Here is a 53165-nt window from a genome sequence, read left to right on the forward strand (position 1 = left end):
GAACAGGACCAACGGTGGCCAGGCAGCCCGACCCGGTCCACCATCGCGCAGCGGGTTGAGTAGCTTCTCGAAGCGGTACCACTTCACCAGACCTGACAATCGATCGAGTGGCGAAGAACCGCCTGCCAACTTGCCGCCCAGAAAGGCTTCCGCCAAGCTCAACTGACCCGTCTGCTTCACTGCCATCGTGATTCCCTCCGAGCGTCAATCTCAGAGAATCACAACCAGCGAATTACGCAACAGTCCCACAAGGGGAGAAGGGAAGTACCCGTCTGCACCACCGTTGCGAACTTTCGACGTCAGCCACTAGAATGCGCGATGATCCTCACTCGCAGACTTCAGGAAGACGAGTTCAAGGCTTGCTTCGCCGAGCCTATGACGAGCGTCACCGCCACGGCAGAGGCTGCCGTGGACATATGGCCGTATGTCGAAGCGCTGAATCTCGATGAGATCGGCCTGCCCTATTTGAACGACGTCCACTATGTCTACAGGGATGCTCAAAACCGGTTCGATCAAGTTTTGATTGGCACCGGCAAGTTTAACGCCCTTCTCGTGATCGTTGTCGATCTTTGCAAAAACACAGTGTTCGGGCACTTCCTGCTGGATCTGAACAAGGAGTAAGCTGAGGCCACTTGAGGCCCGTGTGACAGTCGACGGCCCTTGCCATAGCCTCCACAGTGGCGCTCCGCGAGCCCCGCATGTATCTTCTCACCATCGCATGTGTCTTCGAACCATCGCATGGTGGCTACAGATGATGACCCGCCGTTTCTTTGGAGTTCTCGCCGCGGTCGCCGCGGCCTTACTGCCGTCCCGCGCGACATCCCAGACAACGAGCACGCCGCGGCGCTTGCAGGACGACATTCCGATCGCCGCGCAGTGGATAGCCAACGCATTGCAGAGTTCCGGCTATGGCGCGGACTTCGCCTCCAAAAGCATAGCGGAGGTAGAACGGTTCTTTCGCGAGCAGATCAAGGATGGAGTGCCCGTCTCCGGCGGTTTGCTGGCACAAGATATCGGGCCACGCCTGTTTGCGTTGGGATGCTATTGCGGCGAGGTGCTCCGCAAGGAACTTGGTGGGCATTGGCAGACGGATGACAACGATCCCGAAGGGGAAATCAATGCAGCCCTCGAAGTTGCAAGCGGCATGATCTGCTGGCCTATACAACGGGTGATGAAACGGCTGCGCAGCAGCGAGGACGACCTGGTGGCTTGGGCCGAAGGCATCAGGCGAGGCTAAGGCACGGATTCAGCCGCCTACTTGCCACCAACCCCGCCTTTGGTGTAATCGCTCCCCAACACTCGAACGTCTTGAAAGGAGGGCTCACGTGTTCACGTTTCATCGTCACCATCGTCAGCGTGGCCCGATTTCTGCCCTGCGAGCCAGCTTGCAGGGCTGACCAGGGACGGTCCGGGTTTTTCCCGCTTCGATTTTTTGGTCTGCCCTTCGTGGTGCCGCGACGCCTGTTCTGATGGCCAGCACGCGCACCGTCAAAGTGCATCCGGAGTTGCTTCCGGCAAGACCAGAGAAATCCAAATGGCCCTGATCAGCCTCAAAAACCTCGGCGTCACCATGAGTGCGCCGCTCTTCGCCAATCTCGACCTCACCATCGGCAGCGGCGACCGGCTCGGCATCGTTGCAGCCAATGGCCGTGGCAAGTCGACCTTGCTCAAATGCCTGACCGGCGAGATGGAGCCGACCTCCGGCGACATCACCCGCACGCGCGGCCTGCGCGTTGGCCATGTCGAACAGTCCATTGCACCTGCCCTGCTCGGCCGCAGCTTTTATCAGGTCGTGGCCGACGCCTTGCCGGCCGAGCAGGCCGACAGCGAGACGTGGCGCGTCGACGTGGTGCTGGATTCGCTCGACGTGCCCGAGGCGATGCGCGAACGAGAAATGCGGGCGCTGAGTGGCGGTTGGCAAAGGCTGGCGCTGATCGCCCGCGTCTGGGTCACTGATCCCGACGTGCTGCTGCTCGACGAACCGACCAACCATCTCGACCTTGCCCGCATCAGCCAACTGGAAAGCTGGCTGAACGCGCTGCCGCGCGAGGTGCCTGTCGTCATCGCCAGCCACGACCGTGCCTTCCTCGACGCCGCCACCAACCGCACGCTGTTCCTGCGCCCGGAACAGTCGCCGGTGTTTGCGCTGCCCTACTCCCGCGCCAGGCAGGCGCTCGACGACGTCGACGCCTCGACGGCGCGCAAGTTCGAGCGCGACATGAAGGTCGCCCAGCAGCTGCGAAAGCAAGCCGCCAAGCTCAACAACATCGGCATCAACTCCGGCAGCGACCTGCTCACCGTCAAGACCAAGCAGCTCAGGGAACGCGCGGAGAAACTGGAAGACGCGGCGAACCCGGCGCATCGCGAGAAGTCGGCCGGCGCGATCAAGCTCGCCAACCGCGGCACCCACGCCAAGGTGCTGATCACGCTCGACGACGCGGCGGTCGAAACGCCCGACGGCACGCTTTTGTTCAGGACCGGCAAGCGCCACATCTGCCAGGGCGACCGCATCGTGCTGCTCGGCCGCAACGGCGTCGGCAAGTCGCGCTTCGTCACCCTGATCCGCAACGCTATCGCCGAACCCGACACGGTACCGAATGTGAAGGTGACGCCGTCGACGGTGCTCGGCTACAGCGACCAGGCGCTGTCGGGCATCAGCGGCGACGACACGCCGCTGGCGATGGTGTCGCGCCGCTACGATGTCGGCGAGCAGCGCGCCCGCTCGCTGCTTGCCGGCGCCGGCGTGGTCATCGAGATGCAGGAGAAAAAGATCGGCGTGCTGTCCGGCGGCCAGAAGGCGCGGCTGATGATGCTGGCGCTGAGGCTCGCCAATCCCAACTTCTACCTGCTCGACGAGCCGACCAACCATCTCGACATCGACGGCCAGGAGGCGCTGGAGGAGGAATTGCTGAAGCACCAGGCAAGCTGCGTGCTCGCCTCGCACGACCGCTCCTTCATCCGCGCCATCGGCAACCGCTTCTGGCTGATCGACAAGCGGAAACTGACCGAGGTCGAAGATCCGGAGGGCTTTTTCCGCGAGGTGGCTGAGGCGGGTGGCTGAGCGGCGACGGGTTGCTGAGACCCGGTTTCCTTGTCTGTAAATTATTTGCTTACATCCCTTGATTTATGTAAGCAATCTGTTTACATGTATCCATGATCAAGTCCTTCAAGAACAAGGCGCTGTCGGACCTCTTTCAAACCGGAAAAACCGGCAAGATCGACGCCAAGATGCACAAGCGCATTCTTGTCCGGCTTGACCGACTGGAAGCTTCAGAGAAGCCGGAGGAGATGAACCTTCCCGGCTTCGACTTCCACCCGCTGAAAGGTTTCGATCCCATCCGCTACACGGTCCATGTCAATGGTCCGTGGTGCATCACATTTGAATTCGACGGTACGGACGCCGCCCGTGTCGATTTCGAGCAATATCACTGAGGCGGCCAGATTGGAGAAGTTCGACTTATGAATGTGCACGAGCCGACGCGTCCGATCGAGCGTTGTCCCTCCCACCCGGGAGCGCTGCTTGAGGACATCATCCCGGCAACTGGAAAGACCAAGGTGGAAATTGCAAATCTGCTCGGAATCTCCCGGCAGCAGCTCTATGACATCATCCGCGAAAAGAAGCCGGTTTCGCCGGCAGTCGCCGCCCGCCTTGGGAAGCTGTTCGGCGACGGCGCTGCGATCTGGCTTCGGATGCAGGCGGCTTTCGACGCCTGGCACGCCGAGCGTGAAGTTGATGTTTCAGCTATTCCGACGCTCAAGGTTGCCTAGGCCCGTTCTGGAATGAATCCGGTGTCGTAACAAAAATTCCAACGACCTGTCGGATCGCCTGGACCTGCCTCGTCCTTGGGATGCCGACACGATGATGCCGGCTTCATCTGAGGAGAAAGCATCATGTCCATTCTGTCATCCCTGGGTCGCGTTGCCAGCCGTTACGCACAGAACCGCGCCCGCCACCGCAGCGAACGCGAGCTGCTGTCCCTGCCGATCGAACTGCGCAAGGATATCGGCTGGCCGGAAATCGTCATCGACGCGCAAAACGATCCGCGGATCCGCAGGGCGCCCTGACCATGCGGTCGGAAAATATCGATGCAGGCCGCCACGGGGCGACCATTTCTCAATCGTGCGTGTCGCCGGAAAGCGGTGTCGCCTGCATCGACGCGCGCTTTTCGAAAGCCTCGAACCAGTGCGTCAGCCGCGCCCGCGACCGAAAAGGCGGAAGGTTGCGGAACGCCATCCAGGACAGCGTGGTGGCGAGCGCTATATGGCCGACATGGACCGGCGCATCGTCGTCCAGGGTGCTTTCAATCCAGTCGTAGCTCGCTTCGATCTTGTCGCGGTAACGGTCGGCAAGAGCGTCATAGCGCAGCGGCTCGGGCCGCCTTTCCGTCTCCCAGCGCATAGCGATGCCCGTCTGCGCCAACCCTTGTGCGACCGACTGCAGCCGCAATGCCTGCCAGCGCGCCTCGCCGTCTTGCGGCAAGAGCTTGCGGCCGTCATGCAGCGTGTCGAGATAGGCGCAGATGACATCGGAATCGAAGATCGCCGATGCGCCGGGCCGTAGCAGCACCGGCACTTTGCCGAGCGGGTTTTCGGCGTAGACACGAGCGTTACGCAAGGTCGGACTGGTCTCGTGATGAATGACCTCGAGCCGATCGGCAATGCCGACCTCATGCGCGAAGGCGAGCGCCTTGCGCGCGAAGGGTGAGTGGGTCTGATAATAGAGGATCATTATCGTCCCAGGGGTTGAGGAAGCCGCGCGATCCGCCCGTTCTAGCCTGCGCGCTGCGAGAATTGCGCTCTGATTGGGGGCCGCCGGCGCAAGTTCGTTTCACGCCTTGCGTTCAAACCGCCACTCGCACGGCCTGTCCGAGGCCGGCCAGCAAAAAATTTCGCGACCCATGTAGGATTGCCGGTACCTCGTTCGTCCTGTGGTTCGCAAGGCCAAGCAAACGCAAAGAGGAGCAAGACATGACTGACCAGACACCCGTTCAGCCCAGGGCAGAAGTGCTCGGTGGATTGACCCCTTATCTGCAGGTGGACGGCGCCTTCAAGGCTGCCGAATTCTACAAGAAGGCCTTCGGCGCGGAGCAGGTCTTTGCCTATCCGGCGGATGAAAAAGGCCGCACCATGCATGTCCATCTCCACATCAACGGCTCGACGCTGATGCTGGGCGATGCCTTTCCCGAACACGGTCACCCGCACAAGGATGCGCAGGGCTATACGCTGCAGCTGCATCTCCAGGACGACACGATCGAAACCTGGTGGAAGCGCGCCATCGAAGCTGGCTGCGAGGAAGTGGTGCCGTTGCAGGTGATGTTCTGGGGCGACCGCTGGGGCCAGCTGCGTGATCCCTTCGGCATCGCCTGGGCGATGAACGCGCCGGTGAAATGAGTTTCCTAGTGGGCAGCGTCGCCTGCAGGCTGGCGCGCTCACCGCGCCGGGTCGTATCCCCGCCGACCCGGCGCTCGTTTCAGCAAAGGAGTTCCAGCATGTCCTATGTCGATGGTTTCGTGCTTGCCGTGCCAAAGGCCAAACTCGATGACTACAAGAAGCTGGCCAACCTCGCAGGCCCAATATGGATGGAACACGGCGCGCTCGCCTATGTCGAATGTATCGGCGACGACGTGCCCTATGGCGAGTTGACCTCGTTTCCGCGGGCCGTTCAGGCAAAAGACGACGAGATCGTCGTCTTCGCCTGGGCGGTCTATGAATCCAGGCAAAGCCGCGACACGGTGATGGCCAAGGTGATGGCCGACCCGCGTTTGACACCCGACTTGGGCCCCATGCCCTTCGATATGAAGCGCATGATCTTCGGCGGCTTCCAGCCCTTCATAGAGCTTTAGTCGCCGGCTGCCGCGTACCAGCGCCAATGGCGAGACCAGAAACTCTTCTTCATTTCTCAAGGCAGGACCGACTTATGCGCAAGCTGATCGTATTCAACAGCATATCGCTCGACGGCTACTTTACCGACGGGCACGGCGCCATGGACTGGGCGCACAGCCAGGATCCGGAATGGAACGCCTTCGTCGCCGACAATGCCAAGGGCGGCGGCATGCTGGTGCTGGGCCGCGTTACCTACGACCTGATGATCCAGTTCTGGCCGACGCCGATGGCGGCCCAGATCGCACCGGTGGTGGCCGAACGCATGAACGCCATGCCGAAGGTGGTGTTCTCCCGCACGCTCGACACGGCGAGTTGGAACAACACCGAGTTGGTCAAAAGCGGACCGGCCGCGAAGCTTCGGGAATTGAAGCAGCAGCCAGGCAATCACATGACCATCCTGGGAAGCGGCAACCTCGTCGCTCAATTGGCCGAGGAGAATTTGATCGACGAATACCAGTTCGTCATCGTCCCGATCATGCTTGGCGCCGGCAGGACGATGTTCGAAGGCATCGGCAACCGGCTTAGCGTCAAGCTGGCCCGGTCGCAGGCCTTCGGCAACGGCAACGTTTTCCTGCGCTACGAGCCGTAGGCCGGCTACAGCAATTCCAGGAAAAGTGTTTGCGGTTTTCCGTCCGGAATTGCGTCAAAACAAAGAGTTAGAGCAGTTCGCCGTTTCCGTGAAACGGTGAAATGATCTAATGCATTTCACCCAAAAAGATCAAGACGGCGGTTCAACCAACGTCATCCTGATCCAGCGCAGGGCATCGGCCTGACAGTTCAGCCTAGCTTGTCGAGCAGCGGCTTCAGCCGGTCTCCATAGCGTTTCCACAAATCGACCGAGCCTTGATACATCGGCTGGCGCACCTGCGCGGCGGACGCCGTGCGCACCGGCCGGTCGGTCTCGTGGAAGGACAGCACGGCATCGTCCCATGGCAGGCCGAGATAGTCGATGAGCGCCCGGCTCTGCCCTTCCTGATCGGCGACGAAATCCTCGTAGCGAACATCGTGAACGACGCCGGGCAGCACGCTGTGCCAATGCGCCATGATGTCGGTGTAGAGATTGTGGAAGTCGGCGAGTTCGTCGAGGTCATAGCCGTAGCGGTGGCTGTCGCCGCGGAAATGCACCTTGTAGATCGACAGGCAGGTTGCCGCCGCATCGCGGGCGACGTGGATAATCCTGGCCTTCGGCATCATCATGTGGATGAAGCCGACAAGCATGAAGTTGCCCGGCATCTTGTCGGTCACGTGGCCGATATGCGGATAGCGGGCATGCAGCATGTCGAGATAGGCCTGGCCTGCCTCGGCAAAATCCGCATCGTCCGTATCCGACACGCCCCAGGGAAAGCCCCCCGGCATGGTCGCCGGGAATTGCTTGCCGACCGCTTTCTTCAGGATGCTGAGCTCGCCCGCGCCATAGACTTTGGGATGGCTGGCGATGATCTGCTCGACCAGCGTCGTGCCCGAACGCGGCATGCCGACGACGAAGATCGGCGCGTCATCGGTGATCGAGCTCGGCCTGTGCCTTTCGAAGAAGCTGGTATCGAAAACCGTCTTCATCGCCTCAAATTCCGCGCGCGTCTTGACAGGATCATAGTTGATCCCCTTGCGGCGAATGGCATTGCCTTCGGTGAAATAGTCGAAGGCCCTGTTATAGTCTTTCAAATCATCATTGGCCTTGCCGAGGCCGAAGGACAGCTGCATGCGTGCCAGGCTGCCCTGCGGCGCCTTGGCATGCTGGGCTTCCATACCGGCCAATTCGGCATCGCGCTCCTTTTGGCGCTTGACCTGCGTCAGCATCAGCCAGGCCGTGGCCATGCCGGGGTTCACCGCCAGCGCCTGCCGGAAAAGATCGGCCGCATCGTCGAGCTTCCCTTTTTCCATCAGCCCGACGCCGAGCCCGTGCAGCAGATCGGCATCCTTGGGGCGGATGGCCAGCGACTCGTGAAAAACCGCCAGCGCCTCATCCAGCCGTCCGGCTTCCTGCAGGGTTTCGGCAAGTCCGATGCGGGCGCGCACATGAAATGGATTGCGTGCGACCGTGCCGCGATAGATCTCTTCGGCCTCCTCGAACCGGCCGAGCTGCTTCAGCGACGAGCCAAGATTGTCGCGCGCGGCGAGTTGCTCCGGCCGCAAATCCACCGCGCCACGGAAGAAGTCGATTGCCGCAGCGACGCGGCCGAGGTCGCGCATCACCGTGCCGAAATTGTTGAGGAAATCGGGATTCGTCGGCTGCAGGCTCACCGACTGTTCGATGAGATCCAGCCCTTCTTCGCTACGCCCGGTCTGGTGCAGCAGCAGCCCCAGGAAATGCGCCGCGGCCGCGTGTTTGGGCTGGCGCGTCAGCACCTGCCGGTAGATTGCCTCAGCCTCTTGCCGGCGCCCGGCCTGGTGCAATTGCAGGGCCTGCTGCACATACTGGTCGAGGCCCAGCGGCGGCTGTCCGCCTGCGCCAGACCTGGCTCCCGCACCCGCCGCTCGTCTCTGATCTCTGTTAATGGGAAACCTGCCGTGTTTGTCCGCCTGCCGCGATCTAGGCCATTGGCGCGTCAGGTTCAAGTCTCGGCGTGGTTCTGCGGCTTTTCCGTCGCCGCGAAAGCGATCAGATCAGACGGTTGGTCTCGGCAACCTGCCTGGCCCGCCTCACCGTGCCATCGGTATCGGAGATCGTTCGCCTTGCCGCCTCATCGCTTCTAATGGTCAGCCGTGCCGACTTGACGATCATCGGCTGGCCGTTGGGGCCAACGGCAATGGCATGGATGGCGATTGGCTTGATGACCGGATTGACCGCGACGGTCTTCGCCCTTGAGCTTCTTGTGGAAACCATGGTTGTGTCCTTATTCCGGAGTAAATAAAAATATGAGCACTGGGAAAATACCCCAGCGCGCTCTTCAAGAATTTTTAGAAATATGCCGGACCATAGCAGAATTATTTGAACATCCACAGCGATCTATTTTCCAGCCGCGGTAGGTTTATTTTCTGAATCATCTTGAACAGGCGGCCTGATCGATCTACATAAGGAAGATCGTTTTGGCCAGAATTGGCATCTCGCGGCGTCAGAGGTTCTCGACCCGCCAATCTCATTCCAAAATCGTCGATACCGGACGCACGGCACATTCGCCTTGCGACGAGTTCTCGATCCGCGAAAGACACCTATGACCACCGGAACCGTGAAGCTCTACAATGGCCAGAAGGGTTTTGGCTTCATTCAGCCAGCCGATGGCGGCAAGGACGTTTTCGTCCATGTCAGCGCCTTGGAGCGCGCCGGATTTCCCGGCCTCGCCGAAGGCCAGAAACTGCAATTCGAGTTGGAGCGTGACGGCAAGGGCCGCGAGTCGGCCGCCAATCTGCAACTGATCTGATCCGGCCGAATTCGATGAACGCTGACCACGGATGTACTGGCAGCTCTCGAAAGCGGCTTATTTCCAGCGATTGCCGGAAATAGGAAAGCGGGGCTCGTCCCCGCTTTTTTGCTTTCAGGCCGCTGTTTTACATGACGCCCAAGGCGTGAACCAAGCAAGGCCAGGACGATGCCGGACCGCACCACCCATTCCATCGCCCGCTTCACCGCAGCTTTCGCGCTCGGTGGACTGGAGGGACCGTTGCCGGCCGGCGACTACGACATCGATCATGACGAAGAGCTGATCGAGGGCATGTCGCGTGTCGCCTGGCGCCGCGTCGCCACCTTCATTCACCTGCCGGCAAGGGCGGTGAAGAACCCGACCACCAGCCAGCTTGTCGCCATCGACCACCTCGAACTCGAAACCGCGCTGAAGCGCGACCGGGAGAATGCAGCATGATCCGTTTCCAGCAGAATGCGCGTCCGCGCACAGACACGCCCTCGCACCTTTTCGCCATTGGCCAGACGGTGCGCATGAAGAGCCGCACCGGCCTCGTCCAGAAAACGGCGGAACTGTTCGAGATCAAGAGCAGGCTGCCGGTCAAGGACGGTTCGCCGCAATACCGTATCCGCAGCGAGCAGGAGACCTACGAGCGGGTCACCACGGAAGACAATCTCGAACCGGTCGACAATCCGATTGTTGCCAACAATCCGATTGTTCCCAACAATCCGGTCGTCTGAGACCAGGCCACAACGCCAAACCAGCACACGCACACGAGGAGCAGTCCATGTCCAAGGGTCAACAGCGAAGCAATCGCGAAACACGCAAGCCGAAGAAGGACAAGGTCGTGGCCAAGGCCGCCGCTCCGTTCGGCTCTTCGGTCAAGCAGGCGGAGAGCAGCCTGAAGCCAAAGTCCAAGGGCTGACGCCTTGGGGGCGCTTCGCATGCGCCCCTCGCCCCGCAGTAAGCAGGCGTTGAACTGACGCAACAGGTCCACGCAATGCTCTGCCACGGAGGCTTGCTTGAATTTCGTCATCGAGTTCTATCGGTCGCGCGACGCCGAGGAAGCAACACTCGACAAGGTGTCGCTGGAGGCGCCGACCCTGCGCGCCGCCCTGCAGGGCGCCACCGCCCTGTTCCACAGCCTGGCCATGCCGCAAATTCCCGACCGCCTGCGCATCTGCGACGAGGACGGCAGCGAGCTTTATGCCGGGCCTGCCGATGGGGCCTATCCGGCCTAGGCACCACCCGCGCAACTGCCAACCGCAAAGCCATTGCAGCAGCCCGAAATGTCCCTCACCGTCTTGAAGGCGAAGCCCTACGTCGACGTGGGAAAGTAGACGGGGGCTTTCCTTCTCCCACGCGGGAGAAGGAAAAAACTCAGCACGGCCCATCGCCGACGATGCGATAGTCCGCGGCGCGGGCTTCGCAGGCGTTGGGGAAGCTGCGCATCTCACCGTGGCGGCGGGCGCAGACGGGCGCGTATTCGCGGGTGCAGAACGTCTGCTCTTCACCGCCACCGCCACCGCCACCGCCACCATCGCCGTCACCGCGGCAGGGGCCGTCGCGCACGATGCGGTAGCCGGCACGGTCGGCAAGGCAGCCATTGGCGAAGGTCTGGCGGTCGCCGCCGCGGCGGGCACAGACCGGCTCGTATTGCCTGGTGCAGAATTCCGGTTCGGGACGCGGCGGACGCGGGCGTGGTCCCGGGCCGTCATCGACGACGACGGTGCAGGCGGCCAGAAGCGCCGACAGGCACAGCACGGCAAATGCTTGCCGCGAAAAGCCAGGACCTTGCCACGAAAAAATTGACGCCAGGAATTTCATGCTGATCTCTCCCTCGATCCCGTCTCTGATCGCGATCCTCGCCATTCCCCTGTCAAATGCAACCACGTTCGCGGCTCTTCGCGCGGGAAATCTCGGTTGCAACCGTGGCGGGCGCCCGCTCACGCCACCGGCAATCCTGGCCCATGCGTGACCCCGTCTGTGGGCCGATGACCCGATCCACAACCGAGCCTATTTGCGGCCGGTCGACGTTCAGATCGGTCGATTCTTGCGTCGGGATGTGCCCAGTGTGGCGACCCGCGGCGCTATCTTGCAACCTTCACGTTTCCGTGCGATAAATTCCGTGTTCGGGCATTTGCGACCCGGAGAGCGGAACGTTTTGGACGACCTTTCCCCGATACTGTGAATCTCTGACGGCCCCGTTTTCGGCGGGGGGTTTGACCATGCGCCAATGCATGACTGCCGAAGCAACCACCGGGAACTGCCCTCGACGCCAGGTGGCGGGCAGGACCATCAAAGACTGAACGGGTGAAGGAGTTTCCCCAATGGCCCAGACCGGCACCGTTAAATTCTTCAACGCGACCAAAGGCTTCGGTTTCATCACGCCCGACGGCGGCGCCAAGGACGTGTTCGTCCACATTTCCGCGATCGAGGCATCGGGCCTGCGCACGCTCGTCGACGGCCAGAAGGTCACCTTCGACGTCGAGCCGGACCGCATGGGCAAGGGCCCGAAGGCGGTCAACCTCCGCGCTGCCTGAGCCATCGTCGCACCGCGGTCCTTGACGGCGGACGAACGAAGTTCGGAGCTTGCCCAGCCTCTGGGCACGCAGACAGATTTTTGAAAAGGCGCGGCAGTTTTCGTCGCGCCTTTTTCATGTCCGCGGCGCAGCATAAGTACATGTCATCCACAAGCGGATCCGGTTCGGGTCAACGACATGCATCATAACAAGGGCTTAAAGCGTGACGGGCTTTAAGTGCCCGCAAAACTTTCTCTTGCCGATGACGCTAAAATAAAGGACAAATTTCCTCTCGGGCATTTGCCGGCCCGAGACTGGAGTTTATGGGATCAAAGGGAGCTTCCCATGCCGCAGACCGGCACCGTCAAATTCTTCAACCATGCCAAAGGCTTCGGCTTCATCACGCCGGACGATGGCGCGAAGGATGTCTTCGTCCATATTTCGGCCGTGCAGGCGTCGGGTCTTCCCGGTCTCGAAGATGGGCAGAAAGTGACATTCGACACCGAGCCGGACAAGCGTGGCAAGGGACCCAAGGCCGTCAACCTGTCGGTCGGCTGAGCCGGCTTCAGACTGTCGGCTCCAGCAGGCAGCCCAGCTCATCTCGAGCGTGGTTTTTGACGTTCCTCTTGAACACGCCATTTTGAACAGGCAGGTCGAAATCCGTTCAGCCTCCGTTCAGCCACGGTCGCATATTAGTCTTGGGTAAAGCCGGACCGCATCCCCTGCAAAACTGCACGGCCCGGTACGAAGGAGACCAAGATGAACAGAATTTTCAAGACTGCCGTGCTGTCCGCCGCCGTGGCCGGCACCATGCTTGCGGCCTTGCCCGCGGCCAACGCCGATGACTGGGGTCATCACCGCCGCCACCACCACAACGGCGACGCCATTGCCGCCGGCGTGCTTGGCCTCGCCGCCGGCGCGCTGATCGGTGGTGCGTTGGCCAATGACCAGCCCCCGCCCTACGCTGACCGCTATTACGATGACGGTTACTACGATCGTGACGTACGGGTCCGCCCGGCCCCGGTCCGCCGCTACTATGCGGAGCCGCAGGTGGTGTACGCCGATCGCTACGCCGAACCGTGGACGCGCGGCTGGTACGAGTATTGTTCGGACCGCTATCGCACCTTCAACTCCCGCACCGGCACGTTCACCGGCAATGACGGCGAACAGCATTTCTGCTCGGCCAACTGAGTGCATGTCGCCCAAAGTGCGTAGCGGTTTTGGGATAACGACTTGCACAAAACAAAGATCTAAAGCGCGAAAGCGCTTAGGGCTTCCCTGCCCCAAACAAAAAGCGCTGACCGCAAGGCCAGCGCTTTTTGTTTGGGCGTCCGGGTGTGTTGAGATTCAGGTCAGGCCGAGTCGAAAATGGTGGCTTCCGAGAACCGGAGCGGAGCGTACTTTTGGGTACGTGAGCTCAGTTCTACTGCCAGGGCAGTAGAACGGGGAAGCGCAGGAAGCCGCCATTTGCAGACCGGCCTCACCTGAATATCAGCGCACCCTAAGTCAGGAATGGATTGGTCCTACGCTCCTCGCCAAAACGGCCGCCAGGGCCGTGGCCGCAGATGAAACCGATGTCGTCGCCGAGCGGCAACAGCTTGTCCTTGATCGAAGCGATCAGCGTTGCATGATCGCCACCCGGCAGGTCGGTGCGGCCAACCGAGCCACGGAACAGCACGTCGCCGACATGGGCGAACTTGGCGGCACGGTTGTAGTAGACGACGTGGCCCGGCGCATGGCCGGGGCAATGCAGCACCTCGAACAAATGGCCGCCGAACGACACGGTCTCGCCTTCGGTGAGGAAGCGGTCGGGCACGCATTTGCGCGAGCCGGCAATGCCGTAGCGCCTGCCCTGGTTCTCCAGATTGTCGAGCAGGGACTTGTCGGCCGCATGCGGGCCGATGATGTCGATGCCCAGTGCCTCCTTCAACTCCATGGCGCCGCCGGCATGGTCGATGTGGCCATGCGTGATCCAGATCGCTTCGGCCGTGATCGCATTGTCCTTCAGCACCGCCAACACCTTGTCGATGTCGCCGCCCGGATCGACGACGACGCCGTGCTTGTCGTCCATGTCGAACAGGAGGGTGCAATTCTGCTGGAACGGTGTGACCGGCACGATGCCGGCATTGAGCTGACCCATGATCGTCCTTTCGATGTTCACGCGGTGATGTAGAGGCGCGAACGAAGGGCGTCCACCCCTCGAAAGACGAACAGTCAGTCATCCCAGAAACGGAAATGGCCAGAAACGGAAATGGGCGGCCGAAGCCGCCCATTTGAACAAACCTGAGACCGTCAGGCCTACTTCTTCATGGCGCCCAGGACCGCGCCGATGATGCCGGTCAGGATCGCGCCGCCGCCGGCGCCGCCGACGATGTTGTTGAGGTTGAGTGCACTGCCGAGACCACTCGTCGCCGCCGCTGCCGCTGCCGGATCGACTGCGCCGCCACCGAGCAGGCTGCCCAGGATCGCCGCGCCGCCGACGCCGCCAATGGCGCCACCCAGGATTTTGGGCAGCTGTCCCATAGCCGCATTCTTAAGCGCTACACCGATCGCCTGGCCACCGATGACACCCGTAATCACCTGTATGATGATCGGAAGAAGCGTGTTCATGTCCATATGATTAGTCCCTCCATAGCTGCCAGCCTCCCGGGCCGACAACCATCATGAGACGCCGAATTGGATGAAAGTCAAATGCAGAAACGCTGAAATAAAAGGGGCGGCTCGAAAACCGCCCCTGCTTGCGCGAAAAGCTGTGACTATCGTTATTCTGCGGCGATCGCGTGCTTCGGCTGCACCGCAGCAGAATAGTCATTCATAAGGTTCTTGGCGATTTCACCGACCTCGAATCGGTAAGGGCCAATCTCCGAAACCGGCGTTACTTCCGCTGCCGTTCCAGTCAGGAAGCATTGCTCAAAGCCTTCGAGTTCTTCCGGCAGGATGGCGCGTTCGATCACCTCCAGGCCACGATCCTTGGCCAGCCCAATGACCGTGCGGCGGGTGATGCCGTCGAGGAAACAGTCGGGCTTGGGCGTATGGATCTTGCCGTCCTTGACGAAGAAGATGTTGGCGCCCGTTGCTTCCGCCACCTGTCCGCGCCAGTCGAGCATCATGGCGTCGGCATAGCCTTTGGCTTCGGCGGCATGCTTGGACATGGTGCAGATCATGTAGAGGCCGGCGGCCTTCGACTTCGACGGCGCCGTGCGCGGGTCGGGCCGGCGCCATTCCGCCATGTCGAGGCGGATACCCTTCAGCTTCTGCGCCGGATCGAAATAGCTCGGCCACTGCCAGATGGCGATGGCGCAGTTGATACGGTTGTTCTGCGCCGAAACGCCCATCTGCTCGCTGCCGCGCCAGGCGATCGGCCTGACATACGCATCCTGGAAACCCTGCTTCTTCAACAGCGTGGTCGAGGCGTCGTTGAGCTCGGCGACCGAATAGGGAATCTTGAAGCCGAGCAGGAGCGCCGATTCATGCAAGCGCTCGGTGTGCTCGTTGAGCTTGAAGATCTCGCCGCCATAGGCGCGCTCGCCCTCGAAGACCGCGCTGGCGTAGTGCAGACCGTGCGTCAGCACATGGACCTTGGCGTCGCCCCACGGAACGAACTCGCCATTCATCCAGATGAAGCCGTCCAGTTGATCGAAGGGAACGGATGCCATGGTAACCTCCCGCGGGCAGCGCCCGCCTATCCTTAGTGTCGTTGCGTGTTCTTTTTGGCCGCGCCACGCGATTGGAGACGCCGGCCGGTGTCTCGAAGCGTAGGCGGATAATCGCGCTCTGGCAAACTCAGGAAGTTCCGGAAAAACCGGCCTGCCTTGCCTTTTCGTTCGCAATCCGCCCAAAAGCTTGTCAAAAATTACCATTGCAGGGAAATTACGTCAATAGTACTGACATAATCTCCCGTTCCCATGGAGAAATGATGACGGATCGAAGCCCAGCTGCCGGAAAACCGATCAGGACCGCGATGTCAGTCGAGGACGGCATCGACTTCGCCATCATCGAACTGTTCTTCTTCGCCTATCGCGACTTCACCTCCGATCCGGACCAGATCCTGGCCGACTATGGCTTCGGCCGCGCCCACCACCGGGTGCTGCATTTCGTCAACCGCCGGCCGGGCCTGACGGTTGCCGAACTGCTCGACGTGTTGAAGATCACCAAGCAGAGCCTGGCGCGCGTGCTCAAGCAACTGATCGACACCGACCATGTCGTCCAGTTGCAAGGCCCGCGCGACCGCCGCCAGCGCGAGCTTTATCCGACGGCGAAGGGCCGTGCGCTGGCACTCGCCCTTGCGCGGCCACAGTCGCGCCGCATCCGTGCTGCATTGGAAGATTCCGGCGCCACCGAACGGACCTTGGTGGAACGCTTCCTCGAAGCGATGGTCAATCCGGAGCTGAGAGCGCAGATTGACGTTGGGTCCGCAAAAATGTCAGGGAAAAGCCATGGAGAGCACTGAGAGGGTCGATCAGACGGCCGCACCGGACGACGATGCGCCGCATCTGCTCGTCGTCGACGACGACACCCGCATCCGCAATCTTCTCAAGCAGTATCTGACCGAGAACGGCTTTCGCGTCACCGTCGCCGGCAATGCCGGCGAAGCCAGGCGCAAGCTTGCCGGCCTCGATTTCGACCTGATTGTGCTCGACGTGATGATGCCGGGCGAAACCGGCGTCGACCTGACCAAATCGCTGCGGGCCGAAAAGAACGTGCCGATCCTGATGCTGACTGCGCTGTCGGAAACCGACAGCCGCATCTTAGGGCTGGAAGCCGGCGCGGACGACTATTTGCCAAAGCCTTTCGACCCGCGCGAGCTGATCCTGCGCATCAACAACATCCTGCGCCGCGGCGGCCCGGCGACGACGCCCAAGGTCGAACAGCTGGTCTTCGGCCCCTACACGTTCCAGATCGCCAGGCGCGAACTGAAGCGCGGCGGCGAGGCGCTGAAGCTGACCGATCGCGAGCAGGAGATTCTGGCGATCTTTGCCGCACGCGCCGGTGAGACCATCCCGCGCCACGAACTGGTCGGCGACGATTCCGAGGTCGGCGAGCGCACCATCGACGTGCAGATCAACCGGCTGCGCCGCAAGATCGAGCGCGATCCGTCCAACCCGGTCTGGCTGCAGACCGTGCGCGGTATTGGGTATCGGCTCAGCGTGGAATAGAGTAGCGGACGCGGCGCTAGAGCATGATCCCGAAAAGTGGGAACCGGTTTTCGGAAAAGATCATGCTCCATCCAGTGCCGCGGACGAAATGAAAAGAGCCAATGGCGACGACGGAACTGGAAGGGCCGGGACCTGACGGCTTGAGCGCACGCGCCACGCGAACGCTCAAGGCGGTGCCGCGCATCTGGAACCGGTTCTGGCGCCTTGTTTCACTCTACATGCCCAAGCGCCTCTATGCGCGCTCGCTCATCATCGTCATCGCGCCGATGATCCTGTTGCAGTCGGTCGTCGCCTTCGTCTTCATGGAACGCCATTGGGCAACGGTGACGCAGCGCCTGTCGCAGGCCACCGTGCGCGACATCGCCGCCATCATCGACCTGATCGAGACCTATCCGCACGACGCCGACTACGCCAACATCATCCGCATCGCCCAGGACCGCATGCAGCTGAAGGTCGATCTGCTGCCGCCGGATCCTTTGCCGCCGCCCGGTCCAAAACCGTTCTTCTCGATCCTCGATGACGTCCTCTCGTCCGAGATCACCCGCCAGATCAACCGGCCGTTCTGGATCGACACTGTCGGCAATTCCAACATCGTCGAGGTGCGCGTCCAGCTCGAGAACAAGGTGCTGCGCGTCTTCGTGCGCCGCAGCCAGGCCTATGCCTCCAACACCCACATCTTCCTGATCTGGATGGTCGGCACCTCGCTGGTGCTGCTGATGATCGCTATCCCCTTCCTGCGCAACCAGATCCGGCCGATCTTGACGCTCGCCGAAGCCGCCGAAAGTTTTGGCAAGGGCCGACCGATGCCGCGTGATTTTCGCCCGCGCGGCGCCGAAGAGGTGCGCCGCGCCGGCTTTGCCTTCATCCAGATGCGCGAGCGCATCGAGCGCCAGATCGACCAGCGCACCGCCATGCTGACCGGCGTCAGCCATGATCTGAGAACCATCCTCACCCGCTTCAAGCTGCAGCTGGCGCTGGCCGGCGGCAAGACCGAGACCAAGGCGGCGCTTAACCAGGACATCGACGATATGCAGTCGATGCTGGAAGGCTATCTTGCCTTTGCCCGCGGCGAAGCCTCAGAGGACCCGGGACGTTTCGATCTCGAAGCCTATTTCCAGAAACTCGACGATGAGGCCACCTTGCGCAAATGCAAGCTGTCAACGACGCTCTCCGGCGATCCGACCGTGCATGTCAGGCCGAACGCCTTCGCCCGGCTGTTGTCCAACGTCATCGGCAACGCCTTCCGCTATGCCAAGACGGTGGAGGTCAGCGCCAATCACGGCCGTGGCTCGCTTGTGGTCACCGTCGACGACAACGGTCCGGGCATTCCGGCCGACAGGCGTGAGGACGTGTTCAAGCCTTTCGTGCGGCTCGACGAGGCCCGCAACCTCGACGCCAGCGGCACCGGGCTCGGCCTGTCGATCGCCCGCGACATCGCCCGCAGCCATGGCGGCGACATCAGCCTCGACGACAGCCCGCTCGGCGGCCTGCGCGCGGTCATCAAGGTTCCAGCTTAGAGCCGATGGCGTACGCCTTTTGTCGCCGGCGCTCTTTCCTGCTACGATCCAAGGCATGTACTCCCTCACCGCTATCGGCCGGCAAGCTGTCACAAAGATTGCCATGATCGAGCTTTCGGCATGTGTCTAGAACGCAAAGCGCGGGTGCGCCGGACCACGCCGCCACCTGAAAGCGTCGTTGCAGGCTGGTACGAGAACGCCAACCTGCTCGATAGCTACAGCATCGATTTGAGTTCATCGAAACAGTACAGCATGCGCGTGCTGGCGACCCGGACAGTCGGCGATCAGCCCGCGTGGATCAAGGCGTTGCTCGCGGTCCGCGACGCGATGGTGACGCCCTTTGGCGTCAAAACCTCCGGCGAGGTCCGAGCGTCCAGGACCGACAACGAACGCGTGGACTTTTTCCCGGTGCAATGGGAAGGCAAGGACGAGATTGTGCTGGGTGAGGACGATCGACACCTGGACTTCCGATTGTCGCTGCTCCGTCGCAATTCTCCAACCGGCACGCAGCTCATCGCGACAACCGTCGTGCACTCCCACAATGCCTTCGGCCTCACCTATCTCAACGTGATCAGGCCCTTCCATCACTTCGTGGTCAGGGCCAACCTGGCACAGTTTGCGCGCGCACAAGGTTAGGTGGCCACAAGTCAGGAGGCCTCCATGACCGAGGTCACGGGTCACTCTTTAGGCGCGTCCGGCGCGATATGCTCCTCGGCGCATCAATGCCGAAGTCGACATGACATATCTCCAGACATTGTCCGATATCTGTGGGGTCGATGTTTTTACAGTGGGTGTCGGTTCGCAAGGTAATGAAGCCACTTCGCTCGCTATGTCTCAAAAATCTGAGAATTTCCGGCTAGAAACGCTTCGTCAAAATTCCCAATTTTCGGTCAGGCTCTTAGCCAGTTGGAAATTGGGCTTCATCCGCCCGTCATGAAACCATGGTGAAGAGCGCGCATGAAGCGCGCGACATCACTTGATTCGGCCTTGCCGCCCCACTTCGACCCCGTGCCCGCCCGGGTGCGCTGGAGCGAAGCGCGGGCAGCCGGCTGGTCGCCGTTCCGGCATCGTCTCAAGGCAACCGTCGACCTTTCCAGCAAAGGGCCGCCATGCGCATATTGATGGTCACCGACGCCTGGCGCCCGCAGGTCAACGGCGTCGTCCACACGCTGGAGCGGCTCACCGAAACGCTGAAATCCTTCGACGTGTCGGTGGATTTCTTGACCCCGAACATCTTTCGCACACTGCCCTTGCCGACCTACCCCGACATCAGGCTGGCGCTGACCACGCCAGGCCATGTCGCGCGCCTGATCGATGCCTACAAGACGGACCACGTCCACATCGTTACCGAAGGCCCGCTCGGCATCATGGCGCGGCGCTATTGCCGCAACGCCGGCCGGCCGTTCACCACCAGCTATCACACGCGCTTTCCCGAATATCTCAGCGCCCGTCTGCCGGTGCCGGAAAGCTGGGCCTATCGCTGGCTGCGCGATTTCCACAATTCCGGCCAGGGCACGCTGGTTGCCACCCAATCGCTCGCCGACGACCTTTCTGCGCGCGGCTTCAACAAGCTGAGGCCATGGACGCGCGGTGTCGACACCGACCATTTCCGCCCGGACAAGCGAAAGGATCTCGGCTTCCCCGGCCCGGTCTTCCTCTGCGTCGGCCGCGTCGCCATCGAGAAGAACCTCTCCGCCTTCCTCGACCTCGATCTGCCCGGCAGCAAGGTGATCGTCGGCGAAGGCCCGGAGCTTGCCAAATTGAAGGCGAAATATCCCAAGGCGCACTTCCTCGGCCACCGCCCCAATGACGAACTGGCCGAGATCTATGCCTCGGCCGATGTCTTCGTCTTCCCCAGCCGCACCGACACCTTCGGCAACGTCATCATCGAGGCGCTGGCCAGCGGCACGCCGGTAGCCGCCTATCCGGTGACTGGACCGATTGACATCGTCGGCGACGGCATTGGCGGCGCGGTCTCGACCGACCTTCGCGATGCGTCACTCGCCGCCCTCAAGGTTGACCGCGCCGAAGCCCGCGAACGCGCCATGCGCTACAGCTGGAAAGCCTGTGCGGAAATGTTCCTCGACTGTGTCGAGGAAGCGCTCGGCAGGACGCGCAAGCTGGCGGCCTAAAGAATAACCGGTATGTCCAAGCGGTTACGTACTCTATGGACGTCGATATCTCCCGCACCAAGATTCTTGGCCCGCCTCCTATCCAGGTGACATTCTCGGTAGACCCGTTAATGTGGCGGCGAATTTCCATATCACCAAGCGCTAAGCTTCCATCTATTGCGGGTGCGGAGTTGCCCAACACTGGGCCGGAATAGAGTCGTGCATGCAGGTCTTCCACAGGTTTAAAAATGTTGGTTGGAAGGCCGCAACAGTCCTGTTGTCGTTGATCCTTTACGTCGGCGCATACTCATCCGATATAAATCACTGGATGTTATTGACATTTCCAATATTGATTACTTTGATATGCATATTTTCAACGTGGAACAGAAGGGGAAATTTAAAGAATTTTGTTATGTCGTTCCTTTACCAGATTTCTGCCTATTTCGTTCTAAGCGTTGGCATTTTGGCCGACAAAAGCCTGCTGATATTAGGCTTCATTTCCATGCTATATATTTTTGCTGGCGCAGAAAGAGTACGCCAGCTTTAAGTGCGCTTCGAATTTCTACGGCAACAACGGATTGGAGTGCGCTTAAAACAGTCGCCCGCCGTCCGCCACCTTGCGCTCGATGGCGCCGAGCACCACCGCGCCCTCCTCATCGGGAAAGCCCAGCGTCAGCACTTCCGACATGAACGGCCCGATCTGGCGTGGTGGAAAATTGACCACCGCGAACACCTGCCGGCCGACCAGCGTCTGAGGCGTATAGTATTTGGTGATCTGCGCCGACGATTTCTTGATGCCGATGTCAGGCCCGAAATCGATCTTCAGCTTGAACGCAGGCTTGCGCGCTTCCGGAAACCGTTCGGCCTCGACGATCGTGCCGGCGCGGATGTCGACACGATCGAAATCGGCAAAACTGATCTCGGGCTTGCGCTCGCTGCTCGAACTCATGTCTGTCTTACCGGGGACTCAAGCGTTGCCGTAGGTCTCGAACAGCACGCCGGCCAGCGCATCCTTGGCCGAGGTTCCCGACCAGACGACGAATTGGAACGCCTGGAAATAGCATTCGCAGGCTTCCAGCGCCGAGGACAAGAGCACCTCGACCTGCTGGCTCGACGGCTCGACCCCGCCGGCCAAAAGCAGCGACTGGCGGAACATGATCGCGCCCTCCTGCTCCCAGAGGTCGAAATGGCCGAACAGCATCTGCTCGTTGATCAGCGACAGCAGCCGCATCACTTCCAGCGCGCGAGTCTCCGGCACCTTGATGTCGAAGGCGCAGGCCAGATGCAGCGCCTCGAAATCCTCCATCCAGGAGAAGGAGACGTGATAGTCGGTCCAGCTGCCGGCGACCGAGATCGAAATTTCATCGTCGCCGGCCCGTTCGAAGGACCAGTCATTGTTGTGGGCCACCTGCTCGATAACATCCACCGGATGGATTTCGCGGGAGAATTCGAGTTCGAGAAGTTCCATGGAATGCTTCCTGTCGTTCTGAGGAGCGCCGCCACACGCTCCGCGGGAGGGCACACACAACGAACAATCTGATCTAGAACTCGGACGGCCAGGACTTTCTTCGCGCTAAAGACTACTTCTCGACGCAAAGACCCCAGACCGGACCCCACCGCCCGGTCGCATGACCCTGCTCCGAATCATGCAACAAATTCAGTCTATTGATCGGGAGTCGCGTGAACAGCCCAATTTTTCGCACTGCGGCATTCGCATGTGGAAAGGCGCTGTCACAAAGATTCATGCAATGCCGTTAAGCGATTCACGGCAAAGCGATTTTCAGGATCGCACTATGTGGAAAAGTTTAACGATTATTTTTTTGCACGGGGCTTCGCCGCCGCCGCTGGTGCGGCATCACCGGCCAGTTCGGCGAGCTTCGCTTCGAGCGCCTCGATGCGGGCGGCAAGCCTGCTGTTCTCGTCCCGGGCCTTGGCCGCCATTTCGCGCGCTGCCTCGAACTCTTCGCGCTGCACAACGTCCATGGTGTTGAGAATACGCTCGGCCTGCCCCTTGAAGGCGGTCTCGACCTCACGGCGAACGCCTTGCGCGGCGCCCGCGGCATCGGTCATCAGCTTGGCGAATTCATCGAGAATGCGGTTCGGTCCGGTCGACATGGCAAATCCTCGCTTGCTCGAAATGACGTAGTGGCGCTGAGCGCCGAATGCAAGAACGTTGAGGGCTGGTGCGGCGTCTGCGTTGCTATGGCGCATGGCGGTGTCATGCCCAAATGAAGCTCTCAAACAGCCCCAAGCTGTACTTGAGAACGCCAAATCGCCTATTGTGGTTTCATCGCGTCTCGCGTCCAGCAGCGCTCGTCTCCAACCCAAGGTTAACCGAATGGCAACGCCCCCGCGCCGACCGACAAATCCATTCGCAGCCGCCGAAGCGGCCTTCAAGCCGGTCAAGAAGCCGGCAGCACCACCCCGCGAACCGTCAACCGCCCCAAATGTGCGGGAGCTCGTCTCGATCCGGATCGACCGGGCCGTGCTCGACCATTTCCAGGAAGAGGGTCCTGGCTGGCAGGACAGGATCAACGACGCATTGCGGCAGTTGGTGGCCGCCAAGGGGTGAGTTCAACACCCACGGCACGATGGCCGGCAATGGTGATCCGTCGCGACACTTGACGGCAACCGCCTTGCCTTGACCCTGCCAAAACCCTACCGCATGGTCCGCGCCCGAATGCGACCGCAACCGAGAGTTTCCCGTTGAACGAATATTTCCTGCTGCCGCTGGCATCGCTGCCGTTTCCCCAGATCAACCCGATCCTCATCCAGATCGGTCCGCTGGCGGTGCACTGGTATGGTATCGGCTACATCGTCGGCATCCTGTTTGCCTGGTGGTACGCCAAGCGTCTCGCCGCCAACCCGAAGCTGTGGCCCGACGGCATCCTGCCGATGAAGCCGGAGGACCTCGACGATTTCATCGTCTGGGCGGCGATCGGCGTCGTGCTCGGCGGCCGCACCGGCTATGTCCTGTTCTACGATCTGGCACGCTATATCGCGCATCCGCTCGACATCTTCGCGGTGTGGCAAGGCGGCATGTCCTTCCATGGCGGCCTGCTCGGCGTCATCCTCGCCATGACGCTGTTTTCCATCAAGCGCGGCATCCGCACTTGGTCGCTGTTCGATGTCGTGGCCGCCGGCGTGCCGGTTGGGCTCGGCCTGGTGCGCGTCGCCAACTTCATCAATTCCGAGCTTTGGGGCCGGCCGACGGATGTGCCCTGGGGAATAGAATTCCCCAATGGCGGACCGTTCACCCGCCATCCCAGCCAGCTTTACGAAGCCTTCCTCGAAGGCATCGTGCTGTTCCTCGTACTGCGCATCCTCACCCATTCGCGCTTCAAGCTGAAGACGCCGCGCTTCGTCGGCGGTGCCTTCATCTGCGGCTATGGCCTGTCGCGCATCTTCGTCGAGTTTTTCCGCGAACCCGACCAGCAGCTCGGCTATCTCCTCGGCACCAACTGGCTGACCATGGGCATGATCCTGTCGACGCCGATGGTGCTGGCCGGCATCTGGGCAATGGCGACCGCCAAGCCGGTGCCGCAACCCCAGCCGCAGGCGACATGACGCCGTTGAAGACCCGCATCGTCGACCTGATCGAGGCGCTCGGCCCCCTTCCCGTCAACGAATACATGGCGCTGTGCCTGTTCGACCCCGCCGACGGCTACTACACGACACGCGAGCCCTTCGGCGCTGCCGGCGACTTCATCACCGCGCCGGAGATCAGCCAGATGTTCGGCGAACTCGTCGCCGTCTGGCTCTACCAGGCCTGGCTGGCGACGGGTAAGCCGATGCCGGTGACCATTGCCGAGATCGGCCCGGGCCGCGGCACGCTGATGAAGGACATGCTGCGCACCCTGTCGCGGCTTGATCCCACGCTGACCAATGGCGCCGTCTTCGCCATGATCGAGACCAGCCCGCGCCTGACCGAGGTCCAGAAACAGACGCTCGGCGCGACACCTTTCGCGGTTGGCTGGCACGAGACCATCGAGACCTTGCCCGATCAGCCGCTGCTCATCGTCGGCAACGAATTGTTCGACGCTGTGCCGATCCGCCAGTTCGTCCGCGCCGGTACGGGCTGGCGCGAGCGCATGGTCAGCCTGGACGACGAGAATGCCCTTTGTTTCTTCGCCGGCGCCAGCTCGGTCGACCCGACGCTGCTGCCCGTTGACGCCGCTGAAGCGCCGCAAGGGGCGGTCGTCGAGATCGCTCCCGCCCGCACCGCGCTGATGGCGGCCATTGCCGAGCGCATGGCCCGCCATGGCGGCGCCGGCCTGTTCCTCGACTATGGCCATCTCCAGCCGGGTGTCGGCGACACGCTGCAGGCCTTGCGCCGGCACAATCACGAAGATGTGCTGGCCAATCCCGGCGAAGCCGACCTCACCTCGCATGTCGATTTCGCCGCCCTTGCCGCGACCGTGCGCGCGCATGGTCTCGACGCCCATCTGTCGACGCAAGGCAATTTCCTGCTCGGCATGGGCATTCTCGAGCGCGCCGGCCGGCTTGGCGCCGATGCCGGCCAGGCGGCACGCGACAAGATCACCGGCGATGTCGAACGCCTTGCCGGACCGCAGGCCATGGGCGAGCTGTTCAAGGTGCTTGCGGTCCTGCCGCGCGGTGTGCCGATCCGGCCCTTTGCCACGGCGGATTGACTTTTCACCGCTGCCCCTCCCAATCTCCCGTCCGGCAAAAGAGCGGCCGAACCGCCGGCCACCTCGCTTCCGGACTTTTTCTTGACGAAACCGCCCACACGGACAACAACGCCCGCATGCTCACTCAGACCAAACCGGATCCCGTTCGGTCGCCGCTGCTGGACAAGGCGCAGGCACAAGGCATCCGCCACGGCTATTTCACCCGTACAGGCGGCGTCTCGACCGGCATCTACCAGGGCCTCAACATCGGCACCGGATCGGATGACGACAAGGCGCTGGTGGCCGAGAACCGTGCCCGTGTCGCCGCCTGGATGGGCGTGCCGACGAGCCATCTGTTGACCGCCTGGCAGATCCATTCCCCCGACGTCATTGTCGTCAGGGAACCCTTTGCCGGCGAACGCCCCAAGGCCGATGCCATCGTCACCGACCGGCCGGGCATCGCCATCGGCGCCTCGACCGCCGATTGCGGCCCGGTGCTGTTCGCCGATGCCGGGGCGCGCATCATCGGCGCGGCGCATGCCGGCTGGAAAGGCGCCTTCACGGGCGTGCTGGAAAACACCATTGCCGCGATGGAAAGCCTGGGGGCCCGGCGTGAAAACATCGTCGCCGTGCTCGGCCCCTCGATCGGCCCCGAAAACTACGAAGTCGGGCCGGAATTCGTCGCCCGCTTCGTCGAGGTCGACGCGGAAAACATCAGCTACTTCGCGCCCTCCGCCACATCAGGCCATGCCATGTTCGATCTCAACCGTTACACGGTCGACCGTTTGGCCAGGGCCGGCGTGACCGCCGAGGGCCTCGGCCGCTGCACCTATGCCGAGGAAGATTTGTTTTACTCCTACCGGCGCACCACGCACCGCAAGGAGCCCGATTACGGCCGGCAGGTTTCGGCCATCGTTTTGGAGAAGGTATAATGGCGCTGCATTTTGAACGATCGGAATTTGACGCGCGGCGCGACCGGCTGATGATCGAGATGGCCGAGAAGAAACTCGACGCCATCCTGCTCTTCGCGCAGGAAAGCATGTACTGGCTGACCGGCTACGACACGTTCGGCTTCTGCTTCTTCCAGTGCCTGGTGGTAAAGGCCGACGGCTCGATGGTGCTTCTGACCCGTTCGGCCGACCTGCGCCAGGCGCGCCACACCTCGATCATCGACAACATCGTGCTGTGGACCGACCGCAACGGCGCCAACCCGGCGGTCGACCTGCGCAATCTGCTCAACGATCTCAACCTGCTTGGCGCCCGCATCGGCGTCGAATACGACACCCACGGCCTGACCGCTTTCAATGGCCGCCGGCTGGACGAGCAATTACAGACTTTTGGCCAGATCGCCGACGCCTCCGGCATTGTCGGCCGGCTGCGCCTGTTCAAGAGCCCGGCCGAGATCGCCAAGGCCGAGAAGGCCGCCAACCTCTCCGACGATGCGCTGGACGCGGCGCTGCCGCTGATCAAGCAGGGCGGCGACGAAGCGCTGATCCTGGCCGCCATGCAAGGCGCGGTCTTTGCCGGCGGCGGCGACTATCCGGCCAACGAGTTCATCATCGGCTCCGGTGTCGACGCGCTGCTCTGCCGCTACAAGGCCGGCCGCCGCAAGCTGACCAAGAACGACCAGCTGACGCTGGAATGGGCCGGTGTCTTCCATCATTACCATGCGCCGATGATGCGCACCGTGCTGACCGGCAAAGTGTCGAAGCGCCATCAGGAACTTTTCGACGCCGCGCGGGCCGCTCTTCTCGCCGTCGAAAAGGCGATGGCGCCGGGCAATACATTTGGCGATGTCTTCGACGCCCACGCCCGTACCATGGAGACGCACGGCCTGACCAAGCACCGGCTGAACGCCTGCGGCTACTCCGTCGGCGCCCGCTTCACGCCGTCCTGGATGGACATGCCGATGTTCTATCAGGGCAACCCCGAGCCGATCGCGCCGCACATGACGCTGTTCGCCCACATGATCATCATGGATTCCGAGACCGAGACGGCAATGACGCTTGGCCGCACCTACCTGACCACCGAATCCCAGCCGAAGCCGCTGTCCCGCCATGATCTCGACTTGATCGTACAGTGAATCCATAATGGGAGGCGTTCTTCGCCAAGGAGTTAGAAGGCAAATGAGACGATCGCATGTGACGACCGTGTCATTGCTTGTGGCATTGGCTCTTGCCGCCTGCACCAACGCAAAGGACGTTCTCGAACCTTCCGCCATCACCCCGCCGGCGACCTCAGCGCCAGCGACGCCGGGCAGCACTGCGGCCACGGTTCCCGCGCCATCGCCGACCGCGCCTGCTGCCACCACTGCTGGTGGCGCAACCACCGCGCCGCTGACCTCAGCCCAGAGCGCTGCCATCCTGTCGAAGACCCGGCTGCAGATCGCGCCGATCGTCGGCGCTTCGGTGGAGGCCGCCACGCCGCTGACGGCGGAACTGCAGACGCGGGCCAAGCAGCGTGGCATCACGCTTGCCGGCAGCGCCGACCAGACCGCGACCCATGTGCTGAAGGGCTATTTCTCGGCGATTTCGGAAGGCAAGGACACCACCGTCATCTATGTCTGGGACGTCTACGACCCCGCAGGCAACCGCCTGCACCGCATCAACGGCCAGATGAAGGCGCCTTCGGTTGGCAATGGCGGGGGCGCCGACAGCTGGAAGGACGTCTCGCCCGCAACCATGCAGGCAATCGCCGACCAGACCATCGACCAGTTCACGGCATTTCTCGGCGGCAAGGCGGGTTAGCAAGGCGTGCTGGAGTGTTGCCTCTCGGCGATGGCACCAACCTTTCTTGAGTTTAGCCGGCGGATTCCCAATCTCGACGCTTGCAATACCGGCGCGGGCCGCTAAAAGCCCGGTTAAAAGGTACGGGAGAGTCTGTCAGGCCTTCCCATCCTCCACCAGGAACGGTGCATGAAACTCTTCGCGGGCAATTCCAACAGAGTGCTGGCCGAAGCGGTCGCCCGCTATCTCAACATCCCGCTGGGCAAGGCCAGTGTCAGGCGCTTCGCCGACCAGGAAATCTTCGTCGAAATCCAGGAAAACGTGCGCGGCGAGGATGTTTTCATCCTGCAGTCGACCTCGTTCCCGACCAACGATCACCTGATGGAACTGCTCATCATGATCGACGCCTTCATGCGCTCCTCGGCCAAGCGCATCACGGCGGTGATTCCCTATTTCGGCTACGCCAGGCAAGATCGCCGCGCCTCGGGCCGCACGCCGATCTCGGCCAAGCTGGTCGCCAACATGATCACCCGCGCCGGCGTCGACCGCGTTCTGACGCTGGACCTCCATGCCGGCCAGATCCAGGGCTTCTTCGATATCCCGACTGACAATCTGTTCTCGGTGCCGGTGATGGCCCGCGACGTGAAGGCGAAATACAAGCAGCTCGGCAATGTCGTGGTGGTCTCGCCCGATATTGGCGGCGTGGTGCGGGCGCGTGCGCTGGCCAAGCGCTTCGATGCGCAACTCGCCATCGTCGACAAGCGCCGCGAGCGCCCGGGCGAATCGGAAGTCATGAACATCATCGGCGCCGTCGCCGGCAAGGATTGCCTGCTGATCGACGACATCGTCGATTCCGGCGGCACGCTGTGCAATGCCGCCGATGCGCTGCTGGCCAACGGCGCCACCAGCGTCACCGCCTATATCACCCATGGCGTGCTGTCGGGCGGCGCGGTCGCCCGCATCAGCGGCTCGAAGCTGCAGGAACTGGTGATCACCGATTCCATCCAGCCGACACAGGGCGTCCTCGACGCCCCCAACATCCGCGTCATCTCGATCGCCGACCTGATGGGCGAAGCCATCTCGCGCACAGCGACCGAGGAATCGGTGTCGAGCCTGTTCGACTAAAGCGAGACGCACTGAACCAGGACGATCTTGGTCTCGATAGAGATGGGTTTGCGCATGTATCAAAGCCATCATCGGGCACGTTCAGTTTGCTCTTTCCCGTCTACTTCCCTTTGGCGTTGACGCAGCCGCTTGACGTACGCTGAATCAACGAGGTTCTCTGACGATAGGCCTAAGGCGCAATTCGCTAGTGAAGCGTATGTGCTATCGGTTAGCTTTAGACCGTTCGGTATCGCGCCATAGTTCTCGCAGCTATTTTCCAGGATCGCGGCAAAAAGTGCTTTAAAAAAATCAGAGAGAGATGGTCGCAAGGCGCTGGTTCCTGCTGCCGTAAGCGGATCGGCGGCCAGTGCACTGGCTTTGTCGGCGTCAGTTGCCAACTCCCGCACGAAATCTCCCAGTGTTGGCCAATATTTCAGGTCGAATTGCCCACTTAAGTTGGCAAGCTTTTCGCGCACCCAGGAATCAAAAAGGTAGTTATCCCGGGCTGCAGCCTCAATCACACCGCATACGTCGTAATGTGTGTCGGTGTAGAATTGAGAATGGTTGTGAAGATCGGATCTTTCGTCGAGGAGGCCGGCCAAATCTGCCGCCTTGGTAGCGATCTCCCGGTTTACTACCTCAAGCCGCTCCTTTCCCTTCCGGGTGGCAGCAAGTTTATCCGGGCTCCAGAAGGCAGCTGCGCTCAAAAGGGTACCAAGGAACGACTCTAGCGCACGACACTGATCGTGCAATTTCTCATGGAGTTCATTGTAGACATCGATCAGTTCCGCCCTTCGCGATAGAAGGCGTTCTGCGACGGCATTTTCACTCGGCAGTATTTGGTGCTCGATATTGTATCGTATTCCCGAGCGCAAGATTTCCTCGCAGATTGCTGTCGGCTTTGCCGGGGACATCATGTTTCCTCGTGAGTTGGTTGAAATACCGCTTGACGCTACCGCACACAGGCAACCTGTGCGGCACCTGAGCAAAGAATTATTTCTTTGTTTCAGGTACCTAGCGCCAACCATGATCGGTCGCCGTTTCCTTGGTGCGCCTTCGGTCTTCTGCATTGTACCGCGAGCAGAGGTTTCCTTACGCGCTTGCCATGGCATACTGCCCCTCCAAACAATGGAGGAGGTGCAGATGACAATCCGGCGGAGGACTTTGCTCGGGCTTGCGGTTTCGATCGCGGCTGTCTTTTCGGCACCGGCGGCCTGGGCCGCCGATTTTCCGGACCGGACCATCACGATGGTTGTCCCCTTTTCCGCGGGCGGCTCGACGGATCTGGTCGCCCGTCTCGTCGCCAACAAGATGTCCGAAAACCTCGGGCAGCAGATTGTCGTTGAAAATGTTGGCGGGGCCGGCGGCAGCATCGGTGCTGCCCAGGTCGCCCGGGCCGAGCCGGACGGCTACACGATCCTCATGGGCACGGTTGCGACGCACGCGCTCAACCCTCTGATCCTCAAGACCAAGCCCTACGATGCGGAGAAGGATTTTGCTCCGATATCGCTGCTTGTGCTGGTGCCGAACGTCCTGGTCGTAAACCCCCAGTTTCCCGCCAAAGACGTCAAGGAACTGATCGAGCTGTTGAAGAAGGACCCGGACAAATACGCCTACGCCTCATCGGGCAATGGCACCCCGCTGCATCTGTCGGGCGAGCTTTTCAAGACGATGGCCGGCGTTGATATGCAGCACATACCCTACAAGGGCGCCGGGCCGGCCTTGAACGACGTTATCGCAAACCAGGTGCCGATGATGTTCGACAACCTGCCGTCTTCATCGGGCCATATCAAGGGCGGGACGCTCAGGGCTCTGGGCGTCACCACCAAGGAGCGCGTGCCCTCCTTCCCCGATTTGCCGGCAATTGCCGAAACCATTCCGGGCTACGAAACCTATAGCTGGAACGCTCTGTTCGCACCCGCGGGCACCCCGGCGGACGTGATCGAGGTTCTTCACAAGGCAGCAGCCAACGCGCTGCAGGATCCCGATGTGATTGCGCGCATGGGCCAATTCAGCGCCTCGATCGTGGCCTCCAGCCCCGAAGAGCTGGCAACGCATGTGAAGGCTGAACTCGCCAAGTGGGAGCCGATCGTCAAGGCCAGCGGCGTTCAGATGGATTAGGGCGTCAATGCGCACTCCGGCGCTGCTTACTATGGCGCCGGAGCCTCCAATCGAGGCTGCGTCCGCCGCATGCCTTCGCCGTCTCGCGTGCCACGCATATAGCCGCGCGGCGAGGAGCCCAGCATGCGCTTGAACATGGTGATGAAGGCCGGCACGCTGTCATAGCCCAAGTCGAGCGCCACCCGGGTGATCGGCTCGCCATCGGCGAGCCTGGGCAGCGCCGCGAACAGGCAGGCCTGCTGGCGCCATGTCGACAGCGACAGGCCGGTCTGGCGCTGGAAGGCGCGCGTGAAGGAGCGCCGGCTCATGCCGGCGGCATCCGCCCATTCGTCGATCGTCGCATGCGGCGAAGGTGCGGCGACGAAGCGACGGCACAGTATCGCCAGCCTCGGATCGGACGGGAACGGCAGCCCGAGCGGCCGTTCCGGCAAGGTCGGGATTTCATGCAGCAACAGGTTCATGATCAGCCCGCCGCGCCCTTGCAACTCGCCGCCTTGCGGCAGTTTCTCCGATTCCACGATCAGGCTGTGCATCAGCTCGGTGACGCCGACGACGCGCAACCCTTCCGGCAGGCCGGGAATCGCGCCCGGCATGACATAGACCGAGCGCATCGAGACATCGCCCAGCATCTCGACGGAATGCTCCGTGCCGGCCGGAATCCACATCGCGTGGTCGGGCGGCACCATCCAGCGCCCGTGCCGCGTCGTCACCAGCACGACGCCGACCAGCGCGTGCAGCAACTGGCTGCGGCTGTGGCGGTGCTGCGGCACATGGTAACCGTCGGGATATTCGGTCGGCAACGCCACCGCCGGCCCGGCGACCTCCTCCAGCCATTGCCAGCGACTCTCATGCAATTGGCCGAGATCGGCGTTGCCGGCGCGAAAGATTTCCCTGCCATGTGGCATTGGGTATGGCCCACTTGCGAAACTATTGGACCAAACCACGAAAGAAGTCGCGCTGCAAGCAGCCTATAAGGCAACCGTCTCTAAGGCGGCTGCAGGCGCATCCGCCAGATTGCCTGCGGGCGTGCCCGCCAAAAAGACCACGGAGCCACCCTTGACCGATACGACAGCCGCCAGCGTCGCGCCACCAGCGCCCACCAGTCACACTTCCGCCCAGGCGACGGCCTTCACCGTCATCCTGGCAGTGAGCTTCTGCCACGGCATCAACGACATCATGCAGTCGCTGCTATCGGCCATTTATCCCTTGCTGAAAGAGAATTACGGCCTCGATTTCTGGCAGATCGGCCTTCTGACCTTCACCTTCCAGGTGACCGCCTCGCTGCTGCAGCCGGTGATCGGCATGATCACCGACAAGCGGCCGATGCCCTATTCCTTGCCCTATGGCATGGCCTCGTCGCTGATCGGCCTGGTCGTGCTGGCCTATGCCGGGCACTACTATCTGCTGCTGCTCGGCGCCTCGCTGATCGGCATCGGCTCGGCGATCTTCCATCCGGAATCCTCGCGCATCGCCCGCTTCGCCTCGGGCGGCCGCTTCGGCCTGGCGCAGTCGCTGTTCCAGGTCGGCGGCAATTTCGGCCAGTCCATGGGGCCGCTGCTGGCTGCCTTCATCGTCGTGCCGTTCGGCCAGACCAGCATCGCCTGGTTCGCCGTCGGCTCGCTGATCGGCATTGTCGTTCTGTGGCAGGTCGGCGGCTGGTACAGTCGTCTGCGCGCCGCGCAAGGCACCCGCAAGGCGGCAAGCTTCGTCTCGCCCTTCCCGCGACGCAAGGTGATGAACGCGCTGATCGTGCTGACCTTGCTGGTGCTGAGCAAGAACGCCTACATCGCCAGCCTCGCCAGCTACTACACCTTCTATTCCATCCATAAGTTCGGCGTGTCGGTGCAGATGTCGCAGATCATGCTGTTCCTGTTCCTGGGCGCCTCGGCGCTGGGCATCCTGCTCGGCGGCCCGTTTGGCGACCGTTATGGGCAGAAGGCGATGATCTGGTTCTCGATCGTCGGCGTGCTGCCCTTCACGCTGGCGCTGCCCTACGCCAACATGGAATGGACGATGGTGCTCACCGTGCTGATCGGCCTCATCCTGTCGTCGGCCTTCTCCAACATCGTCGTCTTCGCGCAGGAACTGGTGCCCGGCCGCGTCGGCATGATCGCCGGCATCTTCTTCGGCTTCGCCTTCGGCATGGGCGGCATCGCGGCCGCCGTGCTCGGCGTCGTCGCCGACATGAAGGGCATCGATTTCGTCTTCCAGATCTGCTCGTATTTGCCGTTCCTGGGCCTGCTGACGGTGTTCCTGCCGAACATGAAGGAAGCCCGCAAGGCTCAGGCGGCCGCCTAGACCCGGCCGACCCTCAATTGATGCAGAAGCACCCGCCAGCCGGCGGGTGCTTTTTCTTTGCCGTTCCCTGTGAATTCAAGTCTTGAAGAAGGCCAGCAGGTCGGCGTTGATGACATCGGCATGGATTGTCGCCATACCGTGCGGAAAGCCCTTGTAGACCTTGAGCTCGCCCTTCTTGAGCAGGTTGATCGACAGCAGCGCCGAGTCGGCGATGGGAACGATCTGGTCGTCGTCGCCATGCATGACCAGTACCGGCACGTCGATCGCCTTCAGATCCTCGGTGAAGTCGGTTTCCGAGAAAGCCTTGATGCAATCATAATGCGCCTTGGTGCCCCCCATCATGCCCTGGCGCCACCAATTGTCGATGACGCCCTGCGAGACCTCGGCGCCCGGGCGATTGAAGCCGTAGAACGGACCGGCCGGAACGTCGCGGAAGAACTGGGCGCGGTTGGCTGCCTGGGCGGCGCGGAAGCCGTCAAACACCTCGATCGGCAGGCCGCCGGGATTGGCAGCTGTCTTGAGCATGATCGGCGGCACCGCACCGATCAGCACCGCCTTGGCGACACGGCCGCCTGAGCCGTATTGCGCAACGTAGCGCGCCACCTCGCCGCCGCCGGTCGAGTGGCCGACATGGATGGCGTTCTTGAGGTCGAGATGCGCGGCAAGTTCGGCCACATCGGCGGCATAGGTGCCCATCTCGTTGCCGATATCCGTCTGGGTCGAGCGGCCATGGCCGCGGCGGTCATGGGCGATGACGCGGTAGCCTTGCGCCAGGAAGAACAGCATCTGGGCATCCCAGTCGTCGCTGCTCAACGGCCAGCCATGATGGAAGACGATGGGCTGACCGGTTCCCCAGTCCTTGTAGAAAATCTGCGTGCCGTCCTTGGTGGTGATCGTGCCGCTGCCGGAGCCGGACTTTGTCTGCGAAGCCATCTCAATCTCCTTTGATTGTTTTCGCGATAAACAATATCGCGATATCGATATGGCTAACGCAGGTCGAAAGCCTTGTCTACAAAAATATATATCGCGATATCATTTTTCGTGGTACATATTCCGTGATTAATCGGCAAAGGAATGCGTCGTGCCTCTCCCGTTGGACAATCAGCTCTGCTTCACGCTCTACGCCACCTCAATGGCGATCAACCGCACCTACAAGCCGATGCTGGACGAGATGGGGATCACCTATCCGCAATATCTCGTGCTCAACGCGCTTGCCGAGGCCGACGGCATGTCGGTCGGCACGATCGCGCACCGGCTCGCTTTGGAATCGAGCACCATCACACCGCTGGTGAAGCGGATGGAACAGGCTGGTCTGGTGACCCGCCAGCGCAGCCAGACCGACGAGCGCCAGGTGCAAGTCGACCTGACATCAGCTGGACGTGCGCTGCTGGTCCAGTGCAACTGCCTCAATGAGACCCTGATAGAGCGCTCCGGCATGACGCTGGCGCAACTCGATGCGCTGAACCGCCAGATCCAGGCGCTGCGTGATGCGCTGAGCAGCGGTCAGGGGTAGCCGATGCCAGGCGCTCCCGGGCGCCAATCTTGCTGGGCCAATGGTGGTTGGCAATGTTGTGGGCTGTGATGAGCGCTGGAGTGGCGGTACCGTTCCCATAGTTTTCACGTGCCGAAGCGGTGCCAACCAACTCGCATGACTGATGTAGTTGTCCTCTGATGACCATTGCTGATTGTAAATTCGAAATGGGATTGCGATAAAGAGGGCATTGACACTATCATACTTGTTGTGAGGGAATAATCTGAGGGCGAATATTGCTTGAATTTAAAATTGCTAGAGATCCGCCGGCGAGTGCGTTTCCATGGGAACAAATACTCACGTGGGCACCCCATCTTTTTTGGGCGGCTGTCGCTCTCACTATATTCTTCGTCATAGGCCCATCGCGAATCCGCGAAGCTTTCTCTCGAGCAACGAAGGTTGGCTTCGGGGGGTTAGAAGTGGAATTTAAGTCGGGGATCGAGCAGGCGGCGAAAGCCAAGCAGATCGATCTTCCAACCCAACTCCGAGATCAATTGGCAAGGCGGCTCGATCGACTGCAACATCTCATCGCTTCCGCGCGTATCTTATGGATCGACGACCATCCCGATGGCAACGCCATCGAGATGGGCCTCCTTCATAGTCTCGGTGCGACGATCGATCTGGCGAGCTCCGACCGGAATGCCAAGCAACGTCTGGAGTCGGCAATTTACGATCTGGTGTTGTCTGACATGGCGCGCGGAGATGACCATGGTGCCGGACGAAAGTTTCTTCCGCAGGTAAAGAGCGCCATGTTGAGCCCGCCCCTCATTTTCTACGTCGGAAAGCCGGAGCCCTTGCCCGCTGGCGCATTTGGCCTGACCGTCCGCCCAGACGAGCTTTTCAATCTCATCTTGGATGCCCTAGAACGACGGAGGGGCTGAATGTACATCCAGCTCTGCGTCAAAGGCATCGCGGGCCAGTTTAATAGCAGCAAGGGGATTTCCAAGGACGAAGCGAAGCAAATAATTATGAGTGCGAAAGGCATTCGTTCGAACTGGTGGCGTAAGGTTGGCATCATTACGCCCGAGAAGATTGCGAACGTATTGACCGATCAAAATCTCGACCGGCACTTACACAACTATGACACCTATGGTGGCGAAACGCCATTTATCTCATTGGCCTGCGGATCTGTTGAGAGGGATATTTTCGTCAGTAACAACTTCATCTATTCTGCGGTAGACACAGCCCTAATGTTTGCAACTGAGGATTGGACTAGGCCTGGAGCGCTTTGCTATTGCTGGGTGCCGACGAGCCATGGCAAGACAGTCGCCCTCCGCTCCATTGCGGAACCCGTTCGCGATCTCAATATCTACCAGCGGTGGTCGCCATTCCAGTTAGAAGGCGAGATCACAGCGAAGGTTAATGTTCCAGCAAACCAAATCGAAAAGGTGGAGTGGTGGGACGGATCGCACAGCACGATGAAACCCAAATTTACATGGCGGAACCCTGACGACTATGTCGACCCTGCGCCGCTCAGCAACATCCGGGATCTATTCTGATGGACGATCTGCTTCTTGAGCCAGAGCGCCTACACCGGCGGATCAAATTCCTGCAATCAAGGGCCAAAGCGCATTTGGACACCCCTTCTGAAAACGTGCTGCACAAAGCATGCGCCGGCACGCTGCTTCGCGATGCCGCCTGCGTCGCACTAATGATCGGGGCAACGAAGGAAGCACGCAACCTCTTGCTTGAGTCCGGCCACCTTTTTCTGCAACTCGGCCTGACTACCGGATCGACATACATCGCGCTTGCGCAAACAAAAACGGCGCGCGAACAGCTCTCGCCTTATCAAGACCTGATCGATGGCGTTAGCCGGCAATGGGATCGGCAGCAGGCAAGGAAACACGCCACGCCCGGCCGCCCGATGGCTGAGATGTCGCGCAACTCGCCACGCCAGATGTTTTCGCTAGTGCAGGCCGAATGGCTGATTAGCGAGACGCCGCAACCCACTCTGCTCGTCGAAGCTTCTGCAATGCGCACCGCCTTGGAACGGAACGGCGGCCATCCGGTAGGCACGACCGGCCTTTCGGCAGCGACCTATTCCAACATAGCCGAGCGGATGGCGAGGCAGCGCGTGTCCAAAGAGACGTACACGCCTAAATTTGTCGCGAGCGGCTTTGCTATGATTGCGGCGACGCGGGCCGAAAATATTCGTGCTGCCATGAAGGACAGCTATCACTGGCAATTACTCGCACGACCGGCCGAACTGCTCGATCTCGATGCGGTTGTCCTGTCATCGATTGCGCTTAGTAGCGGAATGAGCAAGGGTACTATCGAGCAGATTTTTTCCGAGGACGTTCCGCTGGAGAGAGCGCCGGTCGAGGCAGCAGCCCTCCTTAGGGACGATCAGGCTCTATGATATGGGCGCTCGGTTATCGCCGCTCCTGCCGCCATGGGCATGCCGCTGTCGCGCCCCCTAGATATTCTCCCGAGTATAGATTTCGAACGGCAGGATGGTGGTGAAGTTGCCGCCCTCATTGGGGCTGGCGACGGCGCGCACCATGCCGCTCAGCGCTTCCTGGGCGATGCGGGCGAGCGGGTGCGAGATGATGAAGGTCAGCGTGCCGTCGAGCAGCGCCGAACGGGTCGACTCCATCAGCTCATAGCCGACGACGACGACGCTGCCGGCACGGCCGGTGGAGCGCAGCGCGGCAATGGTGCCGGTGATGCCGCCACCGGCGACATAAAGCCCGGACAGATCCGGATTCTCGTTCAGCAGCCTTTCGGTCATCTCCTGCGCGATGGCGCTGGATTCGAAGGTCAGCAGCGGCTCGAGCAGCATGAAATCAGGGGCGTGCTCGCGGAAATAGGAGCGGAAGCCGCTTTCGTTCATCTCCTGGCAGCGATAGCGGTGATTGCCGACGAGGATCCCGAGCTTGCCGGGCGCCTTGCAGACATGCTCGAACACCCAGGCCGCGGTGCGGCCGACCTTCCAGCCGTCCAGCCCGATATAATGAACCTGACCCGTCGCCGAGATCTGCGAGATCAGCGCGAACACCGGCACGTTGCGGGCCTGCAGCGCGTCGACCGCCTGGGTGACCAGCGGATGGACGGCGGCGACAACGCCGACGGCGTCGCATTCGGCGCCGAGCGCCAGCAGGCGCGCTCCGACATTCTGCGGCGACAAATCGTCGAGAAACTCGATGCGTAGCTCGATCTCGCAGTCGGGCATGGCCGGCGCCACGGCGCGCAGCGCATCGGCGATGTTGCGGTAGAAGGCGCGGCCCGGCTGGTGCAGCAGGAAGCCAAAGCGGTAGTGCGGCCGGGCCGCCGCTATGCGGCTGCGCAGCGCGCCCATGCCGTAGAAGCCGATCTGCTCGGCCGCCAGCCTGACACGCTCGCGCGTGCCCTGGCGGACGGCGCCAGCGCCGCTCAGCACCCGGTTGACGGTGGCCACCGAAACATTCGCCTCGGCGGCGACATCCCTGATCGTCGGCCGCTTGTTCTGATCCATTTCGTCTCATCCGCTTGGTGCAATTGATACGAAAATATCATTCATCGCGCCAGATTGATATGAATGACACAATCCATTTGGAACAAACATTCTATTCTTGATTCATTTTGGATCAAGATGTTTATCTCTGGAAAAGCAAGCAAGGCGGACGCACCGCCAGCCCAGGGATAGCAGCAGCACAGCGCAGACAGGTTTTCGCCCACCGCCCTCAGGCGGTGTGAGCCAGCGCGCGTGCGGCCCATCCCAAGGCGTTGCGGGTGCGGCATTGCGGGTGGAGGATTGCATGGACGATCTCAAATACGGCGTGCGCGACAAGCGCGGCGACTGGAAGCCGAACGGACGCATCGAGGGCGCACCGTTATGGAACTGGCCACCCAGGCTGCCGAAGATTCTGGCGTGGCTGCCCGGCTATATCTGGCCGTGGAATGCCTTCCACATGGCAACCGCGCTGCTCTACTGGTTCTATATCGTGCCTGGCGTCGAGACGATGAAGACGATCAGCTGGGGTTGGGCGCTGTGGCTCTATGCCGTCAATGCCGCCGCGATCCTCGTCTTCTACGGCATCTTCGAGCTGCGCTATTACATCAAGCGCACCCAGGCGACGCGGTTCAAATACAACCACAAATTCCCCGGCGATGCGCCCTCCGACGTGTTCTGGTTCCAGAGCCAGAACCTCGACAACTTCCTGCGCTCGTTCTTCATCACCATTCCGCTGTGGACCGTCGTCGAAGTCGTCTTCCTCTGGTGCTTTGCCAATGGCTACGTGCCGTGGGTCGGCTGGTCGGATCATCCGGTCTATCTCGCCGCACTGGTGCTGGTCGCGCCAGCCATCCACGAGGTGCATTTCTTCTTCATCCACCGCCTGATCCACTGGGGCCCGCTCTATCGCTGGATCCATTCGGTCCACCACAATTCGATCAACCCCTCGCCCTGGTCGTCGCTGTCGATGCATCCGGTGGAAGGGTTCCTCTACCACGCGGTCGCCTTCTGGCACCTGATCATCCCGTCCAATCCGATCGTCGCGCTGTTCCAGCTGCATGTCGCCGGCTTCGGCGCCGTCAATGGCCATCTCGGCTTCGACAAGCTGGAAGTGACCGAGGACACGGCCGTCGATAGCCACGCCTACACGCATTACCTCCACCACAAATATTTCGAGGTGAACTATGGCGGCGACGGGCTGATCCCGCTCGATCGCTGGTTCGGCACCTGGCACGACGGCACAAGAGAGGGCGAAGCCATGATGGACGCCCGCTTCCAGAAAAAGAAGGAACGCATGAACGCAAAAGCCGCGGCGAACCATTGATCAAGCGACGCAACGCGCAACGGGAGAGGTGCGCGCCTGCGGATGAATTCAAGTTTTTCTAAACCCGTCTGACGACGGCAACCGGGAGGAAATGAAATGAAAACGATCACGAAACTGCTGACGGCGATCATGCTTGCGGGCGTGGCGGCGACATCGGCCACGTCGGCCATGGCTGACGGGGCGAAGATCTTCGTCATCGGCGGCAAGGCCGACGACCCGTTCTGGTCGAAGGTCAAGAAGGGCGCCGACGATGCCGGCAAGGTCGCCGAACTGACCGGCGGCTCGGTGACCTGGCTCGGCCCGCAGAACTACGACAATCTCGGTCCGGACGCGGCCAAGCTGATCCGCACCGCGCTCAGCCAGAAGCCGAGCGCCATTGTCGGCCCCGACTGGGTACCGGAAGCCATGGACGACGCCTTCAAGGAAGTCGTTGCCGCCGGCGTGCCGCTCATCATCTACAATTCCGGCGGCATGGACGCGGCCAAGCGGCTCGGCGCCATGAACTATGTCGGCAATGAAGAATACGCCGCTGGCCTCGGCGGCGGCGCCTATTACGGCAGCCATGGCGCCAAGAACGTGCTGTGCGTCAACACCTTGCCGGGCGCCACCAACACCGAAGACCGCTGCAAGGGCATTGCCGACGCCATCGCCAAGAGCGGCGGCAAATCGAGCCAGTTGCCGCTGCCCTCGTCCAGCTTCGGCAACCCGACCGCGGTCGCCGAGGCGATCAAGGCTGCTGTGCTGAAGGACAACACCATCGACGGTGTCATCACCATCAGCGCCGGCGACGCCAACAGTGCCGCCAACGCCATCAGCCAGGCCAATGCCGGCGACAAGGTCAAGCTCGCTTCCTTCGACATGGACGAGACCGGCCTGCAGCGCATCAAGACCGGCACGCAGATGTTCGCGGTCGACCAGCAGCCCTATCTGCAGGGCTTTCTTGCGGTGTCGCTGCTGAACGGCTTCGTCAATTACGGGCTCGACCTGCCGACCAAGCCGGTGCTGACCGGACCGGGGATCGTCGACGCCGCCAATGTCGACGCGACGATGGCTGGTGCCGCGGCCGGCGCTCGCTAGCTTCTGCAGACAGAATGTCCGGCCCATCCGCGGGCCGGACATCATCTGCCACGCGCCGCCGATGACTGGCCGCGCCAGGCTCCCATTGTTCAAGCCAGGGACATTTCGATGACATCCCAAGCCCATCACCAGCCCGCCGCGGCAGCCACCGCGCCGCCCGCCCCGCACTCTTCGATGCCCTCGATCGGCAGCCTCGTGCGCCGCCCCGAAGTCGGTTCGCTGATCGGCATGATCGCCGTTCTGGTGTTCTTCTCGATCTTCGGCGGCGCCAATTTCATGTCGGCCGGCGGTGCCGCGAGCTGGCTCAACGTCGCCTCGGAACTCGGCATCATCGCGCTTCCCATCGGCCTGCTGATGATCGCCGGGCATCTCGATCTCTCCGTCGGCTCGATGGTCCCCGCCAGTTCGATGACCATTGCCATCCTGTCGGGCCATTACGGCCTGCCGATCATCGTCGGCATCCTCGCAGCCCTTGGCCTTGGGCTCGCCGTCGGCTTCATCAACGGCGTGCTGGTGATCCGCACCAAGGTGCCGTCCTTCGTCGTTACGCTCGCCACGCTGTTTGCGCTCGCCGGCCTGACGCTCGGCCTCTCGGTCATCCTCTCCGGCAGCACCAGCGTCGCGCTGAAGAGCGGACCGACCGCCAAGCTGCTGTTCGGCGACTATCTCGGCGGCAAGTTCGAGGTGACGCTGTTCTGGTGGATCGCCGCCATCCTGATCGTCGGCTTCATCCTGAATTTCTCGCGCTTCGGCAACTGGATCCTGGCCATGGGCGGTGACGCCGTCAGCGCCCGCAACGCCGGCATCCCGACCGACCGGGTGACCATCGCGCTGTTCATGAGCAGCGGCCTGTGCGCCTCCTTCGTCGGCATGTCGCAGGCCATCCTCTACAACAGCGCCCAGGTGGCCGCCGGCCAGTCCTTCATCTTCAACTCGATCATCGCGGTGGTCATCGGCGGCGTGCTGCTCACCGGCGGCTACGGTTCGGTAGTCGGCATCGTGCTCGGCACGCTGACCTTCGCCATCGTCAACCAGGGTATTTTCTACACCGGCTTCGACGCCAACTGGGCAAGCCTGATCATCGGCGTCCTGCTGCTGGCGGCCGTGCTGATGAACAACACCTTCCGCACCATGGCGCTCACCTACGCACCACGTGCCAAATCGAGGGCTCGCTGATGACACCGCCCCTGCTCAGGCTGACTGGGATCAACAAGTCGTTCGGCCCGATCGACGTGCTCCACGACATCTCGCTCGAGGTCAACAGAGGCGAGGTGCTGTGCCTGCTCGGCGACAATGGCGCCGGCAAGTCGACGTTGATCAAGATCCTCTCCGGTGTCCACAAGCCGACATCGGGCACGATGGAAATGGACGGCAAATCAGTCGCCTTCGACAGCCCCCGCGACGCCAGCGACCATGGCATCGCCACCGTCCACCAGTTCGGCGGGACGTTCCCGCTGATGAGCATCGGCCGCTCCTTCTTCGTCGGCGCCGAACCGACGCGGCGCTGGGGGCCGCTGACCATCTACGACCGCAAACGGGCCAACGAGATAGCCGTGACCGAGATGCGCCAGCTCGGCATCACCCGCATCGATGATGGCGACCGCCTCGTCGGCGGACTGTCCGGTGGCGAACGCCAGGCGCTGGCCATCGCGCGCGCCGTGCATTTCGGCGCCAGCGTGCTGATCCTCGACGAGCCGACAGCCGCACTTGGCGTCAAGGAGGTGGCGCACGTGCTGCGCATCGTGCTGCAGGCGCGCCGCAAGGGCATCGCGGTGATCTTCATCACCCACAATGTCGTCCATGCCCTGACCGTCGGCGACCACTTCGCCGTCCTCATCAGAGGCGCCAAGGCCGCCGACTTCCGCAAGGGCGAGAAGAGCCGCGAGGCGATCACCGACCTGATGGCGGGCGGCGAGCAGATGGCCGAGCTCGAAGCCGAGATCGAGAGCTTCTCGGCGGCTGACAACGGGCATGCGCCGCAGGGCGCGAGCCATGCGTGACCAGTGAAGACGCCCATCTCCTCCTCCCGGGCATCTTCCTGTGCGGCCGGCGGAATGCGTGGTCCGCCGGCCGCATTCTTCAACCAACCAAAGAACAGACGGCAGAGTGACAATGGCAAAATGGATCAACGCGTGCGCGACCGATGACATCGACGAAGAGGACGTCATCCGTTTCGATCACGAAGGCCGGACATTCGCCATCTACCGCAGCCCCGACGATGCATTCTTCTGCACCGACGGGCTGTGCACGCATGAGAAGGTGCATCTGAGCGACGGGTTGGTTATGGAACACAGGATCGAATGCCCGAAGCACAACGGCGTGTTCGATTACCGGACCGGCGAAGCGCTGCGCGCACCGGTCTGCGTGAACCTGAAAACCTACACCACGAAGGTCGAGGACGGCCGCGTGTACATCGAGGTCTGACATGTCCGATACCTTTACGCTTGCGGCTTGCGTCGAAATGCTCTGGCGCGACCGCCCGATGGAATGGCGCGTCAAGCGCCTCACCGAAATGGGCTTTCAGGTCGGCCTCTGGAACTGGCCGGACCATGACCTTGCGATGCTGGAAAGATCCGGCGCGACCTTCTCGATCATGAACGGCTATTTGCGCGGCCGGCTTGCCGATGACGAGGGTGCCGCCGAACTGTTGAAGACGGCGAAGGAGACGGCGGCGGTCGGCAAGCGCCTCGGCGTCGCGCGGCTCAATCTGCACGGCACCGGGCTGGGCGATGGCGGCCTGCCTGTAACCCCTTGTGAGACCGCTACCGGCGCAATGTGGCTCAAGGCACGCGAGACGCTGAACCGCATCGCCGACCTTGCCGAGGCGGAAGGCGTGACCTTCACGCTGGAGAATCTGAACCTGCCGGTCGACCATCCCGGCGTGCCGTTTGGGCGCGCCGAGGATACGCTTGCACTGGTCTCGAGCGTCAACCGGCCGGGCCTGCGCCTCAATCTCGATCTCTACCATGCGCAGATCGGCGAAGGGAATTTGATCGAACTGTGCCGCGCCTGCCTGCCATGGATCGGCGAGGTCCAGGTGGCCGACGTGCCCGGACGCATGGAGCCCGGCAGCGGCGAGATCAATTACCGGGGCATCGCCCATGCGCTGAAGGACATGGGCTATCGCGGACCGGTGGGCATGGAGGCGTACGCCTCCGGCGATCCCGAAGCGGCTCTGCTGGCCTTCCGCGAAGCTTTCACCGTCTGAGGAAACAAAATGGTCGCCAAGAGCACTCGCCCAACCGTCGCCGACATCCGCGCCATGAAGGGCCGCGGGCAGAAGATCTCCATGCTCTACGTCACCTCGCTCGAAGAGGCGGCGGCGGCGGATGCGGCCGGCGTCGATATGCTGTCGATCGAAGGCCGCTTCTTCTCGCCCGAGATGCGCGAGGCGGCCGGCCGCTGCTTCGTGCAGGTCGGGCTTCCCTATGGCCCCGCCGGCAATTTGGTCACGGCGGAGGACTATCTGAAGACCGCCTACCACTTCATGCGCATCGGCGGCGACTGCTTCTACTGCGCCGCCTCGCTCGATATCCAGAAGACGCTCTGCGACAACGCCGTGCCGGTCGTTGCCCATGTCGGCCTGATCCCCTCGCAATGCACCTGGACCGGCGGCTTCAAGGCGGTCGGCAGGACGGCCGAGAGCGCGCGTGCCGTGTGGGACCACGTCAACCGGCTGGAGGCCATCGGCTGCTTCGGCGCCGAGCTGGAAGTGGTGCCAGACCGGGTTGCCGAACTGATCACCAGGAATACGCCGATGATCATGCTCGGCATGGGCGCCGGGCCGGATGCCGATGCGCAGTATCTGTTCAGCGAGGACGTGCTCGGCCATACCACTGGACACAAGCCGCGCCACGCCAAGACCTACCGCAACTTCGCCGCCGAATTTGAGCGGCTGCAGCGCGAGCGCATCGCCGCCTATCGCGAGTTCATCTCCGACGTGAAGACAGGCGCCTACCCCGAGCCGCAGCACGTGGTCGCCATCACCGACGACGAGCTCGCGGCGTTCAAGATCGCCTTGGGCCTCTGATTGCCCCGGCCTGAATCGGACCATAGGGCGGTCACGGCGAGAGCCTACGCAGGGATCAGCTGGCCGAATGCCAGAGGATGTCGGGTGGCGAACTCTGCTCAAGAACCATATCGACGTTTGGCATGTCGTTGCCATGCACCTTGGCCTCAGCGTCCCGCTCTGAATAGCCGAGCTCGGTCCACCTTTTCAGCAGCCGCTCTTCCAGGTGGGCGCGCGATTCTGCGAGGAACACTGTCAGGTCGAACAGCCGTGCCAGGCCAGACCATGGCGCGCGGTTGAGGAGAAGATAGTTGCCCTCCACGATCACGTAGCGGGTTGCCGAAGCGACCAGCCTGGCTCCGGCGCGCGACAAGTCCAGGCTTCTGTCGAAGGTCGGCACGGCGACAGTGGCCTCGCTGTCACGCACACGGCGCAAGGTCAGTTCGAAACTGTCGAAATCGAATGTCTGGGGTGCACCTTTGCGAGGGCGCAGCCCAAGCTGATCGAGCACGGCATTGTCATAGTGATAGCCATCCATCGGCAGGATCTCGGCGCCTTCCGATGCCAGTTCCGCCCGCAATCGCTCTGAAATGTATGACTTGCCGGCGGCGGGCGGGCCGGCGATCGCAATCATGACGCGGACACCGCCGGCCTCGGTTTTGCGAATGCGCGATACGAGATCGTTCCAGTCGTTCATGATCTGCCCGAGGCTTTCTTATTCTTTGCCCGCCAGCCAACGCATCATGTTCGCCATCAGCTTGCCGTAGAGCGGCCATCCCAGGAAATCCTGCGACAGCCAGTGCGGGCCGATGTCGGTCGCCCAGGCAACCGTGCGGCCGCGGCCATGGTTACGGACGGCAAGGAGTGGCCAGTCCGCGCCGCGATGGTGGCAGGTCGCCAGAAGCCGGGACGAACCGTCGCTCCTGAAATCCAGCTTGTTCATGCCGAGGATCGGCGGCAATGGCCCTTCGATGCCGGCAAGGATCGGATGCGACGGCTGCAGGATCGAGGTCTGCAGGCCTTGCGGCACTTCCATGCCGTCACTGAACGGCAGGCAGCGGACCGGCAACACATCCTCGACCGGGGTGTCGTAGAACCGCGCCGTCCCGAACATGCCCTGAAATCCCATATAGCCGCCGGCCAGCATCAATCCGCCGCCGGCTTCGACATAGGCTTTGAGCACCTCGAGCCGGTTGACGCCGACACGCCCGGCGCGGGCATCCGGCGTGACCAGCAAGGTTAGCGCACCGACATCGGAGATCACCACCGCCTGGTACTCAGCGAGCGCATCGAGGTCGAAGGGAAACTCGGCGGCACAGCGATCGCCACCGATCTGTGTGACAGCAATGCCCTCGGCGGCAAGCACGGCATTGAAGGCTGTCGCGCCATTTACCCACGTCGCGCTTGTCAGCACGTCGCCGCCGGCAGCGACCGAAGTCGTCGCCGCGAAGGTCTCGCCTGCCAGCAAGAGTTTCATTGTCGCCCTCGCGATTTTTTACTGAGATTGAAAGCGAGCGCCGGCTTGAACCGGCGCCCGCAAAAGCCTTGGGAGGCTTAGAACTTGAACTCGGCCAGATTGTCTGGGGTAACGATCTTGGCCGGGCCCAGGATCAGTTCGCCGCCAGCGCCGATCGTGTATTCGCCGAGCCGGCCGGCGCTGAACTTGTCGCCTTCCTTGCCGGTGATCTTGCACTGCGCAAGCGCCTGGGCCGCCTGGTAGGTCAGGTAGCCGAGATCGGAGACGTTCCACCAGATGTCCTGAGCAGCGCCGTCCTTGATGTATTTCGAGATCAGCGTCGCAGGCGCCAGACCCGTCAGCTTGACCTTGCCTATGAGGCCGGCTTCCTCCAGCGCACGCGCCGCGGCGGGCAGGCCGATGCCGGCCGGAACGATGATCGCCTTGAGGTCGGGGAAGGCCTGCACCAGCGCCAGCGCCTGCTGCTGGTTGATCTGCTCGCTCTCCTCGCCATAGGCGACCTGGACCAGCTTCATCTTGGCGAATTTCGGCTCTGCCGCCATCTTCTTCTTCATGAAGTCGATCCAGGCGTTCTGGTTGGTCGCCGTCGGCGTCGACGACAGGATGGCGAACTCGCCCTCGCCGCCTGTCAGGTTGTAGGCGCTTTCCAGCATCATTTCGGCCAGGCTGTCACCCTTGGCCTGGTTGACGAAGATCGAGCGGGCATCGCCGGCAACATCGGAATCGTAGGAGACGACCCTGACGCCTTGCTGTGCAGCGCGCTTCAAGGCCGGGGCGACGGCGTTGGCGTCATTGCCGGAAATCGCGATCACACCGACCTTTTGCGAGACCAGGCTGTTGATGAAATCGATCTGCGCTTCGGCCGTTGCTTGCGAAGGCGCGACCTGGATCGCCTTGCCGCCGATTTCCTTGGCGGCCTCCTCGGCGCCCTGCTGGGCAACCTTGAAGTAGGGATCGGTGTCGAGCTTGGGCAGGAAGCCGACCGTGACCGGTTCCTTGGCGCATTCCTGGCTGAGAGCCAGCGAGGTCGGTGCGAGCAGAACCGCGGATGCGAGCAGGGCTAATCTAAACGCTTTCATTGTAAACTCCTCCGTCAGAACATTCGGGCTTGAAGGAAGGGGCCCGAGATCACCCCTTGGTTTCGCGCAGGACGCGCGATCTTGAGAGCCGCTCCTCCAGGGAACGCCAGTAATTGCCGACCAGCAGCGAGCCGATCAGAAGCAGGCCGATGATCATGCCTTGCGCGTCGCCGCCGATCTGGTTGAGCGCCAGCACGTTGCGGATGATGGCAATCAGCAGCAGCGCCAGCATGACGCCGGTGAGCCGCCCCTTGCCGCCAAACACGCTGACGCCGCCAAGCAGGACGATGGTGATGACGTCGAGCTCCATGCCGAGCGCATTGTTGGCGCGGGCATTGGAAAGCCGCGCCGTGTAGACGATGCCGGCGATGGCCGCGACGATGCCGGAGATGACGAACAGCTTCAGCACCATTTTTCGCGTGTCGATGCCGGAATAGCGCGCCACCTCCGGGCTGCCGCCAAGCGCGTAGATACGCTTGCCGGTCGGCGTCTTCTGCAGCACGACCGCAAAGACCGGCGCCAGCACCAGGAACGGCACGATGGTCCACGGGATCTCGGTGCCCGGCAAATTGTTGATGCCGAAATCGACGACCGCTGGCGGCAGGATGTTGACCGAACCGGTGCCGAGCAGGATGTAGCCAATGCCGCGATAGAGCGCCATGGTGCCGAGCGTCACCACCAGGGACTGCAGCCCGAGCCCCGAAACCAGATAGCCATTGAAGGCGCCGAGCAGGCCGCCGGCGACAAGTGTCAGCGGGATGGCCGCCAGCGTCGGCACGCCGGCCTGGACAGCCAAGCCGAAGACGACGGAGGTCAGCGCCAGCACCGAGGCGATCGACAGGTCGATCTCGCGGGTGATGATGAGCAGCGTCATCGGCAGGATCAGCAACGCCTTTTCCGAGGCGCTCGCGGCCAGTTGCGACAGGTTGAAGCCCGATACGAAATTCGGCACGAAGACCGCCGCGTAGAGGAAGATGGCGAGGCAAGCGGTCGCCAGCAAAAGGTCCCAGAAGTCGATCGAGCGCAGGAATTTTCTCATCTCGCCCTCGCCTGTCTTGCCTGCTCGGCGCGCCGCACGATGAAGGTGTCGATGCCGATGGCGACCAGGATCACCAGGCCGTAGACGCCCTGCAGCCAAAGCGGATCGACGCGCACCAGCGTCAGCCCGTTCTTGATGACCAGCAAAGTCAGCGCACCGAGGATGATCCCGAGCAGCGTACCCGAACCGCCACGGATGGCGACGCCGCCGACCACCGCCGAGGCAATCACGGTAAGCTCGAAGCCGAGCGCGACACGGGCATCGATGGTGGCGTAGCGCGAGGCCCAGAGCGCGCCGCACAGGCCGCCGAGCAGGCCGGCCGTGCCAAAGGCAAGCAGGATACGCCGGTCGACAGGAATGCCGATGAGACGCGCGCCGTCCGGATTGGAGCCTGTGGCAAACAGCTCGCGTCCAGTGGCCGTGCGATAGAGCAGCACATAGCCGCCGCACAGGATAACAATGGCGATGACGACGATCAGCGGCACGCCGGCGACCTTCAGGCCGGTCATGTCGAGCCAGGCCTGCGTGACCTCGTCGGCGCTGACCTGGTCGCCGGCCGCCCAGATCGAGTTGAAGCCGCGAAAGATCGACATCGAGGCCAGCGTGACGACGATGGCCGGGATCTTTCCCCTGGTGACGACAAGGCCGTTGAGCAGCCCGGCAAAGCCGCCGACCGCGCAGGCGGTGATCAGGCCGATGCCGATGTCCAACCCCGGATAGGCCTGAACCATGCTGGCCGCCATATAGGCCGAAAGACCGATCACGGCGGCGATCGAGAGGTCGATGTTGCGGGTGATCAGCACCAGCATCTGGGCGAGTGCCGCGACGATGAGCAAGGCCGCGTCCATCGACAAAGCGGTCAGGTTTGCCGCACTCACCATGCGCGGGTTGATGATAGTGACCGGAATGGCGACGGCCAGCATCGCGGCGAGCAGTCCGAACTCCCGCCGCTTCAGGAAATCGAAGGATCCGTTCTTCCTCTCCTTGTGCGCATCGGGCTGCGCGGCCGCGTCGATGCGCTCGCCGGTCTTGGTCGCCGCTTCCAGCACCTTCTCCTGAGTGGCTTCACCCCTGGCGAACTCGGCCATCTGGTGGCCTTCGCGCAGCACGACGATGCGGTCGCACATGCCGATCAGTTCAGGCATTTCGGACGAAATCAGCAGGATCGCCATGCCTTGCGCGGCAAGGTCGGCGATCATCGCATGCACTTCCGCCTTGGTGCCGACATCGATGCCTTGCGTCGGCTCGTCGAGGATGAGGACGCGCGGTTCGGTGCGCAGCCACTTCGCCAGCACCACCTTCTGCTGGTTGCCGCCCGACAGTTCCTTGACCGGCTGCCCGTAGCCGGAAAAGCGCAGTTTCATGCGCTTCAGCCAGTCCGCGACCAGGTCGATGGCGCGGTCCGTGCCGTAGAAGCCGGCGGGAGCGGCCTTGTCGAGAACCGGTAGCACCGCATTGTCGAGGATGGAGAAATCCATCACCAGGCTTTGGCCCATGCGGTCTTCGGAGACATAGGCAATGCGCGCATCCATGGCGTCGCGCGCCGATGCGAAATGCACGGGCTTGCCATCGATCAGGATCTCGCCGGCATCCGGCCCGTCGATGCCGAACAGCACGCGCGCAATCTCGGTTCGACCGCTACCGACCAGGCCGCCAAGGCCCAGCACCTCGCCGGCGTGAAGCTTGAGGTCGATGCCGGAAAAGCCGCCGGCGCGCGAAAGCCCCCTCGCCTCCAGCACCAGCGCACCGGTGGCGTGATGTCGTTCAGGGTAGAGGTCGGTGACTTCACGGCCGACCATCATGCTGATAGCGGCGGCGCGACCAAGCTCGGCCTTCGGCTTGACGCCGATCAGGCGCCCGTCGCGCAACACCGCGATGCGGTCGGCGATGCGGAAGATCTCATCCATGCGGTGGCCGACGAACATCATCGCCACGCCGTGCAGCCTGAGATCGGCAACGACGGTGAACAGCCGCTCGACCTCGCGCTGCGACAGGGCCGCCGTGGGCTCGTCCATGATCAGCACGCGCGCATCCAGCGACAGCGCACGCGCGATCTCGACCAGTTGCTGTTCGGAGGTGCGCAGCGTTCCCAACCGCGTTGCCGCCGGCACATCGAGGCCCACCGTCGCCAGCACTTTGCGGGCGCCGGTAAGCATGGCGGCATTGTCGATGCCGCCGAAGCGATCGCGCGGCATGTGACCGAGATAGATATTTTCCGCCACGGAGAGATCAGGAAACAGGCCGGGATGCTGATGCATGACCGCAATGCCCGCGGCCTGCGCGTCGTGCGGCGATCGGAAGACTATCGCCTTGCCGTCGACCTCGACATGACCGCTGGTGGGAGAATGCACACCGGCCAAGAGCTTGACGCAGGTGCTCTTGCCGGCGCCGTTTTCGCCGAGCAGCGCCAGCACCTCGCCGGAGCGCAGCTCGAAGGAGGCGTCCTTGAGCGCAATGGTGCCGCCGAAAGCCTTCGTCGCCTGAACCAGGGCAACGGGAACAGCAACATCCCGCACCCTCGCCGCGTCGGCCTCGCTCTGTGTGCCCGAGTGCAGCACATCTCCTCCCTGATCTAGTTATTTTTTCAATTTGCTATATTAAATAGACCCGGATCGCAACTGGAAAATTGACTTACGCGGTTCCAACGCGCAGTGTTGCGTCACGCACGGGTGCGCTCAAAGCGCCTCGATCGCAGCAGTTTCAAAGCTGTAGGCGACCAGGGTGGCTTCGCGAGAATAGATGGGGAGAGGCCGGTTTTGTCCGGAAAAGGTAGCAACTCTGTCAAGGTTCGGCACTACAATGAGCGTTTCGTGCTCGATGCCATCCGTCGCCTGAAGGAAGCCTCCAAGTCGGACCTGGCGCGCGCGGCAAACCTGACGCCGGCCGCGGTCGCCGCCATCGTTGACGGCCTGGAGTCGTCTGGATTGGTAAAGCAAGTGGGAAAAAGGTTCGGACAACGCGGCTCGCCCTCCACGCTCTACAGGCTTACACCGGAGCGTATCTATAGCGTCGGCATCAAGATCGGCCGGCGTGCGCTGGAAGCCGTGCTTGTCGACTTTGCCGGCGAGGTTCGGGCCCGCGAGTCGCACGAATACCGCTTCCCCGATCCCGATCTGGTGCTCAAGGCCGGCAACATGTCGCTGGCCAATTTCGAAAAACTGGTCGACGGGCTTGGCGATGCCAGCATCGTCGGCGTCGGTATTGCCTCACCGTATTTCCTCGGCGGCTGGAGCGAGGAACTCGGCTTTCCCGACGATCTCGGCGGCCGTTGGGAGGCCATCGACCTGACGACATGCTTTGCCACGCCGCCGAAAACGCCGGTGTTCGTCGAAAACGATGCCACCTCGGCGGCGCTGGCCGAACTTGTCCAGGGCGCCGGCGCGCGGTTCCGCGACTTCATGCACATTTCGATCGACACGTTCGTCGGCGGCGGGCTGGTGCAAGGCGGCAAGGTTCATACCGGGCCGCACGGCAACAGTGCCGCGCTCGGGCCATTGCCGGTTTCGCCATCAAGTCTCGATTCGGTGGCGGCCAAGCCGGCGCGCTACCAGAGCCTGCTGCATCGCGCCTCGATCTACGTGCTGGTCAATCATTTGAAGTCACGCGGCGTGGTGATCAATCGCGTGCGGGAACTCGATCCGCTGCCGCCGGGCGCACGCGAGCCGCTGTTCGAATGGATCGACGATTGCGCCAATGCCCTCGTCGAGGCGATCATCGCCATCACCTCCGTCATCGACATCGAGGCCATCGTGCTCGACAGCATCCTGCCGCGGCCGATCCATCTCGAACTTTTGGCAAGGGTGCAGACCCAGTTCAGCCGAACCAGCGCTATCGGCATCGTGGCGCCGGAGATCGTGCCCGGGCAATTCGGCCCCGAGGCCTCATCGATCGGCGCCGCCATGCTGCCGTTCTCGGCGCTGCTGGCTCCCGACAGCGGCGTGCTGATGATCGGCAAGGACCGGACGAAGCTGCTGAGCGCGCTCTCGACTCTGGCTGGAAACTAGGTAGCAGGAGCAGACGCCCCACAGCCGGTCCCGCGCAGCCATCCTGCTCCGACGGCAGGCCGAGGCTTGCGATCACGAAGCGGTGACGGATGTAACGCAGGCCCGGTAGACCGCGAAGACTGGACATAGGCGCCGGGCGAAGCATTTGCGGCGCGTCCAGCGGAAGTCTGGGCGCGGTCCGCCAACACCTCAAGGAATCCACGATCATGTTGAATAGGCGTAATTTTTCCACCACGCTCGTCGCGGGGGTGGCGGCGAGCATACTGGCGGGCTCCGCCAAGGCGCAAACCCAGACGGGTCCCAAGGTCCACTCCGATGTTCGCCCCGAAGTCCGCAATGTCGTCCTGGTCCATGGCGCCTATGCGGATGGCTCGTGCTGGTCGGAAGTGGTTGGCCCGCTGCAGCAGGCCGGCTTCAACGCAACCGTCGTCCAGCACCCGCTGACCACGCTGGAAGCGGGCGTCGAGGCAACGCGCCGTGCGATCGCTCTCCAGGATGGACCGACCGTACTTGTCGGGCACTCCTTTGCCGGCATGATCGTCAGCGAGGCAGGGGCTGATCCAAAGGTATCCTCGCTCGTCTATGTCGCAGCGCGCGCGCCGGATGCTGGTGAAGACTACACGGCGCTCGCCAAGACGTTTGCGGCGCCGCCGGCCTCGGCGGGCCTTATCTGGTCCGCGGGCTACGGCAAGCTCAGCGAGGAGGCCTTCCTGCGGGATTTCGCCGGTGGCATTCCTCGCGAGAAGGCGCGCATCCTCTATGCCGTCCAGGGACCGATCTCGGAC

General features: G+C 62.2%; 63 protein-coding genes and 1 pseudogene (1 of these 64 running past the window's edge). 44 read left to right on the plus strand and 20 right to left on the minus strand.

What is annotated here, in order from left to right:
- Positions 1-186 (minus strand): annotated as a pseudogene (locus AC1DX4_RS31560) (IS5/IS1182 family transposase); the annotation flags it as partial.
- A 132-nt stretch (positions 187-318) separates the two neighbouring features.
- On the opposite strand from AC1DX4_RS31560, the gene AC1DX4_RS31565 reads away from it, so the two are divergent.
- The 6 genes from AC1DX4_RS31565 (at position 319) to AC1DX4_RS31590 (ending at position 4065) form a co-directional block, all read left to right on the plus strand.
- Positions 319-621, plus strand: a complete 303-nt coding sequence (locus AC1DX4_RS31565) for a hypothetical protein (RefSeq protein ID WP_477224044.1) — start codon at positions 319-321, stop codon at positions 619-621.
- 130 nt (positions 622-751) lie between these two features.
- Positions 752-1237, plus strand: a complete 486-nt coding sequence (locus AC1DX4_RS31570; protein ID WP_477224045.1) for a hypothetical protein — start codon at positions 752-754, stop codon at positions 1235-1237.
- Between the two features lie 297 nt (positions 1238-1534).
- Positions 1535-3061 carry an ABC-F family ATP-binding cassette domain-containing protein gene (locus AC1DX4_RS31575; RefSeq protein WP_477224046.1) on the plus strand — a complete coding sequence of 509 codons (1527 nt, stop codon included), beginning with the start codon at positions 1535-1537 and terminating at the stop codon, positions 3059-3061.
- A gap of 92 nt (positions 3062-3153) precedes the next feature.
- Complete coding sequence (locus tag AC1DX4_RS31580) at positions 3154-3432, plus strand: type II toxin-antitoxin system RelE/ParE family toxin (RefSeq protein WP_371009027.1); 279 nt, start codon at positions 3154-3156, stop codon at positions 3430-3432.
- 27 nt (positions 3433-3459) lie between these two features.
- Positions 3460-3768, plus strand: coding sequence for a HigA family addiction module antitoxin (locus AC1DX4_RS31585; RefSeq protein ID WP_172225396.1), 309 nt, complete (start codon positions 3460-3462; stop codon positions 3766-3768).
- A 123-nt stretch (positions 3769-3891) separates the two neighbouring features.
- Positions 3892-4065 (plus strand): hypothetical protein, encoded by a 174-nt coding sequence (locus tag AC1DX4_RS31590; protein ID WP_477224047.1) that lies wholly within the window; start codon positions 3892-3894, stop codon positions 4063-4065.
- Positions 4066-4114: 49 nt separating this feature from the next.
- Here the strand turns inward: AC1DX4_RS31590 and AC1DX4_RS31595 are convergent, their stop codons facing one another.
- Positions 4115-4729 (minus strand): glutathione S-transferase family protein, encoded by a 615-nt coding sequence (locus AC1DX4_RS31595; RefSeq protein ID WP_477224048.1) that lies wholly within the window; start codon positions 4727-4729, stop codon positions 4115-4117.
- Between the two features lie 239 nt (positions 4730-4968).
- Here AC1DX4_RS31595 and AC1DX4_RS31600 point away from each other — a divergent pair, with 239 nt between their 5' ends.
- The 3 genes from AC1DX4_RS31600 to AC1DX4_RS31610 all read left to right on the plus strand — a co-directional run bounded on the left by AC1DX4_RS31600 (position 4969) and on the right by AC1DX4_RS31610 (position 6472).
- Positions 4969-5391, plus strand: a complete 423-nt coding sequence (locus tag AC1DX4_RS31600; RefSeq protein WP_477224049.1) for a VOC family protein — start codon at positions 4969-4971, stop codon at positions 5389-5391.
- A 98-nt stretch (positions 5392-5489) separates the two neighbouring features.
- Positions 5490-5843 (plus strand): DUF1428 domain-containing protein, encoded by a 354-nt coding sequence (locus tag AC1DX4_RS31605; protein ID WP_095792807.1) that lies wholly within the window; start codon positions 5490-5492, stop codon positions 5841-5843.
- A gap of 74 nt (positions 5844-5917) precedes the next feature.
- The gene (locus AC1DX4_RS31610) at positions 5918-6472 is read left to right on the plus strand and encodes a dihydrofolate reductase family protein (RefSeq protein ID WP_477224050.1); all 555 of its coding nucleotides are present in this window, start codon (positions 5918-5920) and stop codon (positions 6470-6472) included.
- A 188-nt stretch (positions 6473-6660) separates the two neighbouring features.
- On the opposite strand, the gene AC1DX4_RS31615 is transcribed toward AC1DX4_RS31610, so the two are convergent.
- Complete coding sequence (locus tag AC1DX4_RS31615; protein ID WP_477224051.1) at positions 6661-8295, minus strand: tetratricopeptide repeat-containing sulfotransferase family protein; 1635 nt, start codon at positions 8293-8295, stop codon at positions 6661-6663.
- 187 nt (positions 8296-8482) lie between these two features.
- Positions 8483-8707, minus strand: a complete 225-nt coding sequence (locus tag AC1DX4_RS31620) for a hypothetical protein (RefSeq protein ID WP_183462416.1) — start codon at positions 8705-8707, stop codon at positions 8483-8485.
- A 328-nt stretch (positions 8708-9035) separates the two neighbouring features.
- Between AC1DX4_RS31620 and AC1DX4_RS31625 the strand changes: the two genes are divergently transcribed.
- The 5 genes from AC1DX4_RS31625 to AC1DX4_RS31645 all read left to right on the plus strand — a co-directional run bounded on the left by AC1DX4_RS31625 (position 9036) and on the right by AC1DX4_RS31645 (position 10462).
- Complete coding sequence (locus AC1DX4_RS31625) at positions 9036-9242, plus strand: cold-shock protein (protein WP_477224052.1); 207 nt, start codon at positions 9036-9038, stop codon at positions 9240-9242.
- Positions 9243-9410: 168 nt separating this feature from the next.
- Positions 9411-9680 (plus strand): hypothetical protein, encoded by a 270-nt coding sequence (locus AC1DX4_RS31630; protein WP_477224053.1) that lies wholly within the window; start codon positions 9411-9413, stop codon positions 9678-9680.
- Positions 9677-9961 (plus strand): hypothetical protein, encoded by a 285-nt coding sequence (locus AC1DX4_RS31635; protein ID WP_477224054.1) that lies wholly within the window; start codon positions 9677-9679, stop codon positions 9959-9961. The genes AC1DX4_RS31630 and AC1DX4_RS31635 overlap by 4 nt, the downstream gene beginning before the upstream one ends.
- Positions 9962-10008: 47 nt before the next feature.
- Complete coding sequence (locus tag AC1DX4_RS31640) at positions 10009-10146, plus strand: hypothetical protein (RefSeq protein ID WP_197033284.1); 138 nt, start codon at positions 10009-10011, stop codon at positions 10144-10146.
- A 97-nt stretch (positions 10147-10243) separates the two neighbouring features.
- Positions 10244-10462 (plus strand): hypothetical protein, encoded by a 219-nt coding sequence (locus AC1DX4_RS31645; RefSeq protein WP_477224055.1) that lies wholly within the window; start codon positions 10244-10246, stop codon positions 10460-10462.
- Positions 10463-10601: 139 nt separating this feature from the next.
- On the opposite strand, the gene AC1DX4_RS31650 is transcribed toward AC1DX4_RS31645, so the two are convergent.
- Positions 10602-11048, minus strand: a complete 447-nt coding sequence (locus tag AC1DX4_RS31650) for a Kazal-type serine protease inhibitor domain-containing protein (RefSeq protein WP_477224056.1) — start codon at positions 11046-11048, stop codon at positions 10602-10604.
- Positions 11049-11551: 503 nt separating this feature from the next.
- On the opposite strand from AC1DX4_RS31650, the gene AC1DX4_RS31655 reads away from it, so the two are divergent.
- From AC1DX4_RS31655 to AC1DX4_RS31665, 3 genes are all read left to right on the plus strand, one after another.
- On the plus strand, positions 11552-11764 hold the full coding sequence (locus AC1DX4_RS31655) for a cold-shock protein (protein ID WP_006202520.1): 213 nt from the start codon (positions 11552-11554) through the stop codon (positions 11762-11764).
- 324 nt (positions 11765-12088) lie between these two features.
- The gene (locus AC1DX4_RS31660) at positions 12089-12301 is read left to right on the plus strand and encodes a cold-shock protein (protein WP_008877668.1); all 213 of its coding nucleotides are present in this window, start codon (positions 12089-12091) and stop codon (positions 12299-12301) included.
- A gap of 201 nt (positions 12302-12502) precedes the next feature.
- The gene (locus tag AC1DX4_RS31665; RefSeq protein ID WP_477224057.1) at positions 12503-12934 is read left to right on the plus strand and encodes a BA14K family protein; all 432 of its coding nucleotides are present in this window, start codon (positions 12503-12505) and stop codon (positions 12932-12934) included.
- Between the two features lie 310 nt (positions 12935-13244).
- Here AC1DX4_RS31665 and AC1DX4_RS31670 read toward each other — a convergent pair whose 3' ends face one another.
- From AC1DX4_RS31670 to AC1DX4_RS31680, 3 genes are all read right to left on the minus strand, one after another.
- A complete protein-coding gene (locus tag AC1DX4_RS31670) occupies positions 13245-13883 on the minus strand; it encodes an MBL fold metallo-hydrolase (RefSeq protein ID WP_477224058.1) in 639 nt (212 codons plus the stop codon).
- Between the two features lie 158 nt (positions 13884-14041).
- The gene (locus AC1DX4_RS31675; RefSeq protein ID WP_477224059.1) at positions 14042-14359 is read right to left on the minus strand and encodes a hypothetical protein; all 318 of its coding nucleotides are present in this window, start codon (positions 14357-14359) and stop codon (positions 14042-14044) included.
- Positions 14360-14505: 146 nt separating this feature from the next.
- Entirely contained in the window at positions 14506-15399 is an 894-nt protein-coding gene (locus AC1DX4_RS31680) for a branched-chain amino acid aminotransferase (protein WP_477224060.1), read from the minus strand.
- Between the two features lie 260 nt (positions 15400-15659).
- Here AC1DX4_RS31680 and AC1DX4_RS31685 point away from each other — a divergent pair, with 260 nt between their 5' ends.
- The 5 genes from AC1DX4_RS31685 (at position 15660) to AC1DX4_RS31705 (ending at position 20548) form a co-directional block, all read left to right on the plus strand.
- On the plus strand, positions 15660-16193 hold the full coding sequence (locus AC1DX4_RS31685) for a MarR family winged helix-turn-helix transcriptional regulator (RefSeq protein ID WP_202358236.1): 534 nt from the start codon (positions 15660-15662) through the stop codon (positions 16191-16193).
- Positions 16180-16899, plus strand: coding sequence for a response regulator (locus tag AC1DX4_RS31690; RefSeq protein WP_477224061.1), 720 nt, complete (start codon positions 16180-16182; stop codon positions 16897-16899). Before AC1DX4_RS31685 ends, AC1DX4_RS31690 begins: the two co-directional genes overlap by 14 nt.
- Positions 16900-17000: 101 nt before the next feature.
- A complete protein-coding gene (locus AC1DX4_RS31695) occupies positions 17001-18416 on the plus strand; it encodes an ATP-binding protein (RefSeq protein ID WP_477224062.1) in 1416 nt (471 codons plus the stop codon).
- A 120-nt stretch (positions 18417-18536) separates the two neighbouring features.
- Positions 18537-19052 (plus strand): DUF2867 domain-containing protein, encoded by a 516-nt coding sequence (locus tag AC1DX4_RS31700; protein WP_477224063.1) that lies wholly within the window; start codon positions 18537-18539, stop codon positions 19050-19052.
- 473 nt (positions 19053-19525) lie between these two features.
- A complete protein-coding gene (locus AC1DX4_RS31705; protein ID WP_477224064.1) occupies positions 19526-20548 on the plus strand; it encodes a glycosyltransferase family 4 protein in 1023 nt (340 codons plus the stop codon).
- Positions 20549-21116: 568 nt separating this feature from the next.
- Here AC1DX4_RS31705 and AC1DX4_RS31710 read toward each other — a convergent pair.
- The 3 genes from AC1DX4_RS31710 to AC1DX4_RS31720 form a co-directional block, all read right to left on the minus strand.
- Positions 21117-21476 carry a tRNA-binding protein gene (locus tag AC1DX4_RS31710; protein ID WP_477224065.1) on the minus strand — a complete coding sequence of 120 codons (360 nt, stop codon included), beginning with the start codon at positions 21474-21476 and terminating at the stop codon, positions 21117-21119.
- Positions 21477-21494: 18 nt separating this feature from the next.
- Positions 21495-21995, minus strand: a complete 501-nt coding sequence (locus AC1DX4_RS31715; RefSeq protein ID WP_013893499.1) for a type III secretion system chaperone family protein — start codon at positions 21993-21995, stop codon at positions 21495-21497.
- A 344-nt stretch (positions 21996-22339) separates the two neighbouring features.
- Positions 22340-22642, minus strand: coding sequence for an accessory factor UbiK family protein (locus AC1DX4_RS31720; protein ID WP_477224066.1), 303 nt, complete (start codon positions 22640-22642; stop codon positions 22340-22342).
- Between the two features lie 223 nt (positions 22643-22865).
- Here AC1DX4_RS31720 and AC1DX4_RS31725 point away from each other — a divergent pair, with 223 nt between their 5' ends.
- The 7 genes from AC1DX4_RS31725 (at position 22866) to AC1DX4_RS31755 (ending at position 29009) form a co-directional block, all read left to right on the plus strand.
- Positions 22866-23099: a BrnA antitoxin family protein gene (locus AC1DX4_RS31725; protein WP_477224067.1), complete on the plus strand. Its 234-nt coding sequence runs from the start codon at positions 22866-22868 to the stop codon at positions 23097-23099.
- Positions 23100-23233: 134 nt separating this feature from the next.
- Entirely contained in the window at positions 23234-24094 is an 861-nt protein-coding gene (lgt, locus tag AC1DX4_RS31730) for a prolipoprotein diacylglyceryl transferase (protein ID WP_477224068.1), read from the plus strand.
- Entirely contained in the window at positions 24091-25179 is a 1089-nt protein-coding gene (locus AC1DX4_RS31735; protein ID WP_477224069.1) for a class I SAM-dependent methyltransferase, read from the plus strand. The genes lgt and AC1DX4_RS31735 overlap by 4 nt, the downstream gene beginning before the upstream one ends.
- Before the next feature lie 116 nt (positions 25180-25295).
- Entirely contained in the window at positions 25296-26090 is a 795-nt protein-coding gene (gene pgeF, locus AC1DX4_RS31740; RefSeq protein ID WP_477224070.1) for a peptidoglycan editing factor PgeF, read from the plus strand.
- Positions 26090-27241, plus strand: coding sequence for a M24 family metallopeptidase (locus AC1DX4_RS31745; RefSeq protein WP_477224071.1), 1152 nt, complete (start codon positions 26090-26092; stop codon positions 27239-27241). Before pgeF ends, AC1DX4_RS31745 begins: the two co-directional genes overlap by 1 nt.
- 43 nt (positions 27242-27284) lie before the next feature.
- The gene (locus AC1DX4_RS31750) at positions 27285-27905 is read left to right on the plus strand and encodes a hypothetical protein (RefSeq protein ID WP_477224072.1); all 621 of its coding nucleotides are present in this window, start codon (positions 27285-27287) and stop codon (positions 27903-27905) included.
- A gap of 168 nt (positions 27906-28073) precedes the next feature.
- Complete coding sequence (locus AC1DX4_RS31755) at positions 28074-29009, plus strand: ribose-phosphate pyrophosphokinase (RefSeq protein ID WP_019860650.1); 936 nt, start codon at positions 28074-28076, stop codon at positions 29007-29009.
- Between the two features lie 68 nt (positions 29010-29077).
- On the opposite strand, the gene AC1DX4_RS31760 is transcribed toward AC1DX4_RS31755, so the two are convergent.
- Positions 29078-29863 carry a hypothetical protein gene (locus AC1DX4_RS31760; RefSeq protein ID WP_477224073.1) on the minus strand — a complete coding sequence of 262 codons (786 nt, stop codon included), beginning with the start codon at positions 29861-29863 and terminating at the stop codon, positions 29078-29080.
- Positions 29864-30116: 253 nt separating this feature from the next.
- Here AC1DX4_RS31760 and AC1DX4_RS31765 point away from each other — a divergent pair, with 253 nt between their 5' ends.
- Complete coding sequence (locus tag AC1DX4_RS31765; protein ID WP_477224135.1) at positions 30117-31109, plus strand: Bug family tripartite tricarboxylate transporter substrate binding protein; 993 nt, start codon at positions 30117-30119, stop codon at positions 31107-31109.
- A 29-nt stretch (positions 31110-31138) separates the two neighbouring features.
- Here AC1DX4_RS31765 and AC1DX4_RS31770 read toward each other — a convergent pair whose 3' ends face one another.
- On the minus strand, positions 31139-32014 hold the full coding sequence (locus tag AC1DX4_RS31770) for an AraC family transcriptional regulator (protein ID WP_477224074.1): 876 nt from the start codon (positions 32012-32014) through the stop codon (positions 31139-31141).
- A 151-nt stretch (positions 32015-32165) separates the two neighbouring features.
- Here AC1DX4_RS31770 and AC1DX4_RS31775 point away from each other — a divergent pair, with 151 nt between their 5' ends.
- A complete protein-coding gene (locus AC1DX4_RS31775) occupies positions 32166-33407 on the plus strand; it encodes an MFS transporter (RefSeq protein WP_477224075.1) in 1242 nt (413 codons plus the stop codon).
- A 75-nt stretch (positions 33408-33482) separates the two neighbouring features.
- Here the strand turns inward: AC1DX4_RS31775 and AC1DX4_RS31780 are convergent, their stop codons facing one another.
- A complete protein-coding gene (locus AC1DX4_RS31780) occupies positions 33483-34340 on the minus strand; it encodes an alpha/beta fold hydrolase (RefSeq protein WP_477224076.1) in 858 nt (285 codons plus the stop codon).
- Between the two features lie 148 nt (positions 34341-34488).
- Here AC1DX4_RS31780 and AC1DX4_RS31785 point away from each other — a divergent pair, with 148 nt between their 5' ends.
- The 4 genes from AC1DX4_RS31785 to AC1DX4_RS31800 all read left to right on the plus strand — a co-directional run bounded on the left by AC1DX4_RS31785 (position 34489) and on the right by AC1DX4_RS31800 (position 37297).
- Positions 34489-34920, plus strand: a complete 432-nt coding sequence (locus tag AC1DX4_RS31785; protein ID WP_477224077.1) for a MarR family winged helix-turn-helix transcriptional regulator — start codon at positions 34489-34491, stop codon at positions 34918-34920.
- A gap of 437 nt (positions 34921-35357) precedes the next feature.
- Entirely contained in the window at positions 35358-35819 is a 462-nt protein-coding gene (locus tag AC1DX4_RS31790; protein ID WP_477224078.1) for a hypothetical protein, read from the plus strand.
- Complete coding sequence (locus AC1DX4_RS31795) at positions 35820-36437, plus strand: hypothetical protein (RefSeq protein ID WP_477224079.1); 618 nt, start codon at positions 35820-35822, stop codon at positions 36435-36437. It abuts the gene before it with no gap.
- Entirely contained in the window at positions 36437-37297 is an 861-nt protein-coding gene (locus AC1DX4_RS31800; RefSeq protein ID WP_477224080.1) for a hypothetical protein, read from the plus strand. Before AC1DX4_RS31795 ends, AC1DX4_RS31800 begins: the two co-directional genes overlap by 1 nt.
- Before the next feature lie 57 nt (positions 37298-37354).
- On the opposite strand, the gene AC1DX4_RS31805 is transcribed toward AC1DX4_RS31800, so the two are convergent.
- Entirely contained in the window at positions 37355-38392 is a 1038-nt protein-coding gene (locus AC1DX4_RS31805) for a LacI family DNA-binding transcriptional regulator (protein WP_477224081.1), read from the minus strand.
- Positions 38393-38675: 283 nt separating this feature from the next.
- Here AC1DX4_RS31805 and AC1DX4_RS31810 point away from each other — a divergent pair, with 283 nt between their 5' ends.
- The 7 genes from AC1DX4_RS31810 to AC1DX4_RS31840 all read left to right on the plus strand — a co-directional run bounded on the left by AC1DX4_RS31810 (position 38676) and on the right by AC1DX4_RS31840 (position 44802).
- The gene (locus AC1DX4_RS31810; protein WP_477224082.1) at positions 38676-39695 is read left to right on the plus strand and encodes a sterol desaturase family protein; all 1020 of its coding nucleotides are present in this window, start codon (positions 38676-38678) and stop codon (positions 39693-39695) included.
- Between the two features lie 96 nt (positions 39696-39791).
- Positions 39792-40772, plus strand: a complete 981-nt coding sequence (locus tag AC1DX4_RS31815) for a sugar ABC transporter substrate-binding protein (protein ID WP_477224083.1) — start codon at positions 39792-39794, stop codon at positions 40770-40772.
- 174 nt (positions 40773-40946) lie between these two features.
- Positions 40947-41948, plus strand: a complete 1002-nt coding sequence (locus tag AC1DX4_RS31820; protein ID WP_477224136.1) for an ABC transporter permease — start codon at positions 40947-40949, stop codon at positions 41946-41948.
- Positions 41948-42772 carry an ATP-binding cassette domain-containing protein gene (locus AC1DX4_RS31825; protein ID WP_477224084.1) on the plus strand — a complete coding sequence of 275 codons (825 nt, stop codon included), beginning with the start codon at positions 41948-41950 and terminating at the stop codon, positions 42770-42772. Before AC1DX4_RS31820 ends, AC1DX4_RS31825 begins: the two co-directional genes overlap by 1 nt.
- A 112-nt stretch (positions 42773-42884) precedes the next feature.
- Positions 42885-43196, plus strand: coding sequence for a MocE family 2Fe-2S type ferredoxin (locus AC1DX4_RS31830; RefSeq protein WP_477224085.1), 312 nt, complete (start codon positions 42885-42887; stop codon positions 43194-43196).
- Between the two features lies 1 nt (position 43197).
- A complete protein-coding gene (locus tag AC1DX4_RS31835) occupies positions 43198-43980 on the plus strand; it encodes a TIM barrel protein (RefSeq protein ID WP_477224086.1) in 783 nt (260 codons plus the stop codon).
- A gap of 9 nt (positions 43981-43989) precedes the next feature.
- Complete coding sequence (locus AC1DX4_RS31840) at positions 43990-44802, plus strand: 3-methyl-2-oxobutanoate hydroxymethyltransferase (protein ID WP_477224087.1); 813 nt, start codon at positions 43990-43992, stop codon at positions 44800-44802.
- Between the two features lie 55 nt (positions 44803-44857).
- On the opposite strand, the gene AC1DX4_RS31845 is transcribed toward AC1DX4_RS31840, so the two are convergent.
- The 5 genes from AC1DX4_RS31845 to AC1DX4_RS31865 form a co-directional block, all read right to left on the minus strand.
- Complete coding sequence (locus AC1DX4_RS31845) at positions 44858-45478, minus strand: nucleoside/nucleotide kinase family protein (protein WP_477224088.1); 621 nt, start codon at positions 45476-45478, stop codon at positions 44858-44860.
- An 18-nt stretch (positions 45479-45496) separates the two neighbouring features.
- Positions 45497-46258 carry a glutamine amidotransferase gene (locus AC1DX4_RS31850; RefSeq protein ID WP_477224089.1) on the minus strand — a complete coding sequence of 254 codons (762 nt, stop codon included), beginning with the start codon at positions 46256-46258 and terminating at the stop codon, positions 45497-45499.
- Between the two features lie 77 nt (positions 46259-46335).
- Entirely contained in the window at positions 46336-47337 is a 1002-nt protein-coding gene (locus AC1DX4_RS31855) for a rhamnose ABC transporter substrate-binding protein (protein WP_477224090.1), read from the minus strand.
- A 49-nt stretch (positions 47338-47386) separates the two neighbouring features.
- Positions 47387-48376 (minus strand): ABC transporter permease, encoded by a 990-nt coding sequence (locus AC1DX4_RS31860; RefSeq protein WP_477224091.1) that lies wholly within the window; start codon positions 48374-48376, stop codon positions 47387-47389.
- Positions 48373-50934, minus strand: a complete 2562-nt coding sequence (locus AC1DX4_RS31865) for an ATP-binding cassette domain-containing protein (RefSeq protein WP_477224092.1) — start codon at positions 50932-50934, stop codon at positions 48373-48375. Before AC1DX4_RS31865 ends, AC1DX4_RS31860 begins: the two co-directional genes overlap by 4 nt.
- 198 nt (positions 50935-51132) lie before the next feature.
- Here AC1DX4_RS31865 and AC1DX4_RS31870 point away from each other — a divergent pair, with 198 nt between their 5' ends.
- Positions 51133-52380, plus strand: a complete 1248-nt coding sequence (locus tag AC1DX4_RS31870) for an ROK family transcriptional regulator (protein WP_477224093.1) — start codon at positions 51133-51135, stop codon at positions 52378-52380.
- Positions 52381-52583: 203 nt separating this feature from the next.
- A protein-coding gene (locus tag AC1DX4_RS31875) for an alpha/beta fold hydrolase (RefSeq protein WP_477224137.1) crosses the window boundary here: on the plus strand, positions 52584-53165 show its 5' portion. 222 nt of this gene lie beyond the right edge of the window; 582 of the gene's 804 nt are visible here — the first part of the coding sequence; its start codon is at positions 52584-52586; its stop codon lies off the right edge, out of view.

It is taken from the genome of Mesorhizobium sp. P3_A8, from assembly GCF_056402995.1.

Coding starts and splice junctions, on each gene's coding strand:
- AC1DX4_RS31780 (WP_477224076.1), bottom strand. CDS start 34,340: ATGGCTTCGCAGACAAAGTCCGGCTCCGGCAGCGGCACGATCACCACC.
- AC1DX4_RS31720 (WP_477224066.1), bottom strand. CDS start 22,642: ATGTCGACCGGACCGAACCGCATTCTCGATGAATTCGCCAAGCTGATG.
- AC1DX4_RS31745 (WP_477224071.1), top strand. CDS start 26,090: ATGGCGCTGCATTTTGAACGATCGGAATTTGACGCGCGGCGCGACCGG.
- AC1DX4_RS31710 (WP_477224065.1), bottom strand. CDS start 21,476: ATGAGTTCGAGCAGCGAGCGCAAGCCCGAGATCAGTTTTGCCGATTTC.
- AC1DX4_RS31640 (WP_197033284.1), top strand. CDS start 10,009: ATGTCCAAGGGTCAACAGCGAAGCAATCGCGAAACACGCAAGCCGAAG.
- AC1DX4_RS31705 (WP_477224064.1), top strand. CDS start 19,526: ATGCGCATATTGATGGTCACCGACGCCTGGCGCCCGCAGGTCAACGGC.
- AC1DX4_RS31655 (WP_006202520.1), top strand. CDS start 11,552: ATGGCCCAGACCGGCACCGTTAAATTCTTCAACGCGACCAAAGGCTTC.
- AC1DX4_RS31620 (WP_183462416.1), bottom strand. CDS start 8,707: ATGGTTTCCACAAGAAGCTCAAGGGCGAAGACCGTCGCGGTCAATCCG.
- AC1DX4_RS31650 (WP_477224056.1), bottom strand. CDS start 11,048: ATGAAATTCCTGGCGTCAATTTTTTCGTGGCAAGGTCCTGGCTTTTCG.
- AC1DX4_RS31800 (WP_477224080.1), top strand. CDS start 36,437: ATGGACGATCTGCTTCTTGAGCCAGAGCGCCTACACCGGCGGATCAAA.
- AC1DX4_RS31845 (WP_477224088.1), bottom strand. CDS start 45,478: ATGAACGACTGGAACGATCTCGTATCGCGCATTCGCAAAACCGAGGCC.
- AC1DX4_RS31660 (WP_008877668.1), top strand. CDS start 12,089: ATGCCGCAGACCGGCACCGTCAAATTCTTCAACCATGCCAAAGGCTTC.
- AC1DX4_RS31590 (WP_477224047.1), top strand. CDS start 3,892: ATGTCCATTCTGTCATCCCTGGGTCGCGTTGCCAGCCGTTACGCACAG.
- AC1DX4_RS31580 (WP_371009027.1), top strand. CDS start 3,154: ATGATCAAGTCCTTCAAGAACAAGGCGCTGTCGGACCTCTTTCAAACC.
- AC1DX4_RS31770 (WP_477224074.1), bottom strand. CDS start 32,014: ATGCCACATGGCAGGGAAATCTTTCGCGCCGGCAACGCCGATCTCGGC.
- AC1DX4_RS31600 (WP_477224049.1), top strand. CDS start 4,969: ATGACTGACCAGACACCCGTTCAGCCCAGGGCAGAAGTGCTCGGTGGA.
- AC1DX4_RS31855 (WP_477224090.1), bottom strand. CDS start 47,337: ATGAAAGCGTTTAGATTAGCCCTGCTCGCATCCGCGGTTCTGCTCGCA.
- AC1DX4_RS31750 (WP_477224072.1), top strand. CDS start 27,285: ATGAGACGATCGCATGTGACGACCGTGTCATTGCTTGTGGCATTGGCT.
- AC1DX4_RS31820 (WP_477224136.1), top strand. CDS start 40,947: ATGCCCTCGATCGGCAGCCTCGTGCGCCGCCCCGAAGTCGGTTCGCTG.
- AC1DX4_RS31735 (WP_477224069.1), top strand. CDS start 24,091: ATGACGCCGTTGAAGACCCGCATCGTCGACCTGATCGAGGCGCTCGGC.
- AC1DX4_RS31835 (WP_477224086.1), top strand. CDS start 43,198: ATGTCCGATACCTTTACGCTTGCGGCTTGCGTCGAAATGCTCTGGCGC.
- AC1DX4_RS31690 (WP_477224061.1), top strand. CDS start 16,180: ATGGAGAGCACTGAGAGGGTCGATCAGACGGCCGCACCGGACGACGAT.
- AC1DX4_RS31635 (WP_477224054.1), top strand. CDS start 9,677: ATGATCCGTTTCCAGCAGAATGCGCGTCCGCGCACAGACACGCCCTCG.
- AC1DX4_RS31625 (WP_477224052.1), top strand. CDS start 9,036: ATGACCACCGGAACCGTGAAGCTCTACAATGGCCAGAAGGGTTTTGGC.
- AC1DX4_RS31860 (WP_477224091.1), bottom strand. CDS start 48,376: ATGAGAAAATTCCTGCGCTCGATCGACTTCTGGGACCTTTTGCTGGCG.
- AC1DX4_RS31685 (WP_202358236.1), top strand. CDS start 15,660: ATGACGGATCGAAGCCCAGCTGCCGGAAAACCGATCAGGACCGCGATG.
- AC1DX4_RS31715 (WP_013893499.1), bottom strand. CDS start 21,995: ATGGAACTTCTCGAACTCGAATTCTCCCGCGAAATCCATCCGGTGGAT.
- AC1DX4_RS31585 (WP_172225396.1), top strand. CDS start 3,460: ATGAATGTGCACGAGCCGACGCGTCCGATCGAGCGTTGTCCCTCCCAC.
- AC1DX4_RS31765 (WP_477224135.1), top strand. CDS start 30,117: ATGGAGGAGGTGCAGATGACAATCCGGCGGAGGACTTTGCTCGGGCTT.
- AC1DX4_RS31700 (WP_477224063.1), top strand. CDS start 18,537: ATGTGTCTAGAACGCAAAGCGCGGGTGCGCCGGACCACGCCGCCACCT.
- AC1DX4_RS31840 (WP_477224087.1), top strand. CDS start 43,990: ATGGTCGCCAAGAGCACTCGCCCAACCGTCGCCGACATCCGCGCCATG.
- pgeF (WP_477224070.1), top strand. CDS start 25,296: ATGCTCACTCAGACCAAACCGGATCCCGTTCGGTCGCCGCTGCTGGAC.
- AC1DX4_RS31680 (WP_477224060.1), bottom strand. CDS start 15,399: ATGGCATCCGTTCCCTTCGATCAACTGGACGGCTTCATCTGGATGAAT.
- AC1DX4_RS31825 (WP_477224084.1), top strand. CDS start 41,948: ATGACACCGCCCCTGCTCAGGCTGACTGGGATCAACAAGTCGTTCGGC.
- AC1DX4_RS31675 (WP_477224059.1), bottom strand. CDS start 14,359: ATGGACATGAACACGCTTCTTCCGATCATCATACAGGTGATTACGGGT.
- AC1DX4_RS31665 (WP_477224057.1), top strand. CDS start 12,503: ATGAACAGAATTTTCAAGACTGCCGTGCTGTCCGCCGCCGTGGCCGGC.
- AC1DX4_RS31630 (WP_477224053.1), top strand. CDS start 9,411: ATGCCGGACCGCACCACCCATTCCATCGCCCGCTTCACCGCAGCTTTC.
- AC1DX4_RS31830 (WP_477224085.1), top strand. CDS start 42,885: ATGGCAAAATGGATCAACGCGTGCGCGACCGATGACATCGACGAAGAG.
- AC1DX4_RS31595 (WP_477224048.1), bottom strand. CDS start 4,729: ATGATCCTCTATTATCAGACCCACTCACCCTTCGCGCGCAAGGCGCTC.
- AC1DX4_RS31795 (WP_477224079.1), top strand. CDS start 35,820: ATGTACATCCAGCTCTGCGTCAAAGGCATCGCGGGCCAGTTTAATAGC.
- AC1DX4_RS31850 (WP_477224089.1), bottom strand. CDS start 46,258: ATGAAACTCTTGCTGGCAGGCGAGACCTTCGCGGCGACGACTTCGGTC.
- AC1DX4_RS31810 (WP_477224082.1), top strand. CDS start 38,676: ATGGACGATCTCAAATACGGCGTGCGCGACAAGCGCGGCGACTGGAAG.
- AC1DX4_RS31575 (WP_477224046.1), top strand. CDS start 1,535: ATGGCCCTGATCAGCCTCAAAAACCTCGGCGTCACCATGAGTGCGCCG.
- AC1DX4_RS31565 (WP_477224044.1), top strand. CDS start 319: ATGATCCTCACTCGCAGACTTCAGGAAGACGAGTTCAAGGCTTGCTTC.
- AC1DX4_RS31805 (WP_477224081.1), bottom strand. CDS start 38,392: ATGGATCAGAACAAGCGGCCGACGATCAGGGATGTCGCCGCCGAGGCG.
- AC1DX4_RS31695 (WP_477224062.1), top strand. CDS start 17,001: ATGGCGACGACGGAACTGGAAGGGCCGGGACCTGACGGCTTGAGCGCA.
- AC1DX4_RS31815 (WP_477224083.1), top strand. CDS start 39,792: ATGAAAACGATCACGAAACTGCTGACGGCGATCATGCTTGCGGGCGTG.
- AC1DX4_RS31725 (WP_477224067.1), top strand. CDS start 22,866: ATGGCAACGCCCCCGCGCCGACCGACAAATCCATTCGCAGCCGCCGAA.
- AC1DX4_RS31570 (WP_477224045.1), top strand. CDS start 752: ATGATGACCCGCCGTTTCTTTGGAGTTCTCGCCGCGGTCGCCGCGGCC.
- AC1DX4_RS31610 (WP_477224050.1), top strand. CDS start 5,918: ATGCGCAAGCTGATCGTATTCAACAGCATATCGCTCGACGGCTACTTT.
- AC1DX4_RS31605 (WP_095792807.1), top strand. CDS start 5,490: ATGTCCTATGTCGATGGTTTCGTGCTTGCCGTGCCAAAGGCCAAACTC.
- AC1DX4_RS31670 (WP_477224058.1), bottom strand. CDS start 13,883: ATGGGTCAGCTCAATGCCGGCATCGTGCCGGTCACACCGTTCCAGCAG.
- AC1DX4_RS31755 (WP_019860650.1), top strand. CDS start 28,074: ATGAAACTCTTCGCGGGCAATTCCAACAGAGTGCTGGCCGAAGCGGTC.